The organism is Spirosoma montaniterrae, from assembly GCF_001988955.1.
In the GTDB taxonomy this organism is placed as follows: Bacteria; Bacteroidota; Bacteroidia; order Cytophagales; family Spirosomataceae; genus Spirosoma; species Spirosoma montaniterrae.
Map to the genome: position 1 here is coordinate 5,427,843 of NZ_CP014263.1, position 57,671 is coordinate 5,485,513.

45 protein-coding genes (2 of these 45 cut by a window edge) are annotated in these 57,671 nt (G+C 54.9%); 24 read left to right on the top strand and 21 right to left on the bottom strand.

Going from position 1 to position 57,671, the window contains the following annotated elements; translation table 11 throughout:
• The 3 genes from AWR27_RS23345 to AWR27_RS23355 form a co-directional block, all read right to left on the bottom strand.
• Positions 1–352 carry the 5' portion of a Uma2 family endonuclease gene (locus AWR27_RS23345; protein ID WP_077133410.1) on the bottom strand. Its footprint begins 116 nt before the window's first position, so only the first 352 of its 468 coding nucleotides appear in the window; its start codon is at positions 350–352; its stop codon lies beyond the left edge, outside the window.
• 132 nt (positions 353–484) lie between these two features.
• Positions 485–688, bottom strand: coding sequence for a hypothetical protein (locus AWR27_RS23350; RefSeq protein WP_077133411.1), 204 nt, complete (start codon positions 686–688; stop codon positions 485–487).
• 12 nt (positions 689–700) lie between these two features.
• A complete protein-coding gene (locus AWR27_RS23355) occupies positions 701–1,144 on the bottom strand; it encodes a cold-shock protein (protein WP_077133412.1) in 444 nt (147 codons plus the stop codon).
• A gap of 259 nt (positions 1,145–1,403) precedes the next feature.
• Between AWR27_RS23355 and AWR27_RS23360 the strand changes: the two genes are divergently transcribed.
• Entirely contained in the window at positions 1,404–1,694 is a 291-nt protein-coding gene (locus tag AWR27_RS23360; protein ID WP_077133413.1) for a hypothetical protein, read from the top strand.
• Positions 1,695–1,772: 78 nt separating this feature from the next.
• On the opposite strand, the gene AWR27_RS23365 is transcribed toward AWR27_RS23360, so the two are convergent.
• From AWR27_RS23365 to treF, 7 genes are all read right to left on the bottom strand, one after another.
• Entirely contained in the window at positions 1,773–2,942 is a 1,170-nt protein-coding gene (locus tag AWR27_RS23365) for a glutathionylspermidine synthase family protein (RefSeq protein WP_077133414.1), read from the bottom strand.
• Between the two features lie 167 nt (positions 2,943–3,109).
• Positions 3,110–3,610 (bottom strand): DUF2335 domain-containing protein, encoded by a 501-nt coding sequence (locus AWR27_RS23370; RefSeq protein ID WP_077133415.1) that lies wholly within the window; start codon positions 3,608–3,610, stop codon positions 3,110–3,112.
• Between the two features lie 9 nt (positions 3,611–3,619).
• The gene (locus AWR27_RS23375; RefSeq protein WP_083732951.1) at positions 3,620–3,973 is read right to left on the bottom strand and encodes a hypothetical protein; all 354 of its coding nucleotides are present in this window, start codon (positions 3,971–3,973) and stop codon (positions 3,620–3,622) included.
• Between the two features lie 55 nt (positions 3,974–4,028).
• Positions 4,029–5,684 (bottom strand): glycerol-3-phosphate dehydrogenase/oxidase, encoded by a 1,656-nt coding sequence (locus tag AWR27_RS23380; RefSeq protein WP_077133416.1) that lies wholly within the window; start codon positions 5,682–5,684, stop codon positions 4,029–4,031.
• A 103-nt stretch (positions 5,685–5,787) separates the two neighbouring features.
• Positions 5,788–6,402 (bottom strand): Cj0371 family chemotaxis-regulating polar lipoprotein, encoded by a 615-nt coding sequence (locus AWR27_RS23385; RefSeq protein WP_077133417.1) that lies wholly within the window; start codon positions 6,400–6,402, stop codon positions 5,788–5,790.
• 98 nt (positions 6,403–6,500) lie between these two features.
• The gene (locus AWR27_RS23390) at positions 6,501–7,253 is read right to left on the bottom strand and encodes a hypothetical protein (RefSeq protein WP_077133418.1); all 753 of its coding nucleotides are present in this window, start codon (positions 7,251–7,253) and stop codon (positions 6,501–6,503) included.
• A 102-nt stretch (positions 7,254–7,355) separates the two neighbouring features.
• The gene (gene treF / locus AWR27_RS23395; RefSeq protein ID WP_077133419.1) at positions 7,356–8,870 is read right to left on the bottom strand and encodes an alpha,alpha-trehalase TreF; all 1,515 of its coding nucleotides are present in this window, start codon (positions 8,868–8,870) and stop codon (positions 7,356–7,358) included.
• Between the two features lie 116 nt (positions 8,871–8,986).
• Here treF and AWR27_RS23400 point away from each other — a divergent pair, with 116 nt between their 5' ends.
• Genes AWR27_RS23400 through AWR27_RS23415 form a run of 4 tightly spaced genes read left to right on the top strand, consistent with a single transcriptional unit; the run spans position 8,987 to position 14,443 of the window.
• A complete protein-coding gene (locus AWR27_RS23400; protein ID WP_077133420.1) occupies positions 8,987–10,237 on the top strand; it encodes an MFS transporter in 1,251 nt (416 codons plus the stop codon).
• A gap of 46 nt (positions 10,238–10,283) precedes the next feature.
• Positions 10,284–12,251, top strand: a complete 1,968-nt coding sequence (locus AWR27_RS23405) for a M1 family metallopeptidase (RefSeq protein ID WP_077134171.1) — start codon at positions 10,284–10,286, stop codon at positions 12,249–12,251.
• Positions 12,252–12,269: 18 nt separating this feature from the next.
• Positions 12,270–12,764, top strand: a complete 495-nt coding sequence (locus tag AWR27_RS23410; RefSeq protein WP_077133421.1) for an NADH-quinone oxidoreductase subunit C — start codon at positions 12,270–12,272, stop codon at positions 12,762–12,764.
• A 32-nt stretch (positions 12,765–12,796) separates the two neighbouring features.
• Positions 12,797–14,443 (top strand): hypothetical protein, encoded by a 1,647-nt coding sequence (locus tag AWR27_RS23415; protein ID WP_077133422.1) that lies wholly within the window; start codon positions 12,797–12,799, stop codon positions 14,441–14,443.
• Positions 14,444–14,681: 238 nt separating this feature from the next.
• On the opposite strand, the gene AWR27_RS23420 is transcribed toward AWR27_RS23415, so the two are convergent.
• Positions 14,682–15,137 carry a hypothetical protein gene (locus AWR27_RS23420; protein WP_077133423.1) on the bottom strand — a complete coding sequence of 152 codons (456 nt, stop codon included), beginning with the start codon at positions 15,135–15,137 and terminating at the stop codon, positions 14,682–14,684.
• A 62-nt stretch (positions 15,138–15,199) separates the two neighbouring features.
• Here AWR27_RS23420 and AWR27_RS23425 point away from each other — a divergent pair, with 62 nt between their 5' ends.
• Both AWR27_RS23425 and AWR27_RS23430 read left to right on the top strand, forming a co-directional pair.
• Entirely contained in the window at positions 15,200–15,496 is a 297-nt protein-coding gene (locus tag AWR27_RS23425) for an SCP2 sterol-binding domain-containing protein (RefSeq protein WP_077133424.1), read from the top strand.
• Between the two features lie 94 nt (positions 15,497–15,590).
• Entirely contained in the window at positions 15,591–17,003 is a 1,413-nt protein-coding gene (locus tag AWR27_RS23430; protein ID WP_077133425.1) for a Gfo/Idh/MocA family protein, read from the top strand.
• Positions 17,004–17,100: 97 nt separating this feature from the next.
• Here AWR27_RS23430 and AWR27_RS23435 read toward each other — a convergent pair whose 3' ends face one another.
• Positions 17,101–17,760 carry a hypothetical protein gene (locus tag AWR27_RS23435; RefSeq protein ID WP_077133426.1) on the bottom strand — a complete coding sequence of 220 codons (660 nt, stop codon included), beginning with the start codon at positions 17,758–17,760 and terminating at the stop codon, positions 17,101–17,103.
• A gap of 287 nt (positions 17,761–18,047) precedes the next feature.
• Here AWR27_RS23435 and AWR27_RS23440 point away from each other — a divergent pair, with 287 nt between their 5' ends.
• The 14 genes from AWR27_RS23440 to AWR27_RS23505 all read left to right on the top strand — a co-directional run bounded on the left by AWR27_RS23440 (position 18,048) and on the right by AWR27_RS23505 (position 38,374).
• A complete protein-coding gene (locus AWR27_RS23440) occupies positions 18,048–19,064 on the top strand; it encodes a GntR family transcriptional regulator (RefSeq protein ID WP_077133427.1) in 1,017 nt (338 codons plus the stop codon).
• A gap of 150 nt (positions 19,065–19,214) precedes the next feature.
• The gene (locus AWR27_RS23445; RefSeq protein WP_077133428.1) at positions 19,215–22,439 is read left to right on the top strand and encodes a SusC/RagA family TonB-linked outer membrane protein; all 3,225 of its coding nucleotides are present in this window, start codon (positions 19,215–19,217) and stop codon (positions 22,437–22,439) included.
• 12 nt (positions 22,440–22,451) lie between these two features.
• Positions 22,452–23,963 (top strand): RagB/SusD family nutrient uptake outer membrane protein, encoded by a 1,512-nt coding sequence (locus AWR27_RS23450; RefSeq protein WP_077133429.1) that lies wholly within the window; start codon positions 22,452–22,454, stop codon positions 23,961–23,963.
• 119 nt (positions 23,964–24,082) lie between these two features.
• A complete protein-coding gene (locus AWR27_RS23455) occupies positions 24,083–26,812 on the top strand; it encodes a c-type cytochrome (protein WP_077133430.1) in 2,730 nt (909 codons plus the stop codon).
• Between the two features lie 92 nt (positions 26,813–26,904).
• Positions 26,905–27,669, top strand: coding sequence for a 3-keto-disaccharide hydrolase (locus AWR27_RS23460; RefSeq protein ID WP_077133431.1), 765 nt, complete (start codon positions 26,905–26,907; stop codon positions 27,667–27,669).
• Complete coding sequence (locus tag AWR27_RS23465; protein WP_077133432.1) at positions 27,666–28,730, top strand: aldose 1-epimerase family protein; 1,065 nt, start codon at positions 27,666–27,668, stop codon at positions 28,728–28,730. The genes AWR27_RS23460 and AWR27_RS23465 overlap by 4 nt, the downstream gene beginning before the upstream one ends.
• A 130-nt stretch (positions 28,731–28,860) precedes the next feature.
• On the top strand, positions 28,861–30,081 hold the full coding sequence (locus tag AWR27_RS23470) for a class I mannose-6-phosphate isomerase (RefSeq protein ID WP_077133433.1): 1,221 nt from the start codon (positions 28,861–28,863) through the stop codon (positions 30,079–30,081).
• 151 nt (positions 30,082–30,232) lie between these two features.
• Positions 30,233–31,258 carry a sugar phosphate isomerase/epimerase family protein gene (locus AWR27_RS23475; protein ID WP_077133434.1) on the top strand — a complete coding sequence of 342 codons (1,026 nt, stop codon included), beginning with the start codon at positions 30,233–30,235 and terminating at the stop codon, positions 31,256–31,258.
• A 108-nt stretch (positions 31,259–31,366) separates the two neighbouring features.
• Positions 31,367–32,524 (top strand): Gfo/Idh/MocA family protein, encoded by a 1,158-nt coding sequence (locus AWR27_RS23480; RefSeq protein ID WP_077133435.1) that lies wholly within the window; start codon positions 31,367–31,369, stop codon positions 32,522–32,524.
• Between the two features lie 115 nt (positions 32,525–32,639).
• Positions 32,640–34,136 (top strand): sugar ABC transporter ATP-binding protein, encoded by a 1,497-nt coding sequence (locus tag AWR27_RS23485; protein ID WP_077133436.1) that lies wholly within the window; start codon positions 32,640–32,642, stop codon positions 34,134–34,136.
• Between the two features lie 9 nt (positions 34,137–34,145).
• Positions 34,146–35,126, top strand: coding sequence for an ABC transporter permease (locus AWR27_RS23490; RefSeq protein WP_077133437.1), 981 nt, complete (start codon positions 34,146–34,148; stop codon positions 35,124–35,126).
• A gap of 159 nt (positions 35,127–35,285) precedes the next feature.
• Positions 35,286–36,521, top strand: coding sequence for a PQQ-dependent sugar dehydrogenase (locus AWR27_RS23495; protein WP_157579293.1), 1,236 nt, complete (start codon positions 35,286–35,288; stop codon positions 36,519–36,521).
• Positions 36,522–36,557: 36 nt separating this feature from the next.
• Positions 36,558–37,520, top strand: a complete 963-nt coding sequence (locus tag AWR27_RS23500; protein WP_077133439.1) for a sugar ABC transporter substrate-binding protein — start codon at positions 36,558–36,560, stop codon at positions 37,518–37,520.
• Between the two features lie 8 nt (positions 37,521–37,528).
• On the top strand, positions 37,529–38,374 hold the full coding sequence (locus tag AWR27_RS23505) for a sugar phosphate isomerase/epimerase family protein (RefSeq protein WP_077133440.1): 846 nt from the start codon (positions 37,529–37,531) through the stop codon (positions 38,372–38,374).
• A 19-nt stretch (positions 38,375–38,393) separates the two neighbouring features.
• On the opposite strand, the gene AWR27_RS23510 is transcribed toward AWR27_RS23505, so the two are convergent.
• From AWR27_RS23510 to AWR27_RS23520, 3 genes are read right to left on the bottom strand one after another with little or no spacing between them, the layout of a single operon-like run.
• The gene (locus AWR27_RS23510) at positions 38,394–40,718 is read right to left on the bottom strand and encodes an FAD-dependent oxidoreductase (RefSeq protein ID WP_077133441.1); all 2,325 of its coding nucleotides are present in this window, start codon (positions 40,716–40,718) and stop codon (positions 38,394–38,396) included.
• Positions 40,693–43,605 (bottom strand): glycoside hydrolase family 2 TIM barrel-domain containing protein, encoded by a 2,913-nt coding sequence (locus AWR27_RS23515; protein ID WP_232325913.1) that lies wholly within the window; start codon positions 43,603–43,605, stop codon positions 40,693–40,695. The genes AWR27_RS23510 and AWR27_RS23515 overlap by 26 nt, the downstream gene beginning before the upstream one ends.
• A gap of 59 nt (positions 43,606–43,664) precedes the next feature.
• A complete protein-coding gene (locus AWR27_RS23520) occupies positions 43,665–45,383 on the bottom strand; it encodes a sodium:solute symporter family protein (RefSeq protein WP_077133443.1) in 1,719 nt (572 codons plus the stop codon).
• Between the two features lie 34 nt (positions 45,384–45,417).
• Here AWR27_RS23520 and AWR27_RS23525 point away from each other — a divergent pair, with 34 nt between their 5' ends.
• Entirely contained in the window at positions 45,418–45,861 is a 444-nt protein-coding gene (locus AWR27_RS23525; protein ID WP_077133444.1) for a DUF6934 family protein, read from the top strand.
• Between the two features lie 29 nt (positions 45,862–45,890).
• Positions 45,891–46,040 (top strand): hypothetical protein, encoded by a 150-nt coding sequence (locus tag AWR27_RS25435; RefSeq protein ID WP_157579294.1) that lies wholly within the window; start codon positions 45,891–45,893, stop codon positions 46,038–46,040.
• Positions 46,041–46,176: 136 nt separating this feature from the next.
• Here the strand turns inward: AWR27_RS25435 and AWR27_RS23530 are convergent, their stop codons facing one another.
• The 6 genes from AWR27_RS23530 to AWR27_RS23555 are packed head-to-tail and all read right to left on the bottom strand — an operon-like array spanning position 46,177 to position 57,325.
• Complete coding sequence (locus tag AWR27_RS23530) at positions 46,177–47,292, bottom strand: glycoside hydrolase family protein (protein WP_077133445.1); 1,116 nt, start codon at positions 47,290–47,292, stop codon at positions 46,177–46,179.
• A 2-nt stretch (positions 47,293–47,294) separates the two neighbouring features.
• Positions 47,295–48,134, bottom strand: coding sequence for a phytanoyl-CoA dioxygenase family protein (locus AWR27_RS23535; protein ID WP_077133446.1), 840 nt, complete (start codon positions 48,132–48,134; stop codon positions 47,295–47,297).
• A complete protein-coding gene (locus AWR27_RS23540; protein WP_077133447.1) occupies positions 48,131–50,209 on the bottom strand; it encodes an early set domain-containing protein in 2,079 nt (692 codons plus the stop codon). The genes AWR27_RS23535 and AWR27_RS23540 overlap by 4 nt, the downstream gene beginning before the upstream one ends.
• 1 nt (position 50,210) lies before the next feature.
• Positions 50,211–52,790, bottom strand: a complete 2,580-nt coding sequence (locus AWR27_RS23545; RefSeq protein ID WP_077133448.1) for a prenyltransferase/squalene oxidase repeat-containing protein — start codon at positions 52,788–52,790, stop codon at positions 50,211–50,213.
• Between the two features lie 11 nt (positions 52,791–52,801).
• On the bottom strand, positions 52,802–54,283 hold the full coding sequence (locus tag AWR27_RS23550; RefSeq protein WP_077133449.1) for a RagB/SusD family nutrient uptake outer membrane protein: 1,482 nt from the start codon (positions 54,281–54,283) through the stop codon (positions 52,802–52,804).
• Positions 54,284–54,301: 18 nt separating this feature from the next.
• The gene (locus AWR27_RS23555; protein ID WP_077133450.1) at positions 54,302–57,325 is read right to left on the bottom strand and encodes a SusC/RagA family TonB-linked outer membrane protein; all 3,024 of its coding nucleotides are present in this window, start codon (positions 57,323–57,325) and stop codon (positions 54,302–54,304) included.
• Positions 57,326–57,635: 310 nt separating this feature from the next.
• On the opposite strand from AWR27_RS23555, the gene AWR27_RS23560 reads away from it, so the two are divergent.
• Positions 57,636–57,671, top strand: the beginning of a protein-coding gene (locus AWR27_RS23560; protein WP_077133451.1) for a LacI family DNA-binding transcriptional regulator. Its footprint extends 1,107 nt past the window's final position; the window shows 36 of its 1,143 coding nt (coding positions 1–36); the start codon lies at positions 57,636–57,638; its stop codon lies off the right edge, out of view.

Here is a 57,671-nt window from a genome sequence, read left to right on the forward strand (position 1 = left end):
TTGGAATAATGAGCCAAACGCTCTGAACACCAGCCGGGAAATACTGTTTGTAGGCTTTATCGGTCAACTCAGTCAGAGCTTGTTTGGGCGACAGTATTTCGATGGCAATAATCGGCGGCTGATTGTAATAGATGACATCATTCAGCCAATCGAGCGGCAAGTTTGGAAATATGGCTACATCGGGCTTGCATTTGCCGGTCGAGAGTTCTAATTCCAGTTCGGGCATTATGTCATACGTCTCCTCATATCGGTCGAGGGCAACGCTCAACCGATGAATTAGTTTGGAATGATTAAGCGACGTAATATCCTCTGAAACGTACTCCTCGAAAATAGCTGGCTGCTTCGTTTCCATTGCAGGCCGGGTTTTGACCAAAAATAATAAAAAGGTGGCATACGAATTGCGCGGATTGGACGGATTATCACGGATGTTCTCTGAATGAAATCCGTGATAATCCGTCCAATCCGCGCAATTCGTGTATCGTTGTTACCGGCTGTCTTTCCGGCGTCGGTTCGACGGATTTCGGGCGGCTACTTCGGCCTGAAACTTGCGTTTCAACTCTCGGTCGAGTTCGCGGTCGCGGGGAACGTAAATGCTAGTTTTGCCGTCTGAAAATTTAAGCATCCAATAGGCCGAGTCAGACGTAGGCGGAATGGACGTATAGGGCGATTTGATCGTGTTAGCAGCCAATATATAGACAGGTTAAGCGTTCTTTTTGACGTCGATTGCATTCAAGCCTTTGGGCGTCGATGTCACGTCGAAGCTTACTTTGTCCTGCTCACCAATTGGCTCCGTCAGGGCATTGGCGTGTACGAAAATACTTTCCTGCGTTTTCAGGTCACGGATAAATCCGTATCCTTTCGAGGCATTGAAAAAAGTTACAATACCCTGACGCAAGCCTACTTCTTCAGCGGTGTCGTCGCGCCGGGCCACGCCAATCTGAATATCTTCTTCATTGACCGTCCGTTTCCGGCGAGGGTCGGGTGGGGTAGATGTGATGTTGCCGTTCTCATCTACATAGGCCAACATCTGATCGAGTGATTGACCTTTCTGCGCATTTGCTTTGCGGTCTTCGCGCTTTTCCTGTTTGTCTTTGCGCTTTTTAATCCGCTGTTTTTCTTTCTCTTTTTTGCTGAACGTTTCCATTGTGCGTGTTTAGTCTCGCGGGCCAATCGTGGGCAAAACGTCCAGATATCTGTTCGAGAATGAGTCCCTCTATACGTCAATCCGGCTAAGGCAACCCGAATTACGTCTATATGTTTATTAATGAACCATAAGCAGGCAAAATAAGTTGTGGCTAACTGCTTTATTCTCAAAAAGATTCCTATACCTCGTATATCGGCGCGTTGACCCACTTAAACCATTGCCAGCCGGCAGCGTCCAACCGCCAAAACAACGAACAGTTATGAACACAAAAACGATTGCTGCTGTCGCCATCGCCCTGTTTTTATCGGTCGGTGCCTACGCTCAAAACCCGACACCTTCCAGCAAGCCCCACCTGACGCCCGAACAGCGGGCCGCTCGCAAAGCCGATCGTAAAGCCAAACTGGCCCAAATGTCGCCCGAAGAGCGCAAAGCCTTCAAACAGACTCACCGCGAACAGCGTCAGGCCCGCCTGAACGCCATGACGCCCGAACAACGCGACCGCGTGATGCGCCGGAAAGAAGCCCGCCGTGCCGCGAAGGGAAAAGCCTGATTTTCAGTGAGCAGTCATCAGCCAACAACCAACAGTATATGACACAGCAAACACTGTTGGTTGTTGGCTGATGACTGCTCACTGAACAAGGTGCCCTACGAATCCGGCAGTATTGTCGATGATGAGTCCACCTCGCCGGAAACCTAACCCGCAGGCTTCACCCGCGTAGAATACGCCTGCCTGATATGTATGTCCGGCGGCATCCTGTGGAAACTGAACATATTCCTGATAGATTTTCGGGTAGTCGCCATAGTCACCGTCAGCGGCTGTGCGTTCGGAACCGTCGGCATTCAGGATACGGACGTTGGCTCCCTCGCGCCCGAACAGCACTTTCTCAACGCAGGCTTTTCCGGTCAGTGGCTTCGTGTCGGCTTCGAGCAGCAACGGATGATTGGGGTATAGCTCCCAGAGAATTTTCAGGATGTATTTCGACTGAAACAGGAGCGTATAGGCTGGATTAAGAATAACGGCCAGCCGCTTCCGTACAATCTCCGTCAGGATTTCGATCAGGTCCGGTTCTTCTTCGGCCATCGACTCCCACGGCACTAATTTGAACCAGAAATCAAGTTTTTCAAATTCGCTGGTTTTCGAGTTCAACCAGAAAATACCTTCTTCTGCCGAGAACTCAACGCTGTCGATAAAGTCGAACTCGGTTTCAAACCCGGCTTCGCTGGCTGCTTCGCCAATCAGGGCTACGTTGGCGTCATCTTCCGGTACTTCACGCATGGCCGACAGCAGCAGCGTAGGTTGCAGGTCAGGGTTCACGGCCAATAGCTCCTCAAATTGCCCTGTCAGCGTTTCAAACACGGCGTTGAACTGCTGGCCTTCATCTAAGCCATTGGCTTTCAGATGCGCGTACTGTACCACTGCCGTTTCGGGCAGGCAGGTAGCCGTGTCGGCGTTGAATTCAATCAGCTTGATTGGCTGACCATCGATGCCACCCGCCAGGTCGAACCGACCGTAAAGGTGAATATGGCGGTCATCGTCCCAGGAGAGTTTAATCAGGTCAATCAGATTGGTTGGGATACCTAATTCAGCAAAGCGATTGGTGTCGATAACATGCTGACCAGCAGCCACAAACATCTCAAATAACTCGTTAGCTGCTTCGGCATAAGCATCGGCTTCGCTGGGCGTAATCGTCAGAACTTCATTGGTTAGATAGGGTAGCGTGTCCTTACCAAGCATCCAGTCCCAGCCAAGATTGCGGAGTTGGACGTCGGGCGATACACGAAGTGCTTGTAGAGTCATAAAAGGCAGCGATTGAGTTAGGTTGCTGCTGCAAAGCAAGGCACCTGCTCACTATATACGCTTATATTTTACGTAAAGTGTTGCTGACGCTGATAGTCGGCGTAAGTAGAGTTAGTAATGTACGATTGGGAACGAAAAACTCAATATTAACCAGTTTAATAATGTAATTATTTCTTGGAGAAAGCTTTCTCTTCTAAATCTTTCTTCTGACTTTCTTTACCTTTTAAAAAAGCGACTCCCAAGGTGATCAAACCACTTGTTGACAATCCCACCCCAGCCCAATCGTGCCCTTCCAATATACACCATGTGCCACAACCAACGGTGGATAAGCCAAGAATTAATGCAAACCACTGCCCTAATTGACTCTGGAAAGTTTGCCTGCCAACTGCTACTTTCTCCAAAGACATTCTATGACGTGCCTGCTCTTCAAAAATTGTCACAATTCTGTCTGCACCGTTTGGCACAGCCTCATTATATTCTATGAGTGTTTCTGGAGCTGGCAATGGTCCACTGTGTTCTTTGACCACGCTTATAGCTACTGTTTCAATTAATTTCCCCCTTTTGTCAGGAGAAAGACCCCGCAATATATCGGGGTCTTTCCTATTAATTTCTCTCTCAATGTGCGCGACAAGAGCCTTTTTCTCCTTCGGTGATCCTGTAGATTCCACAATAAGTTATTATTCTTGCAACTGACGTTGATATGTGTTCAGAACGCTATCAATCGCAGATTGCAAATCTTGTCCCACTAAACAAAAGTCGTTGGCAATGGCTAGTCTGTCAGCTTCGTTGCTACTTTCCGAAGTATTGAACTCAAAGTAGTTTCCACCTAAGTTTACAACTGTACCCATACCACTCAAAAAAGAAGGAACTGAGTACAGGAAATCAGTACGGCACTTAAAACCATCCCCTTTCATTAAGTACTTGCTCATAAGTATTTCCGTTTGGGGTTGCAAATTTAGCACGAATAAAAAACTTGTTTGAATAAAAACAATCAAGAATGAAAAAATTTCTCTCTTGATCGTCTTATCCACTAGTCTTTACACATGAATAACTTATTCTACTTATGTATGTTGTACAAGTTTTAAACTAATATAACATGATCTCCGAAACGAAGCTCGATAGCCCCGCTCGTTTGCGGAACGACGCCAGCAGGTTCTGATAAGCGGTGATCTGTTCGCGGCTTTGCGTATCGCTCCAGCCGAGTTCAGTAGCCATCAGGTGGGCAATTTTCGGAGTGATTTGGGCGGTCAACTGCCAGTCGGCAAGTTCGAGTCGCCAGCGTCGGGCCAGCACGTCGCGGGGTGTCATCGCCATTTCCTGGCGCACCTGATAAACGACCTCGGCGGCAATAAACGGCTGGTTATCAGTCAATCGTTCGGCCAGTTCCGGTTGTTCATGGGTGAGTTGAGCCACTCGTTCGGCGCGGGTGCCATAGGTACGCATCAGATGCTGGCAAACGTCGGCGGGCAGATTATACCGGCTCTGTAGCGTTGCCCAGTCATCGAAGCGGTAGTTCTCGCCCCCCACCAAATAATGCGTTTCGGTTGAGCCTTTAGCGGTCTGACTCAGTATCTCGCCTACACGGTCGATGGCATCCTGAGCCATCAGCCGGTAAGTAGTCCATTTGCCACCCAGCAAACTCAATAGCCCCGATTGTGGGTCGTGTTCAACCTCGTGGTCGCGCAGCAGCGTTTTGGTATCGGCCCGGCTGCTCACAATGAGCGGACGAATGCCGCCAAAGCCCGATTGCACCGCCGAACGGTCGGGTGTTTTGGCTAAGTAGGGTTGTAGCGTTTCGAGCAGGTAATCGACCTCGGCGGGTTCGAGAACGGGTTCGCTGTTAAGATCGCGGTAGTCATCGTCGGTAGTACCCACGAAGACTTTGTCTTCAAACGGAATGGCAAACACCACCCGCCCATCCGACGTTTTCGGGATCAGGATAGCACAGTCGCTGTTAAGCGTTTCGCGGGGCAGTACGATATGCACACCCTTGCTGGGCCGGATGCGCCGGTCGAGGGTGGGGTTTGCCAGCAGCCGAACGGCATCGCTATACGGTCCGGTGCAGTTTAGAAATAGTTTGGCCCGAATGGTAAACGTTTCGCCCGTCAGTTCGTCCTGAACGGTGGCAGCGGTCAGCATTCCGTCTTTTTTGTCGAAACCCGTAACCGCTACATAGTTGGCAACGGCGGCACCGGCTTCGTCGGCAGAATGGGTCAGTGCCAGCGCGTAGCGGGCATCGTTCAATTGGCCGTCGTAATACAGCACCGCGCTGTGCATCCGGGGCGTCAGCATCGGCGATTTGGCGAAGGCTTCTTTTTTACTGAGCCAGCGGCCCTGCGGGAACGAATCGTGGCGGGCAAAAAAACTGTAGAGTTGGAGACCAATGGAAATATACAACCCCTCGAACGCACTGAAAACGGGCGTCAGCAGGGCGAGCGGATGGGCCAAATGCGGAGCATTGCGGAGCACGGTCCGGCGTTCGGCCAAACCGTGTCGTACCTGCTTCAACTGCGCTAAATCGAAATTTTTTACAGCCTGTTCGAGATACCGAACCCCACCGTGGATAAGCTTGGTAGACCGGGCGGAGGTCTCACCCGAAAAATCGCCCCGATCAACGAGAGCTACGCGGTAGCCGCGCAGAGCCGCATCTAAAGCCGCTCCGGCACCACTTGCCCCCGCTCCGATTATACAAATATCAAACAATTCCTGCCGCAGCCGCTCTACATTTTTTTGCCGATCCATACGGCAAAGTTACGGCTTTTCAAGTTGGAAGACAGTCACATAACGAAAGCTTAATGGTTTAGTAGCCAACTATTTGTTATGCCCGATAACCGATGGTTAAGCATTAACCCGAAAAGCCTCGCCCCCGGCTGCCGCCGAAGAAACCACTACGCCCGCCCGATGGTCGTGTTGTGCGCACTACGCGCGACCCGCGAACATTCTCGCTGATTTGCGTCGAGCGTTGGTACAGTCCCGGATTGGCATAAACGCCCGCGCCATAGCGTCGTTGGTCATTAGCGTATTGTGGAGCTGTTGAGCGGCCCAGCATATACCCCAGACTACCCCATAAGAGTACGTTTGCCAGGCCGTTGCTGTGATGATAGCCCGACGGATTGTTCAGGTACGTGCGCGTCGATTGGTCGTTTTCTACCAGTCGGCGGGCGGCTTCAACGCCGAGCGTATCGCGGTGGCCGTCGTAGTAGCTAACAACGGCACCGGCTTCGCCCGGTTTGGCTTCTACTTCGTCGGTGATTTTAAAATTGCCGGGTGAGGTTTCGGTGATAAACGTCCGAACGCCCCGGTTAAACGTGGTTTCGGTGCGGGCTTCTTCGCGGTCGGATTGCCCGTTGCCGCAACTTTGAAGCAGCACAGTGCCATTGAGCAGTGCTAAGCTCAGCGTGGTGCTGAGGGTAATGTCTTTAACACGCCGGAGAACGGCATGTCGGCGGAGCGGAGTCATAATCGAATTAGTTCAGATTCAACTACTAAACTACCAGACTACGCGCCGGGTTGCAATAAGATTCGGATAAGATGCTTCCGAAACCGCCCGAACGGTTCTTAGAACGGACGGTGCTGATTGCCAAACAACAACGATAAACCACCCGACACGCTCACTAAGCCCACAGGCCGGGTTGCATTGACTATGTTGGTTTGAACCCGCCCGTTACCGTCCCAGACTTTAGTAGTAAGGTTCGTGAACTCAAATTGGGCGTGGGTGTAATCGGCGTTGACGTGAAAGGCAATACTGCGGCCCGCCCGATAGCGAAGCGTTAGGCCACCCCCCCACGATGTAGCCATACTTGTTCCGCCGGTTGTTTCAACGCCCATGCTCAGGTTGCCGAAATTGCCACTTTGCGCAGTAGCGGGCAGAATGGCCTGCGCCCGGCCCGCAAGCAACCGCGCATCGACCGAAAACAGGCCCATCGGCACAGCTATATACGGCCCGGCCATAACGCTCGTGATGGTATATTTACCAGTCTGTGCCACCCAAACATCGGCATCATTACGCACAATGTCGCCCAGAATAGCGTTTGTACTCAGGCCATTACGGTGTTGTTCGCCCCGAACCATAAGACCGATGGAGCCAATCAGTTTGTAGCCTGCCGACGCATTCAGCGACAGGCCATGCTGGGCCATACCCGCCTGCTCATCAGCCGCCGACATGCTGCTGAATCGACCCACGGGTACACTCCCCCCCACCGATGCAGCCAGGAAGCCTCTCTTGGTCTGACGCGATAAAATAAACGCTTTCTGACTAAACGAAACGGTCGTCATACCGGCGGCCAACACGGTTAAAATGAGCTTCTTCATGGCTAACGTACCTGTTATACACAGTTGCTAACAAATACAGTGCCATGTTTTGTTGAATGGTTGAATGATAGAATGGTTGAATGGAGTAGCAGGAGCATTCAATCATTCAACCATTCTATCATTCAACGCCAGGTACACCCCGTTTGTCCAGCCGAAGCCGTCCTGGTTTGGGTATTCGCCCCCGCCCGTGGTGAGCGCGGCATCGACCACGTTGTATTTTTCCATCATCTTGCCCGTGGCTTTGAAAACCTTGTCGTTCAGGGCCAGCCAGCGGTCGCGGCCTTCGTGGGCGGTTTCGGTAAAGCCGTAGTTCATTAACCCTTCGTACACAATCCATTGCAGGGGTGCCCAGCCGTTGGGCCAGTCCCACTGTTGGCCAGAGTTGACGAGCGTTGTTACCCAGCCGCCCGGCTGTAGGAAATCCGTTTTGAGCCGGTCGTGTACGCGGGCGGCCTGTTCGGGCGTGGCAAGGTTGAAAAACAGCGGAAACACACCCGCGAGTGTCAGAGCCGGGGTTTGTTGCTTTTTCACGAAATCGTAGTCGTGGAAAAAGCCGGTTTCATCATTCCAGAAGGTATTCTGAATATGTGTTCGGCGCAGTGTTGCTGCTTCCTGATGCGGTTGCCCAACATCGGCATGACCAACCTGGCCCCAGGCATCGGAAATTGTTGTTTCGAGCGAAAACAGCAGACAGTTCAAGTCAATCGGCACGATGTCGGCGGTGTGGATGGTTGCCAGCTTGTGCGGGTCGGCAAACCACCGGCTACTAAAATCCCAGCCCGATTCGCAGGCCGCCCGAATGTGCGTATATAGAATTTCGGGCGCAACGCCCAGTGCTTCGGCTTCGAATGTCAGTTCAATCTCCTGCCGATACGCTTCGGGCCGGGGGGTGGGCGTATCGTCCCAATAACGATTTAAAATGATGTTTTCGCCCACAGCTACCACGCGCCGGTACGCGGGCGTATGCTCATCTACCTGATCGGCCCCTGCCATCCAGAATTTATATTCCTGCTGAAGCGCACTGACATGCTCGAACTTGATGATTGGCTCCGACGTAGCCTCAGCTAAGAGGTTGACCATAAGCGCATAAAAGGGCGGCTGCGACCGGCTCAGGAAATACGTTCGGTTGCCGTTCGGAATGAAGCCGAGCGAATTAGCCAGGTGATAAAAATTTTGGAGCATTTGCCAGATCTGGTCGGTTCGCCCGGCTTCTTTCAGCCCCAGCATGGTGAAGTAGCTGTCCCAATAAAAGATTTCGCGGAACCGCCCACCCGGCACCACATACGGATGCGGCAGCGGCACCCGCGAGTCGCCCGGTACGGGCACGTCGGCGGGGCGCGTGAGCCGGTCCCACAGGCGGTCGATATGTTCGGCGGTCGAAAGTGTCGTATCGCTCACGTAATCTGAAGCTACCTGGCCCGGCAGCTCGAAATGCGTTCGTACAAACGCGCTCAGGTCAAATCCCGGCTGTTGTTTTTCGGTCAGATACTCCGCCAGAATCGTTTCGGGGGCTGCTTTAGGTATGCAATCGACAAAGGTTTTGGAATCCGGGAAGACGCGGCCTAACTGCACGTCGCGGAAAAGTTCGCCGAAAAGAATGTCGGGAGTAGGAGTCATTTTTTGGGACACAGAGATGCACAAAGAAGCACAAAGATACACGGAGAGATTATGCGATTTTGTCCTCTGCGTATCTCTGTGCTTCTTTGTGCATCTCTGTGCCCCAACCCCACTATATGATTCGCGTTAAACTATCTCTTCTCCTGAATTACTTCGTATTCGCCATTCTGCTCAACAGCGTTGGAACGGTGATTTTGCAGGTACAAAACAACTACGGCGTGGCCGAATCGAGTGCCAGCGTGCTCGAAGCGTTCAAAGACCTGACCATTGCGGTCGTATCGTTTTTAGTGGCGTCATACATCACGCGCATCGGCTACAAACGGGCTATGCTTGCGGCTCTCGCCCTCGTGATGCTGGCCTGCCTGCTGATGCCACAGGTGCCTGCTTTCTGGACTACCAAACTGCTGTTTGCCGCTACCGGAGCCGGTTTCGCGCTGATAAAAGTCTCGATTTTCGCCACCATCGGCCTGATTACCAACGACCGGAACGAGCATGCCAGTTTTATGAACTTCCTCGAATCGTTTTTCATGATTGGCGTTTTGTCGGGTTATTTTCTGTTCAGCGCGTTTGTAGATGACGCCAATCCGCAATCAACAGCCTGGCTAACGGTTTACTATGTACTGGCCGCCATTGCAGGGCTGGCCTTTCTGCTGCTGCTGACAACGCCCATCGACGAGTCGAAGGTGAAGCGCGAAGCTTCTACGGGTTTTGTCGATGATTTGGGCGATATGCTCCGGCTGGTGCTGCTGCCAACGGTGCTGGTATTTGTGCTGACGGCTTTTGTGTATGTGCTGATGGAACAGGGTATTATGAGCTGGTTGCCAACCTTTAACAGCAAAATTCTGAACCTTCCTACCTCGCTCAGCATTCAGATGGCAAGCATTCTGGCGGCCAGTACGGCACTGGGGCGGTTTCTGGCCGGGCTGCTGCTGCGTCGGGTGTCGTGGTACTGGCTGTTGATGACTTGTCTGGTCATCTCGGGCGGATTAGTGCTGCTGGCTCTGCCGTTGGCTGCGGGCGTTGGTGGGCAGGCTGTAACGGGCTGGGGCGACGCTCCGCTGGCTGCGTTCGTGTTTCCAATGATCGGGCTGTTTATTGCACCTATTTACCCAGCCATCAACTCGGCCATTCTGAGCAGTTTGCCGCTGCATCAGCACGGGCCAATGGCAGGACTGATCGTGATTTTTTCGGCCCTCGGCGGCACCACGGGGTCTATCATTACCGGCTATGTGTTTGAAACCTACGGCGGCCAGACCGCTTTCTATTTCTCGCTCGTTCCGATTGGCCTGTTGCTCGTTCTGATTACCGTCTTCAGCCGATTTGTCGGCACAAACGTGGTGGCAACCGTAAGCGGTGGCGGGCATTGACTGAAACCATACTGGACATTGGTACTGTGTTGACTATTAGATGGTTATGAATCAATTAGTTGCTTCTATACTGCTTTGCTGTTCAGTATTCGCCAGCTACGCGCAATCGCCAAAGCCCATTTTCGCGCAGCCACTTAGTCCGCGTTTGGCAAATTATCAGATCGACGTGTCGCTCGACCCGGCTACTAAAAAGCTGACAGGCCGCGAAACGCTGACGTGGCGTAATCCCTCGAACGATGTGATTCGGGAATTGCGGTTTCATCTGTATCTCAACGCTTTCCGTGACGAAAAATCGACATTTATGCGCGAGTCGGGCGGGCAGTTGCGGGGCAATGAGATTGATCGAAATGCTAAAGAAAACCCGTATGGCTCTATCGATATTACGTCGATGAAGGTTCGCGGTCAACCGGGGCGGGCATCCGAAGCGTTGGCTTACGAGTTTATTCAACCCGACGATAACAACCGCGACGACCGCACAGTGATTCGGGTGCCGCTGAGCAAACCCGTTGGGCCGGGCGAGACCATTGTACTCGATATAGCGTTCCGGTCTAAACTGCCTGCGATTTTTGCCCGCACCGGTTTCAGCCGCGATTATTTCTTGGTGGGTCAGTGGTTTCCGAAAATCGGGGTGTACGAACCCGCCGGAACACGTTATGCAAAGACGGGTCAATGGAATTGCCATCAGTTTCACGCCCACTCGGAATTCTACGCTGACTACGGCGTTTATGACGTGAACATCACCACGCCGAACGAATACGTTATTGGTGCTACAGGTCTGAAAGTCAGCGAAAAAACAGGCCCGAAAAATACACGCATCAGCCGCTGGCATGCCGAAGACGTAGTTGATTTTGCCTGGACGGCTTCTCCGCATTTTCTGGTCGTAGATGGCTTCTGGAAACGACCTTCCGCAGGCTCGGTTGCCATTCGGTTGCTCATGCAGCCTGAACATGCACATCAGGCCGACCGGCACATGGATGCGGCCAAAGCAGCACTGGCCTATTTCGATAAACACCTCGGTCGCTACCCATTTCCGAATCTGACCGTTGTTGATCCCCCGTTTCATGGCAACGGCTCGGCGGGCATGGAATATCCCACGTTCATCACGGCAGGAACCGTTTCATTCCTGCCCGAAAACGTTCGCGCCCCCGAAGCCGTAACGGTGCATGAGTTTGGGCATCAGTATTTTATGCAGTTGCTGGCGAGTAATGAATTTGAAGAAGCCTGGCTCGATGAAGGGTTTAATCAATACTACGAAGGCCGGATTATGGACGCTACCTACGGCCTGCGCACGTCGCAGATAGACCTGTTTGGCTTCCGAATCGGCGACACTGAAACCGCCCGCGACAGTTACGTGCATCAGGAAAATCCGGCTATCGGCTCATCGTTCGGCAATACATGGCAACTGCCCGACGGTCAGTATGGTGTGTTAACGTATATGAAAACGGCAACGTGGCTCCGCACCCTCGACGGGCTGGTGGGCCGACCTGTGATGGACGAAATCATGCAGACGTATTTTCGGCGTTGGCAGTTCAAACACCCTAATGCACAGAATTTTATCGACATCGTAAATGAGATTGTACCGAAGCGACTCGGGCAACGATATGGCTTCGATATGAACTGGTTTTTCGAGCAGGTGTTGTACGGCGAAAAAGTGATTGATTACCAGCTACAATCGCTCAGAAACCGGAAGCGAAATGGTCGCCAACAACAACTCATCACGGTGTTGCGTAATTTTGATGGGCAGATGCCGGTAGACGTGCGGGTGCATTTCGAGGACGGGCGCGAGCTATTGTTGTTCTGGGACGGCAAAGCCCGGCAGCGAACCTTCACGCTCAATGAGAAAAGCAACGTAGTCTGGGCCACGGTCGATCCGAAACAGAAAATTTACATGGACGTGAACCTGAACAACAATAGTCTGACGCTCGAACCTTCGTCGGCACCGGCGGTTAAGTTTGCGGCCAAGTTCCTGTTCTGGGTGCAGAACTGGATGCAGTGGCTGGCCTGGCTGGCCTAACAGATAACCAACTCAACTATGACCTTTCCTGAGATTAACACGCTCATTCAAAGCCAGTTCGGTGCAGACACGTTTGTTGCCAACACAGCTAATCCGCAGCCATTTCTGATCGTTCCTGCCGACCGGCTGGTGGAACTTTGCTCGTTTCTACGCAACGATGAGCGGCTGTTTTTCGACCTGCTGGCCTGCGTAACGGCCATCGACAACGGCCCCGGCGAGTCTAAGCCGGACGCCAATACGATGGACATGATCTATAACCTGACCTCGATTCCATACGAACACGATCTGATGCTGCGCGTAACGGTGCCGCGTAACGCGCCCGTTGTGCCGAGCCTTGCCCACCTCTGGCGCACCGCCGACTGGCACGAGCGCGAAGCGTTCGACCTGGTAGGCGTTCAATTCACCAACCACCCCGACCTGCGCCGAATATTGCTCCCTACCGATTGGGTTGGGCACCCGCTCCGCACCGATTATGTGGAAGAGGAGCAGTATCATGGCATAAAAACAAAATGAATAAAATGTTGAACAGTCAACATTGACGACCTATGCCGCATCGCTGCCTATTTCTTTTTATCATTCTTTCGGTTCCGCTGTTTGCCCAAACACCCGACTCGGTAACGGTAACGGGGCGCATTCGGAACCTGTCGGCCCGGCTCTACCGCGAGTCGCCAACGGTGCTGGTGAGCCGGAACAACATTTTGCAGGCCGGGCGTGAGTTCATACGTCCGGCTCCACTCAATGCCGATGGCACGTTTCGGGTAACGATGCCGCTCGTCTACGCACAGGAGGAAATGTATTTCAACTACGGGCGCATATCAACGCCCTTTCTGGCCGCGCCCGGTACACTGACCATCGACCTGAACGCCGACTCGCTGTTCACGGCTTCGGTGCCGTTTCGGTTTGGGGGCGTCAATGCGCAGGTGAATCAGCAGTTTGCCCGATTTAAGGCATTCGAGGCTATATCTCCGCAGAAAACCGACGTAGAGGAACTCCCGGAAAAGGTGCAGAATCTTGACGATCAGAACGCATTCAAGGTTGCCGCGTCGACTTACCAAACTCCGTTTCTGTTGTTTACGCGGCAGGAGAAACCCTTTCCGCTGCTTACGCGCTGGGTGATGTCGGCAGGGAATTACAATGCGGCTTCGTTTCTGTACGACAAAGCGAGCTACGAAAGTAAAGCTATCGTTAAGGTTCTGAACGATTCGCTCCGCCCCCCCAACGACCGCCTGCTGACAGCCGCCCGCGCATCGGCCATGAACCGCTTTGCCGAGTATGTTGTGCAACAGCAGCCTACCACAACGTCGGGCAATACGAATTTATCGGTTCGTACCCTGTCTGGGCTGTTGCTGCGCTATGGCCGTAATCTCACGCCCGATGAACGAAGCCGGTTAGAGACGTTTCAGGAGAAGAACACGGCCATTGCCAACGACCTGCGTTTCTTCACAACAATAATTCGGCGCAACGACGACTCGTTACAACGAATCATAAACTACGAGTCGCTGATTCAACGCGCCGGGAGCGGTTTTGGCAGCGCGTCGGCGGAGTATGTTGCGGCCTATTGGCTGGCCGCAGCACTGCCCGGTCTGACGCTCAATTTTGCCCAACTCCTCTATGACCACGCCCGCCGGCAACTAACCGACCCGGCCCTGACGCTCTCGCTCGATGAACTGTACCGGCTCGAAGTGAAAGACAGCACCCGCATCCGGGCGGCAGTGCAAACCACGCAAAAAGCGAACGGTACGGCCAACGCGCTGGAAATCAGCCCCGGTGTGTTTATTAACCAAAACCCTGTTGCCGACGGGCGCACCCTGTTCGACCGCGTGGTTGATGCTAACCGGGGTAAGGTCGTTTACGTGCTGCTGACTTCGGCAGAAACCGAAGCGGGTCGGCAAGCCGCACTCGATGCCCAGCGTATTAGGGAGCAATACGGCCCGCGCAACGTTGCGCTGGTATATTTGACGCTAATTACGACCGACACTCGCCCGTGGGTTGAGTTCAGCGCGAAACATAACCTCGCGGGCGATCATCTGCTACTGAATGTGGCTCAGATTAGCGACGTGATGGCTTACCTGCGCCCCACCGACGACGTGTCGGCCACGATTATCAACCGTGTCGGCAAGGTAGGCAGACGAAACGCACCTTTGCCGGATGCACCCGAAGAGTTGAGGAAGGTTCTGGAAAAGAATCTATAGACGTATACCAATTTGACATTGCACTGACGTATGGCTGACGCAAAGGGGCTGACGCAGGCGGAGACGCAAGGGGGCTGACGCGAAGGAGACGCAAAGGGTTGCGTCTCTACAATTGACCATCCGACGTAGAGACGCAACCCTTTGCGTCTCCGCCTGCGTCAGCCCCTTTGCGCCTGCGCCAGCCCCCGTTGCGTCTCTACGTGCGTCAGCCATACCCTAAACATGAATCAATTTTGCATTACTCCATTTCGGGCAGGCAATACCAGTAGAGTCCGGCGAAAATAATGCTGAAAAATACGCCGAACGAGGTGTTGAAGGCACCAAAACCGGCCAGAGCCACCGGCCCGATCAGGCCCACCACTATACCGAGCGAATACACCCAAAAGCCTACCCGACGCAGCCGAAACATGAGTACGGCACCAATGAGCGTCAGCAGCGAATAGCCGAACTGAGCCACCGACAACGACCGAATCTGTTCGGGATCGCCGGGCATGGGCTGGTCGCCCGATGCGGCCCGATCTTCAAAATAATCTTTGGGGAGTTTGGCTTTTTCTTCGGGCGTGTAGGTTCGTTCGATGAGGGGCGTAGCGGCTGCGGCATCGGTCTGAATGAACGATACCACCGCATCTATCAGGCCCCATGCACAGCTTAGGAAAGTAAGTACGCAGAGTAACGTCAGAAATTGGGAGCGCATGGTTGGAAAACCTTATTTTAGCGGCAGAGTTTTCACAAAGAAACAACGAAATCCCAGACAAGATGACCTTACAGGAACTCACCGACCAGATTCGGACCAAAGCAGCCCACGCCGACAGCCTTAATGCCACGGCCAAACTCGTAACCGATCAGGGGGTTGTGTACATCGACGCAACCCAATCGCCCGCTATAGTTTCCAACGACGATAAACCCGCCGACTGCGACCTGCACGTCAGCGTGAGCGATCTTGTGAAAATGGGAACGGGCGATCTCAACCCCATGATGGCTTTCATGAGTGGCAAACTTAAAGTGAAAGGCGACATGGGCGTAGCCATGAAAATGGGTCAGGTGATGGGCTAAAAAGTGAAAAGTGAAGAATTAAAAGTGAAAAATGCTGCCTATCCTGCTTTGAGTAGGTGTAGCACTTTTCACTTTTCATTTTTAACTGCCTCCTATGGCTTCTCGTCGTCAGTTTCTTCAAAGCAGTGCGCTTACGGCGGCTGCGTTTTACATTGTGCCACGCCATGTGCTGGGCAAAGGCTACGTAGCTCCGTCCGATAAGTTGAATATTGCGGCTGTTGGCTGTGGCGGCAAAGCAGATTTCAACATCAAACAAGCATATAACGGCGGCACCGATAACATCACGGCCCTGTGTGACGTCGATGACCGGCAGGCCAAAAAATACCGCGCTCAGTTTCCCAACGCGCCCTATTTTCAGGATTACCGCGAGATGCTCGATAAAGCGGGCAAAACGTTCGACGCGGTCATTGTTACCACCCCCGACCATATGCACGCGCCCATTGCTATGGCCGCCATGCAACTCGGCAAGCATGTGTACGTTGAAAAGCCGCTGACGCACGACATCTACGAAGCCCGAATGCTGACCGAAGCCGCCCGCAAATACAAGTGCGTAACGCAGATGGGCAATCAGGGCAGTTCGGGCGATGCCACGCGAGTCATAGAAACGGCGATTCAGAACAAAATCATCGGCCACGTACATACCGTGTATTGCTGGACCAACCGCCCCACGTGGCCGCAGGGAGTGCGGTCGCCGAAAGACAAGGGCGAAAGCCAGCCCATTCCGCCTGAAGTGAACTGGCCGCTGTGGCTCGGCACGGCCCCTAACCGCGACTACCACGAAGCCTACATGCCATTCCGGTGGCGGGGTTACTGGGATTTTGGCACGGGCGCATTGGGCGATATGGGATGCCATTTTATGGACGTGCCGTTTCGGGCGTTGAACCTCAAATATCCTACCTCGGTCGAGTGCAGCGTGGGATCGGTTTATGCCGATTTCTTCAAAGAAGCTTTCTATGACGACGTTTGCCCGCCTTCATCGGCAGTTCACCTGACGTTTCCGTCTGATAGCCGAAAAATCAAAGAAATCAAGTTTTCGTGGTTCGATGGCGGCATCCGGCCCCAATTACCCGAAGGCGTTGAGTATGAGCAGGTATTTCGCGATACCAACGGTGGTATGCTGTTTATCGGCACAAAAGGCATGCTGACAGGCGGGCTGTTTGGCAACAATCCGACGCTGCTGCCCACCAGTAAGTTTGAAGGCAAAGAACTGCCCGCGCCCGAAAAACCGCTCGTAGAAGGCAAAACGGACGGGCACCAGCAGCAGTGGGTGAAAGCCTGCAAAGAAGGCTACGGTGCCTACACGTCGTCGTCGTTCGATCAGAGCGGGCCGCTTACCGAAACCGTGCTGATGGGTAATCTGGCAACGCGCTCGTACCTCGCCCGCGAAGACGGCAAGTTCACGGGCCGGAAGAAACTGCTCTGGGATGGCGAGAATATGAAAATTACCAACTACGACTACGCCAACCAGTTTGTTCGGCGGCAATACAACGGCGGTTATACCCTGTAAAAACCGATCAGACCAAACCGGAAGGCTGTTCCGGTTTGGTCTGATTAACCAGCCGTAAGCACCCTGCGGCTGTATTTGTAGTGGCAGTCTTGCCGGGTTAGTTAAGCTTTAGTTTAAACGTCCCGTTTGTCAGTACAATGTCGTCGGTAGAGCTGGTTTTGCGGTAGCCATTTCCTTCGGGATCAATATCGGAGTCGTAGCCGGTAGTTTTGGTAACAGCTTTATCCTGCGCCTTATCGATCAAACGACCCATTCCGCCGAATACCGTGGCGGCTGCTTTTTCTTTCCAAAGGCTTCCAGCCAGCGAACCGCCGAAAGTGGCTTCGAGCGTACCGTCTGCATTAACTTTTACCTCAATAATCTCATCGTTATTCTGCGATTTGCCCACTTTATACTCCATGCGGGGTGAGCGGGTTTCTTCAACGTATTTGATGGCCGCTATACCTTTGTATTTACCCAATTGCTCGGCCCGTTTACGACTATCTTTGGTATAGGCTTTGTCGGCATCTACCACCAAATACGTACCTGAGGCAAGCGCGTCGGTGCCGTCGTAACTACCGAGCCAGACACGAAGCGACTTGTCGGGGTTGGTGCTGTTGGCGGTAATCCACCAGAACGTGCCGATACGAACCCGGCGCGGCTGCGTGGTGTACGCCTTGCCGTCGATCTGTACGTTCAGCGTGTTATTGTTCGTGATTTGCTGAGCAAAACCATTGGTTGTCAGCGAAATGGCAACGCCAAGGAGGAGTGCTTTCATACGAAAAAAGGCCAGAAGTTTTTCGCATAAACATACTGCGTTTACACGAAATAACCTTCACCTCTTTGAGTCAATGGCTACGGCAATTTCCAACGAACCAGCCTGCTCTGCACTTTCTGGAATTTCTCAGAGTATATTGAAGAAAGATAAACTTATAGTTCATACAGACAGGCTTCAGAAGCAGGCTTGCCTGTTAAGGTGCCCGCCGTTACCGTGAACTGCTCGTTGTTTTGAAGCAAACGTTGATTTTGGTCAATGAAAAACGAAATTAGATATACTGATCGGCTATGCTTTATCACTTACGCGTCAACGATTATTCTAACACGCCCAAATATCAGCAACTGTATAATTCGGTTATAACTGGCATTGAAAATGCCGATATTCTGCCGGGCGACAAACTGCCGTCTATCCACGAAGTATGTGCAGAATTAGACGTGGCGAAAGGAACGGTTGAGCGCGCCTACGATATGCTCAAAGAAAATCAGATCGTAGAGGGCGTAAAAGGCAAAGGGTTTTACATCTGCTATACGCCAACAGGTAAGACGCTTCGTATTTTTCTGCTTTTCAATAAGTTAAGTGCGTACAAGAAAATTATTTACGACGCTTTCGTGGAAACCCTGGGCGCGGGTGCAGGCATCGACTTCTTTGTGTATAACAACGATTTTCGGCTGTTTCGTGAGTTGCTGATCAACCACGCCTACAATCATACCCATTATGTTATTATGCCGCACTTTCGCGAAGAGGGCGAGAAAGCATATGAGCTGATAAATGGCCTACCCAAGCATAAATTAGTGTTGATTGATCGGTTGGTAGAGGGCGTGCAAGGGCAGTACGGGGCCACTTTCCAGAATTTCGAGAAGAATATTTATCAGGCACTAACCGAAGCGTTGCCTATCCTGCGCAAGTATCATACGCTGAATCTGCTGTTCCCGCACTCCTCATATCACCCCAGAAGCATCCAAAGCGGCTTCTATAAATTTTGCTCCGAGTACGATTTCACCGCCAAAATCCTCCATAATATTCACGACGAAACTATCTGCCGGGGCAATGTTTATATCAATCTGATCGAGGAAGATTTGGTAGAGCTGATTCGAAAGATTAAGAACACATCGTATGATCTGGGGCAGGAAGTAGGCCTACTGTCGTATAACGATACGCCACTCAAGGAGTTTCTGCTCGATGGCATCACTGTGTTATCGACCGACTTTGCCCAGATGGGCCGAACCGCTGCACGATTAGTGTTGACTAACAGCCGCGAACACATCGAAAACGCATTCCGACTCATTGTTCGCAAATCGCTCTGATTTTCCGCACATAGAAAATATAAATTTTTATCGATATTATTATAAAATATAGGTAAGTATAGGAAAGTTGCCACGGCAGGGAAGATTTTATTTGAGTGGAAAAACAGGCGACTGTTTGCTTCCTCAACCTTATTTTAACCTGTCTGACTGATGAATTACTTTTCCAAACTAATGCTCCTGCTGGGAATAGCGGGCTGCTTACCCAGCCTAACTGAGGGTACTCCCTCACCGCACACTTCCCGAACCAACGGCCCTGTGCTGGCTTTGCCACTGACACGAACCTTCTCTATGCCAACCGGCAATGCGTCTGCCGAGATAACCGTAACGGGTAAAGTAGCTGATGAACAAGGAAATGGCCTGCCCGGCGTGAGCGTTGTGGTGAAGGGCACTACGCAGGGTACAACCACCGATGGTACGGGCAGTTTCCGAATTGCTGTGCCGAACACAGCCGCTACGTTGGTATTCAGCTTTGTAGGGTATGCCAGGCAGGAAATTGGGGTAGGCAACCAAACGGTCATCAACGTAACACTCTCCCCCGACGATCAAACCCTGAGCGAGATTGTGGTAGTAGGCTATGGTAGTCAGCTAAAGAAAGAAGTGACCGGCGCGGTGCAAACCATTAGCGCACAGGAAATTAAAGACCTGCCCGTGTCGCAGATCGGCCAGAAATTGCAGGGGCGGCTGGCGGGTGTTCAAATCAACCAGACAACCGGAAGGCCCGGAGCGGGGATCAACATCCGAATCCGGGGGCAACTGTCGGTATCGGCTGGTAGCGATCCGCTTTATGTCATCGACGGATTCCCGATTACGGGCAACATTGCCCAGTTGAACCCCGACGAAATCGAAGACATTTCGGTGCTGAAAGATGCCGCGTCAACCTCGTTGTATGGTTCGCGGGCAGCCAATGGCGTAGTGCTGATTACTACCCGTCAGGGCCGACCCAACCAGACCAACATTAGCTTCAATACGTTTGCCGGTATTCAGCAGGTGCCGGAGCGGGGACGCGTGAAAATGCTCGACGCGCAGCAGTTTGCTCAGTTCAAGAAAGAGTTCTTTGAAGATCAGGGCCGCCCGGTGCCGCCAGAATTTGCTAACCCTGCCGACTGGGCCAACAAAAACAACGACTGGTACGGTGCGCTGTTGCGTCAGGCCCCCGTGCAGAGCTACAACCTGACCATTAACTCCAACCGCGAGCGGTCGAACACGTCGGTGGTGGCGGGTTATTTCAACCAGCAGGGTGTAGTGCTCAACAACGAGTACAAACGGTACTCGCTGCGCCTGAACTCGAACTACAAAATCTCCGATAAAGTGGGGATTGGCTTCAACGTAGCTCCGTCATATGTGTTCGACAACACGCCCCGCACCGACGGCGACCGGGGTACGGGCATTCTGTTCAATGCGCTGCACACCTGGCCGGTCATGCCCATCCGCGACAACAACGGTGAACTGACCAAATTCAACACCTTTCCCGGCAGTACGGGCAACATCTTCGCGTATCCGAACTGGGTGCGGGCTGCTGAAGAACTGGTAAACGAAACCCGCAACACCAACCTGCTCTCAAACGCCTATATCACGTATCAACCCATCAAGGGGCTGACGCTCAAATCGACCATGAACGTCGAGTATCTGAACTCAAAGTTCTTTTTCTTCAATCCCTCTACGGCCACCAGTGCTATCAACGTACCGATTCCGACCATTGCTGTATCAATCCGGCAGGCCCGCGAAGATGTGTCGTGGCTGAACGAAAACCTCGTCACGTATAATCGTAGCATCAAAGACCACAATTTTGAACTGCTGGCTGGTTTCACCAATCAATACTTCCGGCAGGATATAACTCATATTCAGGCCGATACTTATGCTGACGACCGGCTGCCAACCATTCAGGGCGCGCTGAATATCAACCGTGCCGCAAACAACCTTCCAATCGGTTCTAATATAGCCATTGGGGCCAACACCGGCAATACGGTCAACGAGTGGGCACTCACTTCGTACCTGTCGCGGCTGACGTACAACTACAAAGGCAAGTATCTGTTTACGGCGGCTATTCGTACCGATGGCAGTAGCCGGTTCGGAGCCAATAACCGCTGGGGTACGTTTCCGTCGGTTTCGGCGGGCTGGGTGTTGTCGGACGAGAACTTCATGAAACGATATTCGACGGTTTCGTTTGCCAAACTGCGGGCCAGTTACGGCATTATCGGCAACAACAACATCGGTAATTACACGCAGTACGCGCTGGTAAACAACACCGTCAATGCTGTTTTTGGCAACAACGTTGCGACTGGCGCGGTGGTCACGTCGCTGGCTAACCCAAACCTCGGCTGGGAAACCACCAACCAGTTCGACCTGGGCCTGGACCTGGGACTGTTGAACGACCGGATTCAGTTTACCTACGACTACTTTTCAAAGCGTACCACCAACTTGCTTTTCGCCGTGCAGATTCCGCAGGAATCTGGTTTTGGGAACTTCAACGACAACATTGGTGAGATAAAGTTCTGGGGGCATGAGTTCTCGGTCAATAGCCGCAACACGGTCGGCAAGCTGAAATGGTCTACCAACGCCAACCTCTCCTTCCTTCGTAACCGCGTACTCGCGCTTGCGCCGGGTATCGACCGGGTTTACGGCAGTTTCCACATCACGCAGGTGGGCCAACCGTTCGGGCAGTTTTACGGGCTGGTAAAAGACGGTTTTTACATGAGTGCCGAAGATGTTCGCAACTCGCCCATTATTCCGGGTCGCTCGGCGGTGGGCACCATCAAGCTGCGTGATGTAAACGGCGACGGTGTAGTTACGTTCGGGGGAGACCGCGACGACCGGGCTATCATCGGCAACCCGTTTCCGAACTTCGTTTACGGCATTACTAACAGTCTGCAATATGGCAAATGGGATTTTTCGGTGGTCGGTTCCGGCTCTCATGGCAATCAGTTGTGGGTACGTCACCTCTACAGCACGGCTAACCTCGATGGAGTGTTCAACATGGTTGAGGGCGTGAAAGACCGCTTCCGGGTCGGCCCCGACGGGCGCGTCATTACGCCCGGCGCGGGTATGTTCGGCGTAACCAATGGCGGAGGGAACTTTACCGGCATCGAGCGCGACTGGCCCAGCAGCCACTTCGTCGCCAATGCGTCTTATTTCACCATCCGTAACATTACGCTGGGTTATAATTTCGAAGCGGTTCGGAAATTCTTTAAGTCGGCACGGGTCTATGCGTCTATCCAGCAGGCGTTTGTCTTTACCAAGTATTGGGGTGGTCCCAACCCCGAAACCAGCGCGCAGGGTGATGGACGGAGCGACGGTGGCAACCTCAGCCCCGGTGTTGATCTCTCAAACTATCCCGTTCCGCGCACCTACACCCTCGGCGTAAACGTCAACTTCTAAACTCCGACCCACATGAAACTTAACTATATAACTACCTGCCTGTTCGCGCTGACACTGACCAGTTGCGAGAAAGATTTTCTTACGGTAACTCCCGAAACCGCACTCAGTTCGGCCACGTTCTTCACCAAAGAAGCCGACTTTCAGCAGGCGGTAAACGGAGCCTACGTACCGCTTCGGCCTATTTTTAACTCATGGGCGTGGATTTTAGGCGAGATGCACTCCGACAACACCTACTATGCCCGTAATGTGTTGTTTGGGGCTGTCGAAAACACGCAAAATATAGCTGACTTTGCCGTGCCGAAATCCAATGGCGTAACGCCGAATAACCCCGTTCTTCAGCAGTTTCGGCTTGATTATCAGATTATTGCCCGAACGAATGAGGTTCTGTCCCGCATCGACAAAGTTACCTTTTCCAGTGCCGACCTCAAGAATAATCTGAAGGGGCAGGCTCTGTTTCTGCGTTCGTTTGCATACTTCGAACTGGTGCGGTATTTCGGCAGAGTGCCCATTCACCTCGAACCCGCAACGGGCCGCACCGATGCCGCCAAGCCCCTCGCGACGGTCGAGGAAGTGTATGCGCTGATTGTTAAAGACGTATCGGAGGCCATTCCATTGCTGCCCAACAAAGCTAAGCAAGAGCCGGGCCGGGTTACGTCGGGTGCTGCCAAGACCCTGCTGGCTAATGTATATATGCACCAGAAAAAGTGGGCTGAAGCCGAAGCATTGATGCGCGACGTCGTTACCAATGATACGTACCGGCTCATGCCCGATTACAACGAAGCCTTCTCGTTTACGAGTGCCAACAAAAACAACGCTGAGTCGGTGTTTGAGGTGCAGTATCTGGAAGGGCCAGCCGGTTTTAACGGCAACCAGATTTATCTGTTCGTGCCAGCTCCCATCACGGCTGCCGAACTGGCCCCTATCACGGGCACCTCGAATCCGCAGCCGCTGTCGCAGGAAAACAACAACATACCAACGCCCGACATCATTGCGGCTTACGAACCCGGCGACAAACGCAAAGATATTTCTATCGGTAGCGTAGTACTGAGCCAGAGTCTGCGCGACAACAAGACGTATCCGTATATCAAGAAATATGCCCGGCCCCATGCTCAGCACCAGAATACGGGGCAGAACTGGCCGGTATATCGCTATGCGGAGGTGCTGCTGTTTCTGGCCGAAGCGCAGATGGAGCAGGGTAAATTAGGTGAGGCCATCACGTACCTGAATCAGGTGCGGACGCGGGCCGGGCTGGCACCTGCTACCGCTTCAACGCAGGCCGCGCTACGGAACGCCATCTATCAGGAACGGCGCGTGGAACTGGCTTTTGAAAACAAACGATGGTTCGATCTGGTCAGAACAGGCCGCGTAAACGAGGTTATTTCGGCCTATGGTGCCCGCGTTAAAGCGAACCCGCAGGCGTATTATTTCCCGGCTGGGGCGGTGCCACCGCCCAATGCGTTCACCAACTTAGACATCTACTACCCGCTGCCAGCGGTAGAGTCTGACCTGTCGCCATTTTTCTAAGACTAACTCCCGTACTCATGGGCTAAAGCCCGTGGGTACGGGTAGGTAAAACGGGGGTATCAATGTACTTTATAGGTAGTCTGAGTGCTGAATAATTAATTCGTTTTTCGCTGAAAACCATGATTTATAAAACCAACGTAGCAAAGCTTGGCTTTTTGTTGTCGGCTCTTGTGCTGGCTGGCTCGGCCTGGATAACCACGCAGCAGGCCGCCCGCGAACGACAACCGCTCGACAATCCGAAAATCGATAAGGTGAAAGTGTTGCCCGGTTTCAAAGCCGAACACCTCTACAGCCCCTCCGACAATAAGCAGGGGTCGTGGGTGTCGATGGCGTTCGACGATAAAGGCCGGATGATCTGTTCTGACCAGTACGGGTTTCTGTACCGGCTGACTATGCCCCCTATTGGCACTACCGAAGCTCCGAAGATTGAAAAGCTGATGGTTGGCCCGCCACCCGCCCCCGGCGATACCACGAAGCGCGTAGGCATGGGTTACGCACAGGGGCTGCTGTATGCCTTCAATAGCCTGTATGTGATGGTGAACCACCGGCCCAGTAAAGAAAATAAAGAGTTCGATAAGTCGAGCGGGTTATACCGGCTTCAGGATACCGACGGCGACGACCAGTTCGACCAGATTACGCTGCTGAAACAGCTTAAAGGCGAGGGCGAACACGGCCCCCACAGCATTGTGCTGGCCCCCGATAAGCAGTCGATTTATGTCATGTGCGGCAACTTCACCGATGTTCCCAAACTCGATGCGTACCGACTGCCGAATGTCTGGCAGGAAGACAACCTGTTCCCGGCCATCAGAGACCCACGCGGCCATGCCGTTGACCGGATGGCTCCCGGCGGCTGGCTCGCCAAAGTCAGCCCCGACGGGCAGCGGTGGGAATTTATGGGCGGGGGCTTCCGCAATACGTTCGATTTTGCGTTCAACGACGCGGGCGACATCTTTGGCTACGACTCCGACATGGAGTGGGATTTTGGCCTGCCCTGGTACAAACCAACGCGCATTTGCCACATCACGAGCGGGGCCGAGTTCGGCTGGCGCACGTCGGCCTCCAACTGGTCACCGGCTTATATGGATTGCCTGCCCGCTACGCTGAACATGGGGCAGGGTTCGCCAACGGGCGTTTTTGCGGGCCGGGGGGCGAAGTTTCCGCAGAAATACCAGAAAAGCGTTTATGCGTTCGACTGGAGCTTCGGCATTGTGTACGCAGTGCACCTGCAACCCAAAGGCGCAAGCTACAGTGCTACGGCTGAGGAGTTTATTTCGGGCGCACCCCTGCCCATTACCGATGGCCTGATTGGCCCCGATGGAGCCATGTACTTCCTGACGGGCGGGCGTCGGTTAGAGTCAGACCTTTACCGGATAACCTACACCGGTTCGGAAGCAACTACTCCGGCTCCGGTAGTAGCAACGGTCACGCCCGAACACAAGCTGCGGACGCAGTTGGAACAATACCATACCGGCCCTAATCCCGCTGCCGTGAATGCCGCGTGGCCGCACCTGAATCACCCCGACCGCTTTGTTCGTTACGCTGCCCGCCTTGCCGTTGAGCATCAGCCCGTAGCCGAATGGCAGTCCCGCGCTTTGGCCGAAAAAGACCCCATGCGGCTCAGTCAGGCCATGTTTGCGCTGGCTCACCACGGCGACAAAGCACTGAAAAGCCAGATGCTGAATGCACTGACCGGCGTGAAGCTTGCTGCCCTGAACGAAGAAGGTCAACTGAATGTGCTACGGGCCATCGAATTGGTTTGTACTCGTTTTGGCCTGCCCGAAGGTGCCGACCGCGAGAAGGTGATTGCCTTGCTGAACCCGCTCTACCCGGCCAAAACCGTAACGACGGACCGCTCCGATTTGAACCGTTTTTACTGCAAACTGCTGGTATCGCTCGAAGCACCGGGTGCGGTAGAAAAGACCATGAAGCTGATGGCCCTGAAAAACGAAGGTGGGCAGGGAGCCGTTGGTGGTGAGACGGTTACAGCATCCAACGACCTGATTATGCGTAACCCGCAATATGGTATGGACATTGCCCGGATGCTCGAAAAATTCCCGCCTGCCCAGCAAACGTTCTATGCAACGATGCTGAGCAGTGCCAAAACCGGCTGGACACCCGCCCTGCGCGAGGAGTATTTCCAGTGGTTCAATAAAGCGTTCGATTATCAGGGTGGCCGCAGCTACGTGGGCTTCATCAACAAAGCCCGCAAATTGGCTTTAGACAACGTCCCGAAAGATCAGCAGGAACGCTACGACAAGATGTCGGGAGTTGCTAAGCTATCATCGTCGGGCAACGACATTGTTGAGGGTGGCTGGGCACCCAAAGGCTATCGGCCCTGGAAATTTGAGAACGCCCTCGCGGCAGTGGACAGCATCGGGATGCACCCGCTCGATTATGAGCAGGGACGGCAAATTTATTCGGTGATGCTGTGCGGCAAGTGCCACGCCATGCAGGGACAAGGGGGCGACATTGGCCCCGACCTGACGCAATTAGGTACGCGCTTTTCAAACAAAGACATTCTGGAATCGATCATTTACCCCGATAAAGTGGTATCGGACCAGTACGCGGCTACGGTATTTACGCTAAAAAATGGCAAGTCGGTTGTAGGGCGATTGGTGGGCGAAGACAAAACAAACTTCCTTGTGTCGCAGAACCCGTTCGTGCCCGACGATGTGCGGAAAATTGCCAAAGCAACAGTCGTGAACCGGAAGTATTCGCCCGTGTCGCTGATGCTGCCGGGGCTGATTAACCCGCTGTCGGGCAGTGAACTTCGTAACCTTGTTGCCTACCTGAAATCGGGAGGCAAAGCCGATGCGCCGATCTATAAAGAAGGCTCGAAAGGGAAGTAGCCAGACGGGAGAAAATAAACTCGCTTACCTTCTACTCGCACCCCTCTCCCCCAGGGAGAGGGGCCGGGGGTGAGGGAACCATCCTGAACGACATGCACAAAAAATCAATCCTATACCTGCCCCTCCTCGCCCTCATTCTCCTCGCCTTGCCCACGATGGCACAGAAATCGACCGGTAACAGGGGCTTTACATCTATTTTCAACGGGAAAGACCTGAAAGGCTGGGAAGGCGACACGGCGTACTGGCGCGTTGAGAACGGCTACCTCGTCGGCGAAATCAAGCCCGATAAGACGCTGAAAAACAATTCGTTTATTATCTGGCAAGGTGGCGAGCCTGCCGACTTTGAGCTGAAAGGCGAGTTTCTCATCACCGAAGCCGGTAACTCCGGTATCAACTACCGCAGCGACCGGCTCACCGACATTCCCTACGCGCTGCGCGGCTATCAGGCCGACATCGACGGACGCCGGATGTGGACGGGGCAGAACTACGAAGAGCGCAAACGCACGACGCTGGCGTACCGGGGTGAAAAAGCCACGATTAACGCCTACAACGGCCCGGCCACGCCCGAGGCCATTCGGGCCAGCGTAACCCGCAACGCCTGGACGGGCCGCACCGTGACGGGGTCGCTCGGTACGTCGGATTCGCTGAAAGCGTTGGTCAAACCCAACGACTGGAACTCGTTTCATCTGGTAGTGAAGGGTAACAAAATGCAGCACTACGTTAACGACGTGCTGATGAGTGAGGTAATCGACGGGGATACCGTAAATGGCAAGTCGAAAGGTTTACTGGGCGTACAGGTTCACGTTGGCCCGCCCATGAAAGTGCAGTACCGCAACCTGATGCTGAAAACGCTGTGAGTAGTCAACCGTGGCAACCCTATGTTGGCAACGTAGCCCAACTCGGCGGTATCGAAACGTCTGTACTCGACAATGGCCCCGGTCGTGGCACCCGCATCGCCTGGGTCAATACGGGGGCAGGGCTGCGCTACAAGGTCGCGCTGGACCGGGCAATGGACATTGTGGACGCTTTCCAGAATGAATACAGTCTGGCGTGGCTAAGTCACGGCGGGCTAACCTCCGCCGAACCGGGCATAAACAAAGGAATCGACTGGCTCCGTACATTTCCGGGTGGGCTGATGACTACCTGTGGCCTTACGAACGTAGGTGGCCCAAATCAGGACGAGTACGGCGAACGCGGTTTGCACGGGCGTATCAGCAACCTCCCCGCCGAAATCGAATCCATCAGACAACCCGACCCCGCCACGGGCGACCTAACCATGCGTATCACAGGCCGAATGCGCGAATCGCAGGTATTTGGCCCAAATCTGGAGCTAAAACGGACCATTGCCAGCACGTTAGGTGAGCCGGTAATCCGTATTCACGATACAGTTACGAATCGGGGCAATACCGCTGCCCCGCACATGCTGCTTTATCACCTCAACTTTGGCTGGCCGCTGGTTGAGGCCGGTACGCGCATTCGTATCGATGGAAAGCTGCAACCGCGCAACGACCCGCAGAGTCTGGCCTGGTTTCGCGAGGGTAATGAGTACCTGACCTGCCCCGCTCCGCTCGATGACCACAACGGTACTGGCGAAGTCTGCGCCTTTATCGACCCCAACGCCGACGAAACGGGCTGGTGTTCGACCGGGTTGGTGAACAACCGGCTAAAACTGGCCGTTCAGGTGCGGTTTCGCAAAGAACAGCTTCCGTGGCTCAGCAACTGGCAGCACTGGGGTCGGGGCGAATACGTGACGGGTCTCGAACCCGGTACGCACCCGCCCATTGGTCAGGCGCAGGCCCGGCAGACCGGCACACTGATTTTTATTGAACCGGGCGAGAGTAGAGAATATGAATTGGAAATTGCGGTGATTACCCCACCCCCGGCCCCTCCCCTAAAACAAGGGGAGGGAGGCAAGTAGAAGGTGTTAGAGTTTAATTTTTGCCATTTAATAGTCAGATAGTCTGACTTTATAAAGTCGCCCTGACACTCCGCACCCCTCCCCTTATTTCGAGGGGAGGGGCCGGGGGTGGGGTAAAAACCCAGAATCTATGCAGGCAACAACCCATAGTGTAGTCGTTAAAGCCCTCGAACAGGGCAACGGCATTTTACGGCTGGCTCCCACCTGGGTGCCCCGCTCGTTTTGCGTTCCTGGCCGACGTATCAAACTCCATCCCGACGACTATTACGTATTGGGCGGGGTGCGGGGCGGCATCGATGAACGCTGGCTTTCCTCAACGACGCCCGCCCGCAACGGTCCACTTACCGGCGAAAACGAAGGGCTGAGTATGGTTGTCTTTGACGATGGCGGCAGCATACAGCAGATTACGCTAAAAGATGCCATTGACGAACTACAAAGCGCACTCATCGGCGACCGGCTCTGGAATCAGTACCGGGCCTGGCCTATGTACTCGAAATTTTTCGACAACATGGGTCCGCTGCCCCACCACCTCCACCACAATGATGAGCAGGCTGCCCTGACCGGTCAACTTGGCAAACCCGAAGCGTATTATTTCCCGCCCCAGTTGAACAACCACGGGGGCGATTATCCATACACGTTCATTGGCATCGCACCAGGCACCTCGAAAGAGCAGATCAAAGAGTGCCTGATGAACTTTACGAAGGGCGACAATAAAATTACCAATTACTCGTCGGCCTATCGGCTTGAGCCGGGTACGGGCTGGGACGTGCCGCCGGGCCTGCTTCACGCGCCGGGTAGCTTGTGTACCTACGAACCACAGAAAGCGTCGGATATTTTCGCTATGTATCAGTCGCTGGTGAACGAGGCCATCGTACCCGAAGAACTGCTCTGGAACGGCACACCCGCCGACCGCATCGGCGACTACGACCTGCTTATGGAAGCTATCGACTGGGAACTCAACACCGACCCCAATATGATGGCAAATCGCTATATGGTTCCGCTCCCGGTTCATGATGAAGCGGAGATGGCTGCCGAAGGCTACCGCGAGGTGTGGGTATGCTATAAAAGTGACGCCTTCAGTGCGAAAGAGCTGACCGTGATGCCCGGCCAAACCGTGACGATTAAAGATAGCGCGGCCTACGGCCTGATTATGATGCAGGGTCACGGCAAAATGGGGGTCTGGAACGTAGAAACGCCCGCCCTCATCCGCTACGGCCAACTGACCAACGACGAATTTTTCGTGAGCGAACAGGCTGCGCTGGAAGGCGTAACCATCACGAACCACTCTACCTGCGACCCGCTCGTAATGCTCAAACACTTCGGTCCCAATAACCCTGATTTGGTTTTATGACATTTTTTTGGGACACAGAGATGCACCAAGACACACAGAGATACACAGAGAACTGTTTCTCTATCTCATAATAATAATCCTCTGTGTATCTCTGTGCGTCTTAGTGCATCTCTGTGTCATAACCCTTTTACGTGTCATAACCCTTTAAACCATGAACAATTACCCTAAACTTCACAACGCCACCTGGCCGGGACTGGTCGGGAAAGGCCCCGACTCCGAGCCGGTTATCGAGTTCGACCATTTGCTTCAGATGACCGCTGCCGCCGACGTAAATGGCATCAAGTTCGATGGCGTCGATCTCGGCCTGATGGGTCCGCACGTAGATATTGATAGCTCAGACGATGACATCAAGCGACTGGCCGACAAAATTGCGTCGCACAACCTCGTGGTTGGTTCGCTCGTAGCTCCCATCTGGGGCGGGCCGGTGTTGGGCAGCGATGCCGACCGGGCGCATTTCTTAGACATGGTGAAAAAAGCCTGTCATTTCGGGAAAGTGCTGCGTGAGCTGGGAATGCGGCCCAGTGGCGTTATCCGCGTCGATTCGGCCAGCTCGCCCCAGCAGTGGGATGCCGACCCGGTTGGAAGTACGCAACTTATTGCCAAAACCTTCCGCGCAGCCTGCGACATTGCCGCCGACTATGGCGAGCAGATTGCTGCTGAAGGAGAAATTTGCTGGGCAGGCATGCACTCCTGGCGCACTATGATCGACACCCTCGAACAGGTTGACCGCCCGAACATGGGCTTTCAGGCCGATATGTCGCACACGTTGCTCTACACGATGGGCTATAACCGCGAACAGGACCGTATCTTGCCCGAAGGCTACGACTGGCAGGACCGCTCCGTACTGACCGACGCCCTGAAAACCCTCACCGATGCGCTACGTCCGTGGACTATCGACTTCCACGTAGCGCAGAACGACGGTACGGTGTTCGGCTCCGGCTCGCACGACAAAACCGGTCGGCACTGCCAGGCAACCGACCCCAACGGCAAACTCGACGTAGCGAACGACGCGGGTTTCTGGCTTCGCGACGAGAATGGCAACCTGACCAAAAAAATGCGGCACATCTGCTGGGACGGCTGCATGTTTCCCAACGCTGTGATGAACAATCAGCAAACCTGGAACGATATTTTAGCCACCATGATACAGGTCCGTGAAAAGCACGGATGGAGCGAATAAAATACACCTCACCCCAACCCCTCCCCATTGAGGGAGGGGCTAAACCATCCGGTCGCCAAAAGCCCCTCCCTCAACGGGGAGGGGTTGGGGTGGGGTTTCACAAACACTATGAAAAAAAACCTTCGCATTGGGCTGATCGGCACCGGGTTTATGGGCCGAACCCACTCCAACGGATACAGTCAGGTTGCGCATTTTTTCCCTGAACTCGAATATAGGCCGGTATTACAGGCTGTTTGTTCGCGCAATGAAGCCAGTGTAAAGGCGTTTGCCGAGCAATGGGGCTATGCCGCTTACGAAACAGATTGGCGGGCACTTATCGCCCGCGACGACATCGACGCAGTGGACATCTGTACGCCTAACGATACCCACGCTGAAATCGCCATCGCGGCTGCCGAAGCGGGTAAAATGATTCTCTGCGAAAAGCCCCTCGCCCGCACCGTGGCCGAAGGGCAGCAGATGGTCGATGCCATCAACAAGGCAGGCGTTGCCAACACCGTCTGGTACAACTACCGGCGCATTCCTGCCGTGTCGCTGGCGAAGCAGATTGTAGCGTCGGGCAAACTGGGCAAGATTTTTCATTACCGGGCCAACTTCCTGCAAGACTGGACCATCAACGCCGATCTGCCGCAGGGCGGGGCGGGCCTGTGGCGCATGGACGTAGCTGCCGCCGGGTCGGGCGTGACGGGCGATCTGCTCGCCCACTGCATCGACACGGCCATGTGGCTCAACGGAGCTATTGTGGACGTATCGGCCATGACCGAAACCTTCGTGAAAGAGCGGATGCACCAACTCACAGGCAAAGTAGAGCCGGTAGGTATCGACGATGCCTGTATTTTTCACTGCCACTTTGCCAACGGGTCGCTGGGCCTGTTCGAGTCGACGCGTTACGCACGGGGGCACAAAGCACTCTATACGTTCGAAATCAACGGCGAACACGCGTCGATTCGCTGGGACCTCCACGACCTGAACCGGCTCGAATATTTCGACCACCGCGACGAAAGCATTGTGCGCGGCTGGCGGTCGATTCATGTCACCGATGGCGATCAGCCGTACATGGGCAAGTGGTGGGTGCCGGGCTTAGGCATCGGCTACGAGCACAGTTTCATTCATCAGGTCGCTGATTTTCTGAAAAGCATCGAAACCGGCGCACCGTGCCACCCCACTTTTCAGGACGCGCTCGAAACGCAGAAAGTCTGCGAAGCCGTGATCGACTCCGCCAATGCCCGTAGCTGGAAAGACACAGGCGTAGAAAGCTTCGCAATGTAATTTGGATGGAACACGGATTGTACGGATGATACGGATTTACACAGATTTTTGATTTGATATTCTATCTGTGTAAATCCGTATCATCCGTACAATCCGTGTTCCCATTTAAAATCATATGCAACCCATTCTCTCCGTCAGAAATCTCTCAAAATCCTTCGCCGGTGTCCGGGCGTTGGACAACGTACAGCTTACGGTACGTAGCGGGGAGGTTCATGCGGTGATGGGTGAGAATGGCGCGGGCAAATCGACGCTGATGCGCATTCTGATCGGGCTGGAAACACCCGACGCGGGTGAGATCGTGTTCGACGGCGAACCGCTACGTATCGGCAGCGTGCGCGAGGCTCGGCAGCGGGGCATTGCCATGATTCATCAGGAGTTGCTGGTAGTGCCCGAACTGACCGTTGCGCAGAACATCTATCTGGGTCAGGAACCGCGACGCTGGGGCTGGGTCGATGAAGCGCAGATGACCCGGCAGGCGGGCGAATTGCTCCGGCAGATGGGGGTTGCGATACGTCCCGATGCGCCGATGAAGCACCTCAGCGTGGCCGAAATGCAGATGGTCGAGATTGCGAAAGCCATCTCCAACGACCAATACGCCGGAGCGGCCCGCGTCATCATCATGGACGAACCTACCTCAGCCCTGTCCGACACCGAAGTTGCTACGTTGTTCGGCCTCATCCGCGACCTCAGCAGCCGGGGCGTAGCCATTATCTACATCTCGCACCGGATGGACGAAATCTTTGCCATTTCGGATACCATCACGGTTTTGCGCGACGGACAGTACATCGCCACGCAACCAACCACTACGTTAGACGAACCCACGCTGATCCGGCTCATGGTCGGTCGCACTATCGACAGCCTGTTTCCCGACGCTACGGTAACGCCCGGCGAAATTGTGCTGTCGGTGCGGAACCTGAGCCGACGCGGGGCGTTTTCGGGCATTACGTTCGACGTGCGGGCGGGTGAGGTGCTGGGCATTGCCGGGTTGATGGGTGCCGGACGTACCGAAGTAGCCCGCGTTATTTACGGTTTAGAAACCGCCGACGAGGGCGAAATCATGCTCGACGGTCAGCCGCTACGTATCGACTCGCCCCGGCAGGCCATTCGGCGGGGTATTGGCTACGTCAGCGAAGACCGCAAGGGTTGGGGATTTATTCCGGGCCTGTCGGTGCGGCAGAATCTGACACTCAGTAGTTTGGCGAGTCACGTGAGCGGAGGACTGGTGCAGGAACGTAGCGAAGCCGACACCGCTACGTCGGTCATGGCCGATCTGCGTATCAAAGCCGCCGGGCAGCAGCAGGCCGTTCGGTATCTGAGTGGCGGCAATCAGCAGAAAGTAGTCATTGGCAAAGTACTGCTCGCATCGCCGAAGCTGATAATTCTGGACGAACCCACACGCGGCATCGACATCGGCGCGAAGGCCGAAATTTATCGGCTCATCCGGCAACTCACGGAACAGGGCATTGCAGTAATTATGATCTCTTCCGAACTTCCTGAACTACTGGGCCTGAGCGACCGCATTCTGGTGCTGGCTAAAGGTCGCCAAACCGCTATGTTGTCGCGGGTCGAAGCCACCCAGGAAGTGATTATGCAATACGCCATGCACCCGTGATTGACTCGTATGAACGCAACCCCACCCACTCAAAAATCCACTAACACGTACAAATCCCGTATCCGGCGACTGACGCAGTACGGCCTGCTGCTGGCCCTGCTGCTGGTGTGCGTCGCGCTGTCGGTCGTGACACCCAAATTTCTGACGGTACAGAACCTGACCATCATCGTCACGCAGGTATCTATCAACGCGCTGCTGGCGTTTGGCGTTACGTTCGTCATCATCACGGGCGGCATTGACCTCTCCATTGGCTCCATCGTGGCGGTGGTGGGCGTAGTAGCCGCTACGTTTGCCCATCCTGATACGTATCCGGTAATAGTGCCGGTGCTGGTCGGATTGCTGACGGGCGTGGGCTTCGGTGCCTTCAACGGCTTCGTGATTACCCGCAGCAACGTACCGCCGTTTATCGTGACGCTCGGCACTATGACCATCGGGCGCGGACTGGCCCTCATCCTAAGCAAAGGTCGGCCTATCTCTAATCTTTCCGACGAGTTCAACTTTATTGGCGGGGGTAAGATTCTGGGCATCCCGACGCTGATTCTGGTGCTGATCGCTACGTTCGCCGTTTGCGCTACGTTGCTCCGCAAGACCGTACTGGGTCGGTACATGTACGCCATCGGCGGCAACCAACAGGCCGCTCGCGCGTCGGGCATCGAACCGGCGCGGGTCATCATGGCCGTTTACACGCTCTGCGGAGGACTGGCCGCGCTGGCCGGTATTTTGCTCACTTCGCGCATCAGCACGGGGCAGCCCAACGTAGGCGTCGGGCTGGAACTGGATGCCATTGCTGCGGCCATCATCGGCGGCAGCAGTACGTCGGGCGGCAGCGGCACCATAACGGGTACGCTCATCGGTGCGTTGCTCATCGGCGTCATCAGCAACGGCCTCGACCTCCTGAACGTATCGTCGTACTATCAGGAAGTCGTCATGGGGGCCATCATCATCGGCGCCGTCGTGCTGGACGGTCTGAACCGGAGCCGGAATAGGTAGATACCCCCCGCCCTGTTGGGTGCTTCCTCCGGCGTGTGCCGTTCAGCGTAGTCTGTGACTACTATTTTTGTAATAAACTCACATAGGCGACTCATTGCTGAGTAGCTTGCATGGGTTTTACTCATTTTAGAAGTTATGAAAGCTCAATCGCAAACTGTAATGACTCGTTTAAGTGTACTACTGGCTGGCCTGATCTGGATGCAGACTGCCTGCGGCCAAACTACTACCGATACCCGCACATCGTCCGCACCGGGCAACACGGGGCTGGCTCCCGTCGAAACCAAAGAACCCAACTCGCCTTCGTATAAACCAGCTTTTGCGGGCCAGACCCGCGTGGCAGGTGTGAAAACCAACACGCCTTACGAAGCTACCGTACTGAGCGAATCGCTGAATTCTCCGTGGGGCATCACGAGCCTGCCCGACGGGCGGTTGCTCATCACCGAGCGCGAAGGCACCATGCGAATTGCGACCGCAGCCGGCAAGGTGAGCCAACCCATAACGGGGCTGCCAAAAGTCGATTCGCGGGCGCAGGGCGGGTTACTCGGCCTGCGGGTCGATCCCGATTTTGCCCAGAACCGCATGGTCTATTGGGTATTTTCGGAACCCCAGTCCGCAGGGGGCAACCTGACCGCCGTAGCCAAAGGCAAACTCTCGACCGACGAAACGAAAATTGACAATCCGACGGTCATCTACCGGGCCACACCCGCTTATAAAGGGACGCTGCATTACGGTGGGCGGATACTCATCGATAAAACCGGCAACCTGATCATTAGCACCGGCGAACGCTCTGATCTGGTCACGCGACCACAGGCGCAGTCGCTCAACTCCGGGCTGGGCAAGGTGATTCGGATTACGAAAGATGGGCAACCGGCTTCCGGCAATCCGTTTGCGGGCCGTGCCGACGCACGTCCTGAAATCTATTCCTACGGACATCGCAACGTTCAGGGTTTAGCGTTTAATCCTGTTACGGGCGATGTGTGGGAAGGTGAGTTTGGCCCACGCGGGGGCGACGAAATTAACCGGGTTCAGCCGGGCAAAAACTACGGCTGGCCTACCATCACCTACGGTATCGAATATGGCGGTCCGAAGGTAGGGGCGGGTATCCAGCAGCAGGAGGGTTTAGAGCAGCCCGTCTATTATTGGGACCCCAGCGTATCGCCCAGTGGCATGACGTTCTACAGCAGCGATGCCATTCCCGAATGGAAAAACAACCTGTTTGTCGGGTGCCTGAGCGGGATGCACATTGCCCGGTTAGTGATCGACAACAACCGGGTCGTGGGCGAAGAGCGACTGCTGGCCGACCAGTCACAGCGTTTCCGCGACGTAATGGAAAAGGATGGTGTCCTGTACGCCGTTACCGACCAGGGCCGGTTATACCGCATCAGTAAAAAATAAAGTATTCGCAGTCAATGTTATTCCCTGATACGTAGTATGACTCACCCCAGCTTCCGCTACCCGCTTTCCATTTTTCTCGCAACGGCTCTCCTGACCGGTTGTAGTCAGGGTAGCGATAAAGCCGCCGACAATGGGGGCAACAAACTGACTATCGGGGCCACCATGCTCAGTATGCAGCACGAGTTTGTAGTGAACGTACACGACGAAATGCTAAAACAGGCCGAAAAAGATGGAATCGAACTGATTACGGTCGATGCCGGGCGGTCAGCGTTGAAGCAGGTTGAGCAGGTCGAAAGTTTCATCGCGCAGAACGTCGACGCCATTATTCTGAACCCCGCCGAAGTAGAAGCCTGTTCGCCTGCTGTAGCGAAAGCATTGGCTGCCAACATTCCAATCATCAACGTCAACTCCGAAACCAGCGCGAAACCCACAGCCTTCGTCGGCTCCGACGATGTAGAAGCGGGCCGAATTGCCATGCAGTACATTGCCGACCGGCTGGGCGGCAAAGGTAACGTGCTGATGATGGAGGGCTACATGGGTCAGGCCGGGCAAATTAAACGGGCGCAGGGTGCACAGGAAATCCTGAAAAAATATCCCGGCATGAAACTGCTGGCACAGCAAACGGCAGGTTGGGACCGCGCTCAGGGTATGTCCCTGATGGAGAACTGGATACAGTCGTATGGTAATCAGATCAACGCCGTATTTGCCCATAACGATGAAATGGCTCTCGGGGCGGTGAAAGCCCTCACCGACGCCGGCCTGAAAGACAAGGTAGTGGTGGTTGGTATCGACGCGATTTCCGATGCCCTACAGGCCATGCAACAGGGCAAACTCGATGCGACGGTTTTTCAGAATGCCCGGCAGCAGGGCGCACAGGCTGTTGAGATTGCCGTCAAAGCAGCCCGAAAACAGCCCTTTGCGAAAGAAGTGCTGATCCCGTTTGAGCTGGTTACGAAAAAGAATCTGGCTTCGTACAGTAAAAATGATAACAAACAGTGAGCAGTGTCATGAATAAAATTGGCTTTAACCTGCTGGTCTGGACCGCCATGCTGTCTGACCGGATGAACCCGATTGCCGAGCGGCTTAAAACCATTGGATACGATGGCATCGAGTGCTATCTGGGCGAAACGGATACGTCGGTTTACGCTCGTTTTGGGCAGCATTTGCAGCAACTGGGCCTCGCATCGACCTGCGTTATGACCCTCGGTGCCGACGAAAATCCCATTAGCGAGTCGGCAGCAGTGCGGACGGCTGCTCTTGACCGCATCAAAGTTGCCATCGATTGTGCTCAGGCCCTGAATGCAACCGTAATTTGTGGGCCGTTCCATTCGGCTTTTTCAGTGTTTTCCCGGCAGGAGCCACAACGCATAGAATACGAACGGAGCGCGGAAGTGCTGCGGCAGGCAGGCGACTACGCAGCGCAGGCCGGTATCGTACTGACGCCCGAAGCCCTCAACCGCTTTGAGTGCTACCTATGCAACACAACGGCGCAATTACGGCATCTCGTTGAACTGACCGACCATCCTAACGTGCGGGCCATGTTCGATACGCACCACGCCAACATCGAGGAAAAAAGCTTCCCAGAGGCTATCCAGATGCTGGCACCTGTGCTGGCTCACGTCCATATCAGCGAAAACGACCGGGGCACACCGGGGTCGGGGCATATTCCGTGGGACGATACGTTCAAAACGTTGGCCGACATCAACTACACCGGCTGGCTAACCATCGAAGCGTTTACGCGCAACGATCCCGACTTTGCCAATGCCATTGGCGTCTGGCGCGAATACAACGAGCCGTGGCACATCGCCGAAAACGGCCTGACCTTTATCCGGTCAATGATGAGCGATAGATAGGTTTCATCGTAAGCAGTGTTCAGTAGCACCGAACCTCCAGTAAACTCGCTGGCACGGTTGCGCCCGGTGCTTTCAGGTGAATTGTCAGGCTACTGGTTTCTATAGGCTGATCGAACCGGACGGTATTGCGTGCCTGATAGTTGCCAACCTGCTCAAAAACGCGCTCCTGCCGGTCGTTGCAGAGCACATAATTGCGTACACAAAACGGCGACTGTGTTTCAGGATTGAGCATAATCACCGTTTCGAGCGGGTGGTCGAAGTCGGTATCGAATGCCAGTTCGACCCGGCTGATTCGCTGTTTTTGGGGCCAGGTCAGCGTAATGGTTGGGTTAAGATCGGTCAGGCTGGCTACCCAGGCGTTTGGCTGATCGACGGGGCGTTGCAAGCCGTTTCGGATATTTTCGGGCGCGAACAGCCTAATGCCGCCATCAATTTTCAGGGCAATATTGTACCCTCCTGGTCGGCGTTCCGGGCACCAGAACTCAAATGTTTCTACGCCAATGTCCTCGGTTGGCTCCTGCTTTCCCCAGTTCGACACGGCAGGGTTGGTTTTATTGAACACCGACAGCACACCCGTCAGGCGTAACTGGCTGTATTGCAGGGTGATGTGCTCGTTTTTTATAAAGCAGACGAATACATACTGCGGCTGTTCGAGCGCAGACTTAAACGGCAGGTCGACCAATTGATTTCCTTTACCAAGTGGAATCGAAAGCGTTTCCAGCGTTATATCGGGTGTATGGTTGCCGGGTTTGCTGCTCCGGCGAAGCTCGACGGTCAGCGTGGTGGTTGCGTTGGTTACGACCTGCACCTGCATGGCGGGTACGTTGCCAGCGGGTAGGGGCAGCATCTGAGCCGCCGAATCGGTAAGGGGCTGGAGCGGGCCGTTGGGTGGGAGTTCGGTCAGCACAAACTCGCTGCTTGCTGTCAGGGTAGCCGCGTGGGTCAGATCGTGTGGGTCGTGCAGGCGCAGGCCCGGAATGTGCTGCCCGGTTTTGAGCAGTTCCTGCTGTAGAGACGCAAGATATTGCGTCTCCTGTGCGTCAGCCAATACCATCCGGCGGTGAGACGCAAAGGGTTGCGTCTCTACAATTTGCCTGGGCAGTAGTCCCTGTTTCGTACACAATGCCGCAGCCATGCCTACCGCCTGCCCTATGTGGGCACCCGTTCCCATCACCCGCGACGATCCAAATGCTACATGCGATGCCGAGATAATACGCCCGGCCAGAAACAGGTTCGATATGTTTCGGCTGTACATACACCGGTATGGAATGCCATAGATACCCTTGCTGTGCCACTGATTGCAGCCCGGTTTTTCGGAGAAGATACCATCAGCCGGGTGCAGGTCGATGCTCCAGCCGCCGAAAGCTACCGCGTCTGGATGTTCGCGCTGCTCCACTACGTCCTGCTGCGTCAGCATGTAATCGCCCTCGAAGCGTCGGCTTTCGCGTTTGCCGGGGATCGTACCAACCCACTCAAGCGTCATCGTTTCGGCTTCAGGGAAGAGACCGGAATTTTTGATGTGATTCCAGACGCCATATACTACCTTCCAGAGTTCCCACTTGATGGTTTCGGTCTCGTGAACGGTATCTAATCGCCCGCCGTACTCGATCCACCACAACTGACAGCCGAACTCTCTGGCGTTGAACTTGCGGTAGCGCGGAATTTTGGTGATGTCGCTGAGGGCGTAGGCGGGTGGCACAAACCGCACGGGCCGACCTGTATCTTTGGTGTAGAAATACAACGAATGGCCCAGCAACTCACCGTATTCAGCCGTAGGTGCGAACTTCTCGCCAAACTCTTCCCGGCTCTCAGCCCCCATTCGGAAAGCAGCCCCGGCCTGAAACCCCACAACTCCATCGCCCGACGAATCGCAGAACAGCGGGGCCACGAGGTCGTACATCGTGCTGTTTTGCGAACAAAAAGCCCGTAGCGACTGGATGGCATCACCGGCTTTCTCCACGGCAAACACGACGGTGTTCAATAACAGAGTAATGTTCGGTTCGAGGACAACTTTTTCGAGCAGGATGGTATCGAAAATCAGCGGATTGCCTTCGGGATTGCGATACCAGTTCTCCACTAACAGTTCATCGATAACACCGCCCTCGCGTGCCCAGCGATTGTTGTTGCCCATGTGCGACGTAGCACCCAGCACCCACAGCCGCACTTCGGACGAGGAGTTGCCGCCCAAAACGGGCCGGTCCTGTACCAGCACAACCCGGATGCCTGCCCGTGCTGCGGTAATGGCGCAACACGTACCCGACAGCCCTCCGCCAACTACAATCAGGTCGGCTTCGCAGCGGGTCGTTTTTAAGTCTCGTTTATGGGTTGCGTCGGCCTTTAGCATCGGGTTGTGTAGTTAAGATCGGTGAAAAAATAGATTGACCATTGGCGGTCAGGGTCGCCATCCGGTACTCATAGCGTTGCGTTGAGTCAGGTTGCATCAGAATGAACCGGCCTGTCTGGGCCGTTGTAATTTGCTCCCGCTGCCACGAACCGCTACCGACCCGTCGGTATTCGAGCAGGTAGCCAATGGCTTTCGGGACAGGGGCAAAGCACACGACAGTTTCTTTGTTTTCTCTTACAACACCTTGAAAAACAGGTGGATTTGGGCGTTGACCGCCATCGGGTACTACCGTTCGCTCTTCCGACCAGTTGCTGGCGAAGTAGTTGTCTTTCAGTCGCTGAAACCGAAAGTAGTAAGGCTGACCATTGGTCAGGTTAGAAACAAACAACGTACCGGGATTGGTTGTCTGGATGGTACGTGCCGTTGCGTAATCACCGGGCTTCGTCGTTACCTGAACCCGGTACGCATAGTCGTCTTCGGGACTTGCATACCCAATGAAGAAACCTCCGTCTGCCGGTTCGACGTGCTGAATGGCGGGCGGGGCAAACTGTATCTTCTCAACGGTCACGGCCTGTGCGTTGGTTGGTTCGCTTTCGCCAAACCCGTTGATGCCCACTACAGCCACCTGGTACGTTCGGTCGGCGTTACGATTTCCGAAAGTCAGCTTTGGTACATCTACGTAGCTATTTAGCGTTGGCGGGGTTTCCTGCGTCAGGCTTCCTTCGCCGTAACGAACTTTATACGCCGTTGCCGTTTGGTTTTTCTGGAAATGCACCCGAATGGTGCCGCCCCCACTGTGTCCGTTATAACCAATCCGGCTACCGAGGGCATACGTGATACGTACCGGGAGCGGTTTTTGGTAGAAAATAGTTGTGTCGGCCAGCGCGTCGCCGGTCGGGGCCAGCAGTTCAAGCGTCATCGCAAAGGCGTCCGCGCCGGCGTCCTGGTCGGGTTGCCAGGCAAATGTCTGGGTTCGGGTGGGGTCGCCGGGGCGGATGTCGGGCAATTTGATGAGTCCGCTTTGCCCGATTTTGCCCGCAGCGTCGGTACGTTTCCAGAGCAGCCGGTAGCCGTGCAATGGGTAAGCGGGCAGGTCGAGCAGTTGGCGGGGCACCAGCGTGACCACGGCAGACGTGCCTTCGGTCTTTATGCTCAGGTCGCGCAGCGGATTGTGTTCGCGCCGAAACGACGCATACGCCCGCTTTTTCTGCCGATACACGTCCACCACGCCCCAGGCGCGATTTTCGGAAAATTCTTTGGTTCCATGAAACCGGCTGCGGTAATCGTTAAACGTCCAGAGCGACCCGCCAATCAGGTACGGCAACCCACGTAGCGAGTCGATGAGCGAGCGGGCGTTGAGGCCGGTATCGAGGGTTTCGCCCAAAATACCCGTGCCGTATTCCGTGTAAAACAGGGTCTGTTTCGGATGAAGCTGGTGCAGTTGCTGCGTCACGGGCCGCAGGTTTTTGCCGTATCGGTTCACGAAGCCGATGTCGCCTACGTCCAGAATATCGGGCGTAAACTGGGCCGTGTGGCTCACGCACGACACCAGCCGGGTGCTATCTAACGTTCTGACAAACGGAATGGCCTGTTTTGTGTAATCGAGCGCGGTCGGAAACTCGCCGTATTCGTTGCCTACGCTCCAGGCTATGACCGAGGGGTGGTTGTACTGGTTGGTAACGAGCCGCGTCAGCCAGTCGGTCGGCATCGGATTGGCGGAGTCGGCCAGCCGGTCGTAGCCCCAGATTGGGATTTCGGAAATCACCAGCATACCGCGCTCGTCGAGATAATCCATCACCTCTTCGGGCAAACACAGGTGCGACAGCCGGGTCATGGTGCAGCCCATTCCTTTCAGCAAATCGATGTCTTCTTTGATGCGCCAGGTGGGCAGGGTATTACCCGTAGTGCGGTCGTCGGGAACGAGATTAAACCCCATTGGCCGGATGGATTCGCCGTTAAGTTTGAGGGTGTACGTAGCGTTGTCAAGTCCGATCTTGCGGATGCCGAAGCGTGATTTGACCTCACCCCCCGGCCCCCTCTCCTTGAAAAAAGGAGAGGGGGAGGTACTATGTCCACTTTCGGTCTGCGATGATATAGATTTATGATCCAAAGGGTCCAGACTAACCGCCGACGTGTACAAAAATGGGTCGTCGAAATGCCAGAGGTGCGTTTCGGCGGGTGTCAACGCCGTTTGTACCAGCACCGACGCCGTACTACTGGCCGGTACGTTCACCCGAAATGGCAGCGAACGCCTGAACCTGTTCGGAGCCGACAGCTCGACCATACCCGTTGCTTCGGCAGGTTGTGCCGAGTGATTTTGCACGAATACCCGCACGGCTACCGTCGCTGTTTTTTTGGATAAATCGACTGTTGGGGTGATATGTTGCCGAACGATACGTAGTGATTTGGTGACTTTCAGCGAAACAGGTCGCCGGATGCCGCCCCAGTTCCAGATGGCTCCGCGTGTGAGCGTATTATCGGCGCAAACGACTAACGTATTGAGACCATTGGCGTTGAGCCGGTTGGTAATATCGAACTCGAACGGCAGAAACCCGCTGTGGTTTTCGCCAAGCTTTTGCCCGTTGAGCCAGACCGTGCAGTCGTGGTACACGCCTTCGAATAGTAGCCGCACTACGTCACCACTGCCGTTGGCGGGCGTAGCAAACGTGCGTCGATACCAGCCTTTGCCAACGTAGTGAGCATACTCGTTGCGTAGGTCCCAGTTGCCAGGCACAGGCAACGAATCCCAATTCGCTACGTTGGCCGATGGACTGAACCAACCCTGCTGTTCGCCAATATCGTTCGGGTCGGTGCGAAACGCCCAGGTGCCGTTTAATGACTGGGCGTGGGTTGGGTTGGGGAGAAGAAAAATAGCGATGAACGTCACCCAAATAGCTAACGGATGGTTTTTATCCCCTGCCCTAAAGGGGGGTATATGCAGGATATTCATGCTGCTTCCTTTTGCGTGTGAATGGTTGATTGGCTCAATCTTTTTCGACTCGCCCGCCACGGGATCAGCGCAGCCACCAGAATCACTCCGCCAATCAGTGCGGTTGGCCCGGCCCCGGACGTAGCGAACGTACTTAACCCAAACAGCATCAGGGCCGTAAAGACCAGCGAGCCGGCAATGACCCGCAACCCAAAGCGATTCTGTTCGGCGATAGCCTCGGCTTCTTCCGGCGTAGTGTTCTCAGTTGCTTCGTTTAGTTTCTGCTGCCGGGCTATTTGGTAGCGGTAATAATCGGGGGCTGTTGCGTTGCGGTTGCGCTGATAGAGTTCATGCACCAGCAGAAACAACAGCGTCAGGCCCACGCCGATCACGGTTTCGCCCGCCCGCGAGAGTTTATAATCGAGCAGCCAGGGCGACAGCACTTTAAAGAACAGGTTCACGGCCAGACCCACGCTGGTAATCCACAGCGTAGCCCGGCCCGTCAGGCGTTTCGAGAACAACGCCCAGAGCGGAGGAGCCAGTAGCGGTCCGCCCGTGATGGCCGAAATACTCAGCACGACCTCCACCATGCCGCCCGCCCGTGGCACCAGCAGCGCAATGCCGATCATGCCCAGCCCAAACACCCACGACGACCCCCGCGCCACGCGAATCAGTTGCCGGTCCGACGCGCCGGGGTTCATCAGTCCCTTGTAAATGTCGTTGGTAAATACTGCCGACACTACGTTCAGGGCCGTATTCGCGCTCGCCGACGTCGAGAAATACATGCCCGTGAGCATCAGGCCCAGCAAACCAGGCGGCAACACCAACTGACAGATTTTGAGGTACGCATTCTCCGTATCCAAGCCCGCCAGCGACGGGTCTATCACGCGGTAAATCATCGGCGGCAGCATCCAGATAACCGGCGCAATCAGGTACAGCCCGGCAAACAGAAACGCTACTTTCTGGGCCGATTTCGGCGATTTGACGCTCGTATAGCGTTGTACGAACGTCCAGTTGCCGCCGATGTAAGCGATGTGGTAGAAGACAAATGCCAGCACAAAACCGAGTGTATAATCCCCAGCCAGCGGGCTGAAAAAATCGGCAGGAACCTGACTGGTGAACCCCTCGAACCCACCTACCCGGTCGAGCGAGAGCGGCAGCAGGATAAACACAGCCGCCGACAGCACCACGAATTGCAGAATATCCGTCACCATCACGGCCCACAGCCCGCCAACGGCGGTGTAGGCAATCATGAAGATACCCAGCCCGATAGTGGTCGGTACGAGTGGCAGATTAAGCGACGAGCTAACTAATTTCGCCACCGGATACAGCACCGACCCTTTGATGAAAATGCTGACAAGCGTGAAGATGAAAATATAAGCTTTTTGCACGGTCAGCCCCAACCGTTCGCGAATGAATTCGGCGGCTGTCAGGGCACCGGTTTGTTTCCAGCGCGGAGCCAAGTAAAGCCCCGTTACGATGGCCCCGATGCACATGGTCCACTGGATGGTGATGGCGACCCAGCCGTATTTGTAGGCGATGCTGCCCCAGGCCACGAACGTACCGGCTGAGAAGAAACTCATGAACAGCGACAAACCGCCGATAAACCACGGCACGGCCTCGCCCCCCGCAAAAAACGATTTCAGGTTGCGCCCCGTCCGGGCAAACAACAGCCCGATTCCCAGCACAAACGCCGAGAAAATGACAATAACGGCGGTATCAATGGTTGTGTTCAAGGTTTATGTAGTTTTACGGCCTAAACCGTGATTTGTGCAATACCCTGCTTATTCGTTTGTCCAGTCGGACGACGCTACCCAATTCTTTTTTAAAAGCATCGGCCCAAAAGGGGTGATACAAAAAATCATTGTCCTATCCCTTGTTGACGATAGTGTTTACAATTTGGCCTTAGGTGATTATGATCACCTGACCGGAAAAATTGACGATCAATCCGTCAGCGATAACGGAGATACGGCAAAAATTCTGGCAACAATCGTACAAGTCATCCATCACTATCTTACGCATAATCCTCAGGGCCGTATTGCTTTTGCTGGCAATACACCAGCCCGTAATCGTCTGTATCGCATGGCAATAAGCCGCGCTTATCCAGAACTTTCAGCCCTCTTTTACTTGTTCGGCTACAAGACCGATGCTGGTAGCCCGGAACCATTTGATCCTTCCAGTGATTACGAACTGTATCTGATCGGCAGGAAATAAATTGTACATTTAAGCAAAAATGAACTGTTATGGAAACTGTGAAAGATCACCCCGTTGCTATTGTCCCAAACCGAGTGCTGAAAGGTAAGGATGGTCGTGAGCCGTTTGCTGAGAAATTGGCGAAGGTCAATGAAATCCTCAAAAAAGCTGGTCTTCCTGAAGAGTTGAAAAAGAAATAACTCAATCTTATAGAACCAGCAGTAGAAAAGTCGGTTCCCGCCATCGGGCCAAAAAATTCCTTGAGGAACACCCCATTCCTGACCACATTTTGAAGGGCGGTAAATGAAGTTGCCCGGTTATCGTTAATTGGTGCCATCATCGGTTCAGTTTAATCTGCACATTGTACGACAAATCGGTGTCGTCTTTGTCGTCTTTGGCTTTTACGGCCAGAAACAGCACACTCGGTTTGCCGTTTTCGAGCCAGACCTGCGGCTGATCGAGCCGATGGAGCCGGTCACTCACGCGACCGTCGGCCCAGCGGATGCGGAAGTCCGACACAAACGGGTGAGCCGCCAGCCGCCAATCACGTCCAGTTTCCGACGTAAACAGCACCAGCGATTCTTTCTCCGCCGAGCCGGGCCTTGCCTGTTGCGTATAGATGCCCCGGTAGTCTTTTACAATGGCGTAGAAACGGTCGTTCTGGCACCAGATGTAGTTGTCATCGGTGGGGAATTGCTCGGTGGGGTGGTCGAACAACGTAATGTTTTCTTTCTTCCAGGGGCCAAGCGGATTGTCTGCCGTTGCCAGTCCCATGCGTACCTTGCCGCCAAAGGGCATTTTGCCTTCGCTTACACCCTTATACACCATGATGTATTGGCCGTTGCTATTTCGGGCAACGGTCGGGCTGTTAACCAACAAGCCATCGAATGAACCGGGTGTGGGTTCGAGCAGCGGTTTGTCGAACCGTTTCCAGGGACCAGCCGGGTGGTCGGCTACGGCCACGCCCAGCCGTTGGTTATTGCGATGAATCCACCAGCCTTCCTTCGTACCATCGCGTGTGCCGAAGTTTCCCGAATAGTACAAGTAATACTTCCCGTCAAATTCCAGTACGAGCGGGTTATGCAGATTGTCGGCATCCCAGAAGCCGGGTCTGCGGGCAAAAACCGACCCCGTTACGGTCCACGGGCCAAGCGGGCTGGTGGACGTAGCGTGGGCAATTTCCGAATGCGTCACCCAGGCGTTGAAGCCTTCCTTTTTGGGCCAGCGGGCAAATAGCATATGGTATTGCCCGTCGTGGGTTTTCACGCAGCCACCACCCCAGATAAACCAATTGGGGTCGCGCAGTACGGAGCGCGGCTCGATGGGTTGCATCAGCGCGTTCAGGTCAAGTGTATCGGGCATGGGATTTTGACCGGAACGAGTAGTAGCCGAGGCACAACCCGTTAGCAGCAAACCAGCGGTAGAGGCCAGAAACGTTCGTCGGTTGGTCATACTCATGCTTCGGTCAGCGTTACGTCGGTTTCTTTCGACAGGAAGTCGGCGGAGTGGCCTTTGCCAGCGGCTTCGGCATCGAGCAGGGCCGAGTCAGGAACCACCGAGATAGGCGTGATGCACGACGTTGACTTTTCGTTGAACGGCTTGTTTGACTGTACGTTGTAGGCCGAAATGAACGCCCAGCGCGGCTCGTCGGAGAGGTTGGCTTCGGAGCGGTGCAGAATGTTCGAGTGGAAGAAGAGCGTATCGCCCGGCTCCAGTTCGACGTAAATCAGTTCCAGCCCCGCGTTCAGGCAGTTATCGACCATTGTCTGATCGGCACCGACCTGCTCACCCGTAAACCCGTGATTGACCCGCCCCAGTTTGTGCGACCCTTTGATGACCTGCAAGCAGCCATTTTCGACCGTTGCCCGGTTCAGCGCGACCATCACCGATAGCATCTGTTCGGGATACAGAAACTGATTTTTGTACCAGTAGCCATAGTCCTGATGCCACTCCCAGGCCCCGCCCACACGCGGCTCTTTCATCATCAGTTTGGAGTGAAAATGACAAACCTGATTCTGGCTACTACCCAGCAAAGCGGCAACCCCCTCGACCATCCGCTCTGAGCGGGCCAGCAAACCGTACAGGTCATCGCCGGGCGTAAACCAGAGAGCTAACTTCGACTGCTTCCCCGACTGATCGACCACCCCGTAGGCGTGGCTGTTGAGCGCGTCGTCGGTAATGGCAACAGCGTAGAGCTTAGCCGTTTCTTCGGGCGATAAAAAGCCTTTTGCAATCACGTAGCCGTCGCGGTGGAAGGCCGTTATTTGTTCGGGAGTAAGTACGTTGGTTTTCATTTTTTTGTCGCGGTTGTATTGGTTTCAATGGCAACAGTCGCCTTTTTCTCAAATCCCAGATACCCATACGTAGCGGTCAGTGTGTTGCTACCTGCCGGAACCGTGTAAGCTGCCCGAAACAGACCCGTATTTGGCCCGGTCTCCGTCACCGTTACCTTCTGCGATTCGCCCGCACCCGTTGCCACCAGCACGTACCCGGTTTCGGGTTTGGTCCAGTCCTGATTCAGCGCGGCCCGGAGTTCGAGCGTAACCGTTTCGCCGGGTCTGGCGGTGCCGACAGGCTCGTTCTTAACGTTCAGAATTCGCACGGCATGGCTACCGGCGGTCGAGAAGGTGAGTGTGGCCATCCAGCCCCGGTTGCTGATTGCCCAGCCTTCGGTGCCGTAGAGGTTGGGGCTGTCGCCGAGCGCAGCGGAGTCGGGCCGGAAAGGAAAGGCGTGGTTGGTGGGCGAACCGTCCATCGTACCCCGGCAATAGCCGAGTTCGCCCGTTCCATGAATATACTGGAAAGGCCACCCTTTCTCGACGCCCGGCCAGTATCCCCCCAGCGCAACGCGGGCGTTACTCTTGTAGCTCAGATGTGCGCCCGATGGGTTCAGGCCAAATACGTTGTTTACCTGCGACCAGCCAATCTCACGCAACGCGTTGTCGTTCAGTACACTGGCTACGGCAAACATGGACCCGCCCAACCCGCATACCGTACCTACTTCTTTGCTCTTTCGATGCGCCCATTCGGTCTCGGAGTGGGTGCGGTAGTGCCAGAGGTTATTGGTTCGGGTCTTGACATAATTGCTCCAGGCTACCAGTTTCTCCTTCGCGCCGGGCGGGCATTGGTCGGGGGCCAGCATCAGGAACAGGGCCAACGCCTGTGGCGTAATGTGTTCGGCATTCCGCATGGCCCAGGTGTGCCACTCGTTGTCGAAATTCCAGTTCTTGATGATGTCTTCGGCGCAATTCCGGGCGTACTTCAGAAATTTGGCCGACTCACCCCCGTTCGGTTCGTGCCGTTCGGCCTCGTACATCAGCAGGTTACGGAGCAATCCCTGCCCAAATGCGCTGCCCTGTTCGTTGAACTCTTTCCAGCCTTCGTCGATCCACTTCATCGAATACACCCAGTAGCGCACTTCTTTCTGCCGGTCGTATTTTTCCCAGTTGTCGAGACAGGCTTTGCGGTACGTCTGATACGTTTTTTCGGGCAGAAACGGCTTCAGAAACGAGTGGTAAAACGCGCAGGTCGCAGCCAGTTGGTCGAGGTTGTTCTGGTAATCGTAGTGTTGAAACGGCTGGCCCTGATAGCCAAACAGCCGGATGTTATCATAGTCGGGCATCGTATCGAAGCCGCCCCCGGCTTTGCCCCGGTAGGTATGGTTGTTGAAGGCATAGGCCGAATGCCAGAGCAGTAGTTTGATGAGGTCGGGACGTTGGCGGAGATCGGCAAATTTGCGTTCGTTCCACTCGCCCCGGTCGCTTTCGGGTTCGTTATCGTCGGGCAGCACATTGGCGTACATCGTTGCTTCATTCTGGTAGTAGCGCAACTCGCGGTTCCAGCGGTCGAACAGGGCGGGGTTGGAGGCATACAACAATCCCTCGAACGTGGCTTCCAGACCCTGCCCGCCCCCGTCGCGACTGGGACCACCGCCCGTAATGTTGGAAGGTAACGTATTGGACCGATGCCCGCCCCGCACGTCGATAAAAAACTGATACGCGAGCCTTGACGACAGCTTTTCCATCAGGTGGTCGGCCACCCAAAACGGCACCGACTCGCCATGACCCGGCACGCTCACGACGTATTCTTTGGCCGAACCCGCCGGGTTAAAGTCCGTAAACGTACCGACGTAATCGCGGACGCTGCCTTTGTAAACCGCTTTTTTGCCGCCTACTTCGCGAATCTCAAACGGCGTTCCATCAGCCGCGCCGGGAACCGTGAAGCGTTTGGCTTCGCCGAGGTTATAGCCCGCCTGATTCACAAAGGGTCGGCCTTTAGGAATGCTGGCTGGCTCTGCGGTCCGGCGATCCGGCTGAGCGAGTGCGAAGGTGGCGGTCAGGAAGAAAAGTATCGTTAAACGAGTTGTCATATCAGAATTCCCACACCGCCAGCCCCAATGGCGGCAGCGTGATGGTTTGGTTGGTTATGGCCTGGCCTTCGGGTACTGTCCGCACGGGGCCGTTGGTGGGCATCCGCACGGTGGTCGCGGCAGGTTGTAAACTGTTATTCATCAGGATAGCAAACCGACGCTTGCCCGTTACAGCCCGCGCCGAAATGACCTCTACGTTCGGGTTGTCGGGGGTGGGTTCGTTATCGCCGATGGTCAACGTAGCGGCCTGGCCGTAGATGGCTCCCGGCGCGAAGCCGTAGGTCTGGTGCGGCCCCACTTTCGGCGTCACGAATCCACGCGGGAACCGAATTTGGCCGTTGGAGCGCAGTTCGGCTTCGGCCATGAGGTAGTCGGTAATCCAGCCGATTTGCCACCACGCATGGTGCGGATATGGTCCCGCCCCCCGGTTCATGGCGTTCCAGTAGTACGAGGCTACGCTCGTGGTGCTGTCTACAAACGCATGACGGCCCCAGGCAGCGGCCCGCGCCATGTCGGCAAAGAGAGCCTCGCCCGTAAGCTTGTGCATCCGAATGAACAGCCCCGCGTGACTCGCCAACTGAATCGGTCCGTGCATATTGGCCGACCCAAACACGCCCCCGTGCTCAAAACTCAGTCCCGACTGCGCTATCTCCCAGGCTTCGCGGGTGCGTCCGTTGACCGTCCGGGGGCTGCGGTCGGCAATGGGGTGGGTATAGACCGAAGCTGTATAGATTTTGGCAGCAGCAATGGCGGCTTCACGGTAGCGCGGCTCGTTGGTCAGGTCGTAAAGGTCGAGCAGGGCCTGCGCGGTTTGTGCCGTAGCAAAGTCGGGTACGTAGCGGGCATCGCCACACACGCCCAGAAAACTGCCGTTCTGCACACCGTTCCGAATTTGCCAGTCGGCCCCGCGTCGGGCGGCTGCGAGGTAACGCGAGTCGCCGAGGATGCGGTGGGCCACCAGCAGGCCGTAGAACGTGGGGCGCAGGTCGGCGATGTCCTTGAACTGCTCGTCGGCGGTTTGGCGGTCGTAGGCAACAGCCCAACTCCCGTCGGGTTTCTGGTTGTTCAGCAGCCACTCGGCCCCCAGCCGGAGCCGTTCGCGGAGGTCGGTATTATTGGGGTCAAAGAGCAGCATGTTGCCCACGTCGAGCATGGTGTAGTACGTAACGGCGATGGGTTCTACCACCTCGCCCCATTCTTCGGTAAAGCGTTTGCGTTTAGCCAGATAATACTGCCCGGCCAACGCCCCCCGGAAAAAACCGTCGGCTGTAATTTGCTGTACCTTCTTGAAATTCAGGGCATAGGGCAATACGTTCCGGGTCAGCAACGTATCCTGCGTGGCTGTTGCGAGCATCCACATGGCCCCGTAATCGGAGTTTTTCATAGCATCTTTCTGCGAACCAACTACCCCGCCCAGATACGACTGCGCCCCGATGCTCAACCCCTCAAATTCCTCTACGTTCCAGAGCGACGTTTTGGGGTCGGTCAGGTAATGGTGCATCCGCCGGACACGGTCGGTCAACGATTGGCGGTTCTGTCGCAGGTTCAGCGTTTCGCCAAACCGGAATATATCATTGGCCGCGTGTTTCAGGGCCGAAAACCAGTCGCCGGTGGTGAGGTGATATCGGAAGGTGTAGCGCAACGTATCGCCCGCCCGCAGAGCCGATTTAGGTTCGCCCAATACGGGGTAGTAGAGCGTGGGCGAGAGTTGCCCCTGCCGGTTCCGGTGCGAGAGGCCCAGGTTCCAGTCGTTATGCCGCGGTCCGGCGTTCCGATTCTTGTCCGCAGGCCAGGGGTCGCGGGCCAGCATAGGGTCGGGTATAACCGCCAATGTAACACCACTTTTGTTCGTCACGATGGGTGCGAGCGTACTGGCGGCCCGTTCGCGATACACGACCGGGAGGGTGGGCACGCCGTGTCCGTAGGTATAGGCCAGCGCGAAGTTGGGCTGGGGACGGTTGCCTTGAAAATAACCTGGCACCGTAGCCCAGGTCATATCGGCGTCGGGCGTGGTGGCCAGTGTAGGTGTGGGGAGCGAGAAATAACCAGCACGTTTAGCTACCAGCGTTTGCGTCACCAGTACGTCGGACGAAAATTGCGGGTCGAGTTGCCAGTCGGTTTGGAGGGTTGCTACGTCGGTTTCGCCCTCGAACCGCAGGCGGTTAACCGAAAGCGAAACGGCTTTTTTGGGATAAAACGGCAGGGCCGTACCTACCGGATCGCCGGACCGTCGGTTCAGAGCTACGGGCGAGATCACTTCTTTCCATTTTTCCTTCTGGTACACGTAGTTCGGTTCGGGAAAGGCTACGCCGGTAATCGTTTTGAACGTAGTGTCGGGCGTTACGTCCGGTTTCTGAGCGGCATATAACAGGGTGTATTGGCCCGACGGATCAGGTAACGCCTTTCCCTGTACCCGCACCGACTGCAACCGCCAGCCCACCGGCGACTGCTGCCACGTTAGCGATAGGCGTTCGTTATTCAGCGACATGCGTTTAGCGGTCTGCGCCAGGCAAAGGTTCAGGGCCGACGTAGCGAGAACCGCTACGCCGAGCCAGAATCCCGATTTCCAACCTATGTTCATTGAGCGAAAAATTAATTCTGCCACTCCGGGCTTTGTTTGATGAGCGGATTGGCGTTGATTTCGTCCTGCGGCAAGGGAAAGTAACGATGTTTCGGCAGTGGGTTTCGCGTCGGGAACACGTCGTTGGTGGCCTTTGACGTCACCTGCTGGAATGTGTTGGTGCGCGTGAGATCGTACCAGCGATCCCCTTCACTGAACAACTCCCACGAACGCTCCTGCAAGACAGCCGCAACGAAGTCATCTCTGTTCAGACCCGCTCTCAGGTCGGCAACCCCCGCCCGCTTCCGAACCTGATTGATGTAGCCATAAGCGGTGGCCGTGGGGCCGTTGGCGCGGGCTTCGGCTTCGGCGGCAATCAGCAGTACGTCGGCGTAGCGCAACAGCGGGATGTTGATGTTGTGCGACGCGCCGATGCCCGTGGGGTCCTGGTATTTTTTGACCAATACCCCCCGTGGCGTGATGGGCGTGATGCTTCGCTGCGGCACCCGCACCCCCGACCGGTTCACGAACGAAGTATCCAGCAACTGCCGACGCTTGTCGGCGGGGTCGAACGAGGCAAAGAACGCAGGGTAAGCAAAAATCGATCCGAACGTGGTGGGGCCGTACTCTAAGCTGGCACTGTTGGGCGGACCGTACAAACCCATAATCTGCGAGGTACGACCGGGCGTAACGGCCTCTGATTCAAACGCGAACATCGTCTCGATCCGGGCGGCATCTTCTTTTGATGCCGTGAACACATCGCGCACGTCGGGCATCAGGCTGTGCTTGCCCGACGTAATTACGTCCTGCGCCTTTTGCAGGGCCAACGGCCAGCTTTCGTTGTAGAGAGCTGCTTTGGCATACAGAGCCAGAGCCGCTTCTTTCGAGACCCGGCCTTTCACCAGCGTTGCCGAGTACGATGGCAACCGCTTGACGGCTTCTTCAAGGTCGCTGAAAATCTGCTTATACACGTCTGCTTTGGGGCTGATCGCCTGCTTCGACTCATCTAAGCTTTTACTGGTATTCGTTTTCACCACTACGTCGCGGAAGTTTTTGGTCAGCATCCAATGGAAGTAGGCCCGCAGAAAGTACGCTTCCCCCACAATCTCGTCGCGCCGTTTGGTGTCCATCGCAATCGGCGGCACCTTTTCAATCACCCAGTTGGCTTTTACGATGCCATCGTAGCCGGTGTTCCAGACCGAAATGGGCGATTCGTTGGCCCGGTTGAAGCTCACCGTTACGGAGTAGGCCGCGTCGTAGCTGAACAGCGTAAAAATATCGCGGCCCACCACCGGGCGCGGATACACCTGATCGGCAGAAAAATCGGCGAACATCAACGGACCCGGCCCGGCATACATGGTTGCCAGGGCACCGTAAGCCGCCGTAATAGCCCCTTCGGCGTCGCCCGCCGTTTTGTAAAACGTATCGGTAAAAATGGCCGAGTAGGGCGTTTCGTCTAACTGGCACCCGCTCAAACCCGTCAGAATCAGGAGGAAAGAAAGTATCTTTTTCATGGTCAATGCGTGAAAGGATTAGAACGAAACCTGCAAACCGGCGATGTACGAACGAGCAATTGGATACACTAAGTTATCCACGCCGATCTGCGTATTGGAGTTGCCGAACGAGTTCACTTCGGGGTCGAAGCCGCTGTAGTTCGTAAACGTGAAGGGGTTGTTGGTACTGACATACACCCGCACCGCCTGTAGCCCTTTGATGGCTGGTAGCCGGTAGCCGAGCGTTATGTTTTTGCAGCGTAGAAACGAACCATCTTCAAGGAACCGGTCGGAGATGGGCAGACGACCGCCCTGCAATACACTGGCAAACTCGTTGTTGGGGTTGGTGGGCGTCCAGCGGTTGGCGACGCCCGCCAGCAGGTTACGCCCGCCCGACGGATTTTCGAGCGTGTAGCGAATCAGGTTGTAAATCTGATTGCCCCGCACACCCGCGAAAAAGGTGCTGAAATCGAAGTTTTTGTAGGACAGGTTCGCCGAGAAGCCGTAGATCAGCCTCGGGTTGGGGTCGCCCGTAATGGTCTGATCGGCCACCGAAATCTGTCCGTCGCCGTTCAGGTCACGTACTTTCGGCCCGCCCAATCGGCTGCCCGACCCCGGCAGGATCGACTCGCCGGTCTGGTAGTTGCCGTCGAACACATAGGTGCGAAACACCCCGATGGGTTGCCCCACCTGCAACACGCCGTAGTTGTTGACGGCGAAGTTCTGAAGCAAGTCGTTCAACGCCAGCAGTTTGTTGCGGTTGATGGTGGCATTGGCACTGACGTTCAGTTTCACCGGCCCGTCGAGTACGCGCCCGCTGACGGCCATCTCGATGCCCCGGTTCTGAATGGTCGCAAAATTGCCCGTAATGGTCGTGTAGCCCGATGAAGGAGGCAGTTGCCGCACAAACAACAGGTTGTCGGTACGTTTGTTATAGACATCGACAACCACGTTCAGCCGGTTGTTGAACAGGCCCAGGTCCAGGCCCAGGTTGGCCTGCGTCGAACGTTCCCATTGCAACTCGCTGTTCGGGATACCCGTCGGGGCAATCCCCGTTGTGTAAACGTGGTTGAATGCATAGGCGTTGTTTCCCCCCGAGCCTACCAACGCGAGTGACTGATACGGCCCAATGGCACCGGCATTACCGGTCTGCCCATAGCTGCCACGCAGTTTCAGGTCCGAGAGCCAGGTGGCACCTTTCAGAAACGGCTCTTCGATGACGCGCCAGGCCGCAGCCACCGCCGGGAAAAATCCGTACTTATTCTCAGCCCCGAACTGACTGGCCCCATCGTAGCGGGCCGTTACGTCCACGAAATACTTATCGCGGAAACCGTAGTTAACCCGCCCCAGGTACGAATCTAAGCGGCTCTCACTGCGCCCGCTGCTGACGTTCCGGTTAGTAGATAAGGCAATGGCTTCGTTGGCGGTAGCATCGTTCGGGAACTGCGTGCCGCTGATGTTGTTGTTGCTGCCTTCGTTCTTCAACGAGGCAAACACCCCCGTAAACTTCAGCGAGTGAATCGCGTTGAAGCTCGTTGCGTAGGTCAGGATGCTCTCGTGCAGCAAACTACGCCCGTACTGGTTGTTTTTTTGCGCCGACCCCGCCAGTGCCTGATCAGCCAGATTGACAATCGATTTGGGCGAGTAGAAATCGCCGAGGTTGTTGAACTGCGTTACGTTGAAGGAGGCCCGGTAGGTCAGCCCTTTGGCCAGATTCAGGTCGGCGTAGAAGTTAGCCAGCAGCGTGTTGTTGGTGATCCGGTCCAGAATCTGCGCCAGTCCAACGGGATTGGCGGCCTCGCGGTAACGGGCACTAAACTGATCGCCGAACGGCCAGACACTGCCATCTTCGCGGTACGGCACGAGCGTTGGTGGAGCCGCCAGAGCCGCCCCCAGAATACTGGCCGTCACGGCGGGGCCGTCGATGCTGGTGTTGGCCGTTTGCGTGCGATTATTGACCGAGTTCGACAGCAAGAGACTCGTGCCTACTTTCAGCCAGTTGTTAACCCGGTGATCGACGTTGGTCCGTAGCGAATACCGCCGGAACCGGGAGTTAATGATAATACCGCTTTGATCGAAGTAATTGAGCGAAAAGGCCACCTGCGTCTTCTCGGTACCACCCGTCACCGTGAGCTGATGATTCTGGATGGGTGCCCGCCGGAATATAAGGTTCTGCCAGTCAGTATTTGGACCAGGATTGTTAGGATCTGGAAAGACGGACGTTTTGAAGATTTCGTTTTCCAACGCGGCAAATTGCGTTGAATTCAGCACGTCCAGCGTTTTGTTGACCTGCTGCGTTCCGTAGTAGGCATCATACGAAACGCGCGACGTGCCGGCTTTTCCCCGTTTAGTCGTAATGAGTATTACCCCGTTGGCTCCCCGTGCGCCGTAGATGGCCGTAGAAGAAGCATCTTTCAGCACCTCAACGCTCTCAATATCGTTGGGATTGATGTTTGAGAGTGGGTTCTGGTTGTTTGCGTTCTGATCTAACCCCACGGCAATTTGTACTCCATCCAGGACGTAGAGCGGTTCCGAGGTGCCGTTGATGGAATTGGTGCCCCGAATCCGGACACTTGCGCCCCCGCCCGGTGCCGACGAGTTCTGGGTGATCTGCACCCCCGCCACCCGCGATTGTATGCCCTGCGTGACGTTGGCTACCGGCAGTTGCAGCAGTTCATCAGATTTAATAGACGCGATGGAGCCGGTGGTTTCAATCTTGCGCTGCGTACCGTAGCCGACCACAATCACTTCGGAGAGGGAGCGGTCGTCGGCGGAGAGTGATACGTCGAGCGTTGTGCGATTGCCGACGGCTATGTCCTGCGCCACAAAGCCGATAGACGAGAACGTCAGCGTAGCGCCTGCTGGTACTTCGGCAAGCGAATATTGCCCGTTGGTGTTGGTGGTGGTGCCTTTCTGGGTGCCTTTGACGACGATATTGACGCCCGGCAGACCATCGCCCGTTTGGCCTGTGACCCGGCCCGACACAGCGCGTGTCGGCGACTGAGCCAGAGCCTGATTCCCCACGGCCAGCAAAAGCCACAGGACGGATAGAAATTGTTTCATAGATCGGTTAACGGTTTAGAGATTAAGTAAAGGCAGTATATTAGAAAAAGTCAAAATAAGTCTGACAGATCATCGGCTCAGCTACTGTCAGTTTCTGAGTCGATGTTGGGAATCTATACGTGTTGATTGACTTTTCAAGTGAAAAACTTAGACTTATTAGATAATAACTACCGGGAACGTTCCCGGTAACGTATCCGATAGGTATTTTTTAGCGAATATGTGCTTCAGAGTATCACAAATAAAAGCAATTCATGAGCCTGGAGATGAATTGGCTGCTGATGCTCACTTCTTGGAAAATAACAATTTTACTATGATACGCTGTCCGCATTGCAAACAGGTCGAATCC

Excerpts from the sequence above, each read along its gene's own strand:
- AWR27_RS23550 (WP_077133449.1), bottom strand. The coding sequence starts at position 54,283 with ATGAAAAAGATACTTTCTTTCCTCCTGATTCTGACGGGTTTGAGCGGG.
- AWR27_RS23445 (WP_077133428.1), top strand. The coding sequence starts at position 19,215 with ATGAATTACTTTTCCAAACTAATGCTCCTGCTGGGAATAGCGGGCTGC.
- AWR27_RS25435 (WP_157579294.1), top strand. The coding sequence starts at position 45,891 with ATGGAAACTGTGAAAGATCACCCCGTTGCTATTGTCCCAAACCGAGTG.
- AWR27_RS23540 (WP_077133447.1), bottom strand. The coding sequence starts at position 50,209 with ATGACAACTCGTTTAACGATACTTTTCTTCCTGACCGCCACCTTCGCA.
- AWR27_RS23420 (WP_077133423.1), bottom strand. The coding sequence starts at position 15,137 with ATGCGCTCCCAATTTCTGACGTTACTCTGCGTACTTACTTTCCTAAGC.
- AWR27_RS23410 (WP_077133421.1), top strand. The coding sequence starts at position 12,270 with ATGACCTTTCCTGAGATTAACACGCTCATTCAAAGCCAGTTCGGTGCA.
- AWR27_RS23460 (WP_077133431.1), top strand. The coding sequence starts at position 26,905 with ATGCACAAAAAATCAATCCTATACCTGCCCCTCCTCGCCCTCATTCTC.
- AWR27_RS23530 (WP_077133445.1), bottom strand. The coding sequence starts at position 47,292 with ATGACCAACCGACGAACGTTTCTGGCCTCTACCGCTGGTTTGCTGCTA.
- AWR27_RS23360 (WP_077133413.1), top strand. The coding sequence starts at position 1,404 with ATGAACACAAAAACGATTGCTGCTGTCGCCATCGCCCTGTTTTTATCG.
- AWR27_RS23400 (WP_077133420.1), top strand. The coding sequence starts at position 8,987 with ATGATTCGCGTTAAACTATCTCTTCTCCTGAATTACTTCGTATTCGCC.
- AWR27_RS23470 (WP_077133433.1), top strand. The coding sequence starts at position 28,861 with ATGCAGGCAACAACCCATAGTGTAGTCGTTAAAGCCCTCGAACAGGGC.
- AWR27_RS23475 (WP_077133434.1), top strand. The coding sequence starts at position 30,233 with ATGAACAATTACCCTAAACTTCACAACGCCACCTGGCCGGGACTGGTC.
- AWR27_RS23455 (WP_077133430.1), top strand. The coding sequence starts at position 24,083 with ATGATTTATAAAACCAACGTAGCAAAGCTTGGCTTTTTGTTGTCGGCT.
- AWR27_RS23405 (WP_077134171.1), top strand. The coding sequence starts at position 10,284 with ATGAATCAATTAGTTGCTTCTATACTGCTTTGCTGTTCAGTATTCGCC.
- AWR27_RS23440 (WP_077133427.1), top strand. The coding sequence starts at position 18,048 with ATGCTTTATCACTTACGCGTCAACGATTATTCTAACACGCCCAAATAT.
- AWR27_RS23435 (WP_077133426.1), bottom strand. The coding sequence starts at position 17,760 with ATGAAAGCACTCCTCCTTGGCGTTGCCATTTCGCTGACAACCAATGGT.
- AWR27_RS23450 (WP_077133429.1), top strand. The coding sequence starts at position 22,452 with ATGAAACTTAACTATATAACTACCTGCCTGTTCGCGCTGACACTGACC.
- AWR27_RS23480 (WP_077133435.1), top strand. The coding sequence starts at position 31,367 with ATGAAAAAAAACCTTCGCATTGGGCTGATCGGCACCGGGTTTATGGGC.
- AWR27_RS23380 (WP_077133416.1), bottom strand. The coding sequence starts at position 5,684 with ATGGATCGGCAAAAAAATGTAGAGCGGCTGCGGCAGGAATTGTTTGAT.
- AWR27_RS23495 (WP_157579293.1), top strand. The coding sequence starts at position 35,286 with ATGACTCGTTTAAGTGTACTACTGGCTGGCCTGATCTGGATGCAGACT.
- AWR27_RS23535 (WP_077133446.1), bottom strand. The coding sequence starts at position 48,134 with ATGAAAACCAACGTACTTACTCCCGAACAAATAACGGCCTTCCACCGC.
- treF (WP_077133419.1), bottom strand. The coding sequence starts at position 8,870 with ATGACTCCTACTCCCGACATTCTTTTCGGCGAACTTTTCCGCGACGTG.
- AWR27_RS23510 (WP_077133441.1), bottom strand. The coding sequence starts at position 40,718 with ATGCTAAAGGCCGACGCAACCCATAAACGAGACTTAAAAACGACCCGC.
- AWR27_RS23545 (WP_077133448.1), bottom strand. The coding sequence starts at position 52,790 with ATGAACATAGGTTGGAAATCGGGATTCTGGCTCGGCGTAGCGGTTCTC.
- AWR27_RS23385 (WP_077133417.1), bottom strand. The coding sequence starts at position 6,402 with ATGACTCCGCTCCGCCGACATGCCGTTCTCCGGCGTGTTAAAGACATT.
- AWR27_RS23505 (WP_077133440.1), top strand. The coding sequence starts at position 37,529 with ATGAATAAAATTGGCTTTAACCTGCTGGTCTGGACCGCCATGCTGTCT.
- AWR27_RS23355 (WP_077133412.1), bottom strand. The coding sequence starts at position 1,144 with ATGGAAACGTTCAGCAAAAAAGAGAAAGAAAAACAGCGGATTAAAAAG.
- AWR27_RS23555 (WP_077133450.1), bottom strand. The coding sequence starts at position 57,325 with ATGAAACAATTTCTATCCGTCCTGTGGCTTTTGCTGGCCGTGGGGAAT.
- AWR27_RS23415 (WP_077133422.1), top strand. The coding sequence starts at position 12,797 with ATGCCGCATCGCTGCCTATTTCTTTTTATCATTCTTTCGGTTCCGCTG.
- AWR27_RS23490 (WP_077133437.1), top strand. The coding sequence starts at position 34,146 with ATGAACGCAACCCCACCCACTCAAAAATCCACTAACACGTACAAATCC.
- AWR27_RS23425 (WP_077133424.1), top strand. The coding sequence starts at position 15,200 with ATGACCTTACAGGAACTCACCGACCAGATTCGGACCAAAGCAGCCCAC.
- AWR27_RS23485 (WP_077133436.1), top strand. The coding sequence starts at position 32,640 with ATGCAACCCATTCTCTCCGTCAGAAATCTCTCAAAATCCTTCGCCGGT.
- AWR27_RS23365 (WP_077133414.1), bottom strand. The coding sequence starts at position 2,942 with ATGACTCTACAAGCACTTCGTGTATCGCCCGACGTCCAACTCCGCAAT.
- AWR27_RS23500 (WP_077133439.1), top strand. The coding sequence starts at position 36,558 with ATGACTCACCCCAGCTTCCGCTACCCGCTTTCCATTTTTCTCGCAACG.
- AWR27_RS23430 (WP_077133425.1), top strand. The coding sequence starts at position 15,591 with ATGGCTTCTCGTCGTCAGTTTCTTCAAAGCAGTGCGCTTACGGCGGCT.
- AWR27_RS23390 (WP_077133418.1), bottom strand. The coding sequence starts at position 7,253 with ATGAAGAAGCTCATTTTAACCGTGTTGGCCGCCGGTATGACGACCGTT.